The sequence below is a fragment of the Exiguobacterium sp. s166 genome, from assembly GCF_018618855.1.
Classification (GTDB): domain Bacteria; phylum Bacillota; class Bacilli; order Exiguobacteriales; family Exiguobacteriaceae; genus Exiguobacterium_A.
Genome location: NZ_JACSMU010000009.1, coordinates 1 through 54,458, shown reverse-complemented (window position 1 = coordinate 54,458; position 54,458 = coordinate 1). Strand labels below are relative to the sequence as shown.

70 protein-coding genes, 1 rRNA gene and 2 other annotated features are annotated in these 54,458 nt (G+C 47.5%); of the genes, 1 reads left to right on the top strand and 70 read right to left on the bottom strand.

Annotated features, from left to right (window positions below):
* The 4 genes from KNP93_RS14885 to KNP93_RS14870 all read right to left on the bottom strand — a co-directional run.
* Positions 1-69: ribosomal RNA gene (locus tag KNP93_RS14885) — 16S ribosomal RNA — on the bottom strand; the annotation flags it as partial.
* Positions 70-411: 342 nt separating this feature from the next.
* On the bottom strand, positions 412-1,017 hold the full coding sequence (locus tag KNP93_RS14880; protein ID WP_026826929.1) for a KinB-signaling pathway activation protein: 606 nt from the start codon (positions 1,015-1,017) through the stop codon (positions 412-414).
* Between the two features lie 3 nt (positions 1,018-1,020).
* Positions 1,021-2,052 (bottom strand): P-loop NTPase, encoded by a 1,032-nt coding sequence (locus tag KNP93_RS14875; RefSeq protein ID WP_131504442.1) that lies wholly within the window; start codon positions 2,050-2,052, stop codon positions 1,021-1,023.
* A gap of 181 nt (positions 2,053-2,233) precedes the next feature.
* A complete protein-coding gene (locus tag KNP93_RS14870; RefSeq protein ID WP_131504441.1) occupies positions 2,234-2,866 on the bottom strand; it encodes a M15 family metallopeptidase in 633 nt (210 codons plus the stop codon).
* 98 nt (positions 2,867-2,964) lie between these two features.
* Between KNP93_RS14870 and KNP93_RS15810 the strand changes: the two genes are divergently transcribed.
* Complete coding sequence (locus KNP93_RS15810) at positions 2,965-3,096, top strand: hypothetical protein (RefSeq protein WP_256442218.1); 132 nt, start codon at positions 2,965-2,967, stop codon at positions 3,094-3,096.
* 246 nt (positions 3,097-3,342) lie between these two features.
* Here the strand turns inward: KNP93_RS15810 and rpsI are convergent, their stop codons facing one another.
* The 66 genes from rpsI to KNP93_RS14535 all read right to left on the bottom strand — a co-directional run bounded on the left by rpsI (position 3,343) and on the right by KNP93_RS14535 (position 54,264).
* Positions 3,343-3,735, bottom strand: a complete 393-nt coding sequence (gene rpsI, locus KNP93_RS14860) for a 30S ribosomal protein S9 (protein WP_012369042.1) — start codon at positions 3,733-3,735, stop codon at positions 3,343-3,345.
* Between the two features lie 24 nt (positions 3,736-3,759).
* Positions 3,760-4,197, bottom strand: a complete 438-nt coding sequence (gene rplM, locus KNP93_RS14855; protein WP_012369041.1) for a 50S ribosomal protein L13 — start codon at positions 4,195-4,197, stop codon at positions 3,760-3,762.
* A 155-nt stretch (positions 4,198-4,352) separates the two neighbouring features.
* Positions 4,353-5,102 (bottom strand): tRNA pseudouridine(38-40) synthase TruA, encoded by a 750-nt coding sequence (truA, locus tag KNP93_RS14850; RefSeq protein WP_214855947.1) that lies wholly within the window; start codon positions 5,100-5,102, stop codon positions 4,353-4,355.
* Entirely contained in the window at positions 5,102-5,893 is a 792-nt protein-coding gene (locus tag KNP93_RS14845; RefSeq protein WP_214855944.1) for an energy-coupling factor transporter transmembrane component T family protein, read from the bottom strand. The genes truA and KNP93_RS14845 overlap by 1 nt, the downstream gene beginning before the upstream one ends.
* Positions 5,890-6,747 carry an energy-coupling factor transporter ATPase gene (locus tag KNP93_RS14840; protein ID WP_214855941.1) on the bottom strand — a complete coding sequence of 286 codons (858 nt, stop codon included), beginning with the start codon at positions 6,745-6,747 and terminating at the stop codon, positions 5,890-5,892. Before KNP93_RS14840 ends, KNP93_RS14845 begins: the two co-directional genes overlap by 4 nt.
* Complete coding sequence (locus KNP93_RS14835; RefSeq protein WP_026826922.1) at positions 6,735-7,565, bottom strand: energy-coupling factor ABC transporter ATP-binding protein; 831 nt, start codon at positions 7,563-7,565, stop codon at positions 6,735-6,737. The genes KNP93_RS14840 and KNP93_RS14835 overlap by 13 nt, the downstream gene beginning before the upstream one ends.
* Before the next feature lie 95 nt (positions 7,566-7,660).
* Positions 7,661-8,032, bottom strand: coding sequence for a 50S ribosomal protein L17 (gene rplQ / locus KNP93_RS14830; RefSeq protein ID WP_012369036.1), 372 nt, complete (start codon positions 8,030-8,032; stop codon positions 7,661-7,663).
* A gap of 33 nt (positions 8,033-8,065) precedes the next feature.
* Positions 8,066-9,010, bottom strand: coding sequence for a DNA-directed RNA polymerase subunit alpha (locus KNP93_RS14825; protein WP_012369035.1), 945 nt, complete (start codon positions 9,008-9,010; stop codon positions 8,066-8,068).
* 137 nt (positions 9,011-9,147) lie between these two features.
* Positions 9,148-9,543 carry a 30S ribosomal protein S11 gene (gene rpsK, locus KNP93_RS14820; RefSeq protein WP_012369034.1) on the bottom strand — a complete coding sequence of 132 codons (396 nt, stop codon included), beginning with the start codon at positions 9,541-9,543 and terminating at the stop codon, positions 9,148-9,150.
* A 16-nt stretch (positions 9,544-9,559) separates the two neighbouring features.
* Positions 9,560-9,925 carry a 30S ribosomal protein S13 gene (gene rpsM / locus KNP93_RS14815; RefSeq protein ID WP_012369033.1) on the bottom strand — a complete coding sequence of 122 codons (366 nt, stop codon included), beginning with the start codon at positions 9,923-9,925 and terminating at the stop codon, positions 9,560-9,562.
* A 19-nt stretch (positions 9,926-9,944) separates the two neighbouring features.
* Positions 9,945-10,058 carry a 50S ribosomal protein L36 gene (gene rpmJ / locus KNP93_RS14810; RefSeq protein ID WP_003156543.1) on the bottom strand — a complete coding sequence of 38 codons (114 nt, stop codon included), beginning with the start codon at positions 10,056-10,058 and terminating at the stop codon, positions 9,945-9,947.
* A gap of 33 nt (positions 10,059-10,091) precedes the next feature.
* Entirely contained in the window at positions 10,092-10,310 is a 219-nt protein-coding gene (infA, locus tag KNP93_RS14805; protein ID WP_012369032.1) for a translation initiation factor IF-1, read from the bottom strand.
* Between the two features lie 150 nt (positions 10,311-10,460).
* Entirely contained in the window at positions 10,461-11,213 is a 753-nt protein-coding gene (map, locus tag KNP93_RS14800) for a type I methionyl aminopeptidase (RefSeq protein ID WP_114597367.1), read from the bottom strand.
* A complete protein-coding gene (locus tag KNP93_RS14795; protein ID WP_026826920.1) occupies positions 11,213-11,860 on the bottom strand; it encodes an adenylate kinase in 648 nt (215 codons plus the stop codon). Before KNP93_RS14795 ends, map begins: the two co-directional genes overlap by 1 nt.
* Before the next feature lie 72 nt (positions 11,861-11,932).
* Positions 11,933-13,222 carry a preprotein translocase subunit SecY gene (secY, locus tag KNP93_RS14790; protein WP_012369029.1) on the bottom strand — a complete coding sequence of 430 codons (1,290 nt, stop codon included), beginning with the start codon at positions 13,220-13,222 and terminating at the stop codon, positions 11,933-11,935.
* Positions 13,222-13,662: a 50S ribosomal protein L15 gene (rplO, locus tag KNP93_RS14785; protein WP_012369028.1), complete on the bottom strand. Its 441-nt coding sequence runs from the start codon at positions 13,660-13,662 to the stop codon at positions 13,222-13,224. Before rplO ends, secY begins: the two co-directional genes overlap by 1 nt.
* A 36-nt stretch (positions 13,663-13,698) precedes the next feature.
* The gene (rpmD, locus tag KNP93_RS14780) at positions 13,699-13,884 is read right to left on the bottom strand and encodes a 50S ribosomal protein L30 (protein WP_012369027.1); all 186 of its coding nucleotides are present in this window, start codon (positions 13,882-13,884) and stop codon (positions 13,699-13,701) included.
* A gap of 18 nt (positions 13,885-13,902) precedes the next feature.
* The gene (gene rpsE / locus KNP93_RS14775; protein WP_012369026.1) at positions 13,903-14,403 is read right to left on the bottom strand and encodes a 30S ribosomal protein S5; all 501 of its coding nucleotides are present in this window, start codon (positions 14,401-14,403) and stop codon (positions 13,903-13,905) included.
* 22 nt (positions 14,404-14,425) lie between these two features.
* A complete protein-coding gene (gene rplR, locus KNP93_RS14770; protein WP_012369025.1) occupies positions 14,426-14,776 on the bottom strand; it encodes a 50S ribosomal protein L18 in 351 nt (116 codons plus the stop codon).
* A gap of 37 nt (positions 14,777-14,813) precedes the next feature.
* A complete protein-coding gene (rplF, locus tag KNP93_RS14765) occupies positions 14,814-15,350 on the bottom strand; it encodes a 50S ribosomal protein L6 (protein ID WP_026826919.1) in 537 nt (178 codons plus the stop codon).
* 31 nt (positions 15,351-15,381) lie between these two features.
* Positions 15,382-15,780 (bottom strand): 30S ribosomal protein S8, encoded by a 399-nt coding sequence (gene rpsH / locus KNP93_RS14760; RefSeq protein ID WP_012369023.1) that lies wholly within the window; start codon positions 15,778-15,780, stop codon positions 15,382-15,384.
* A gap of 31 nt (positions 15,781-15,811) precedes the next feature.
* Positions 15,812-16,081, bottom strand: coding sequence for a 30S ribosomal protein S14 (rpsN, locus tag KNP93_RS14755; RefSeq protein WP_012369022.1), 270 nt, complete (start codon positions 16,079-16,081; stop codon positions 15,812-15,814).
* Positions 16,082-16,095: 14 nt separating this feature from the next.
* Complete coding sequence (gene rplE, locus KNP93_RS14750; protein ID WP_012369021.1) at positions 16,096-16,635, bottom strand: 50S ribosomal protein L5; 540 nt, start codon at positions 16,633-16,635, stop codon at positions 16,096-16,098.
* 31 nt (positions 16,636-16,666) lie between these two features.
* Positions 16,667-16,978 carry a 50S ribosomal protein L24 gene (gene rplX / locus KNP93_RS14745; protein WP_014969156.1) on the bottom strand — a complete coding sequence of 104 codons (312 nt, stop codon included), beginning with the start codon at positions 16,976-16,978 and terminating at the stop codon, positions 16,667-16,669.
* Positions 16,979-17,012: 34 nt separating this feature from the next.
* Entirely contained in the window at positions 17,013-17,381 is a 369-nt protein-coding gene (gene rplN / locus KNP93_RS14740) for a 50S ribosomal protein L14 (protein ID WP_012369019.1), read from the bottom strand.
* A 48-nt stretch (positions 17,382-17,429) separates the two neighbouring features.
* Positions 17,430-17,693 carry a 30S ribosomal protein S17 gene (gene rpsQ / locus KNP93_RS14735; RefSeq protein WP_026826917.1) on the bottom strand — a complete coding sequence of 88 codons (264 nt, stop codon included), beginning with the start codon at positions 17,691-17,693 and terminating at the stop codon, positions 17,430-17,432.
* A gap of 31 nt (positions 17,694-17,724) precedes the next feature.
* Complete coding sequence (rpmC, locus tag KNP93_RS14730; RefSeq protein WP_012369017.1) at positions 17,725-17,928, bottom strand: 50S ribosomal protein L29; 204 nt, start codon at positions 17,926-17,928, stop codon at positions 17,725-17,727.
* Positions 17,915-18,352, bottom strand: a complete 438-nt coding sequence (gene rplP / locus KNP93_RS14725) for a 50S ribosomal protein L16 (protein WP_012369016.1) — start codon at positions 18,350-18,352, stop codon at positions 17,915-17,917. Before rplP ends, rpmC begins: the two co-directional genes overlap by 14 nt.
* A 33-nt stretch (positions 18,353-18,385) precedes the next feature.
* The gene (gene rpsC / locus KNP93_RS14720; protein ID WP_012369015.1) at positions 18,386-19,042 is read right to left on the bottom strand and encodes a 30S ribosomal protein S3; all 657 of its coding nucleotides are present in this window, start codon (positions 19,040-19,042) and stop codon (positions 18,386-18,388) included.
* A 12-nt stretch (positions 19,043-19,054) separates the two neighbouring features.
* Positions 19,055-19,387, bottom strand: coding sequence for a 50S ribosomal protein L22 (gene rplV, locus KNP93_RS14715; protein ID WP_012369014.1), 333 nt, complete (start codon positions 19,385-19,387; stop codon positions 19,055-19,057).
* A 20-nt stretch (positions 19,388-19,407) separates the two neighbouring features.
* Positions 19,408-19,686, bottom strand: a complete 279-nt coding sequence (rpsS, locus tag KNP93_RS14710; protein WP_012369013.1) for a 30S ribosomal protein S19 — start codon at positions 19,684-19,686, stop codon at positions 19,408-19,410.
* 63 nt (positions 19,687-19,749) lie between these two features.
* Positions 19,750-20,580, bottom strand: a complete 831-nt coding sequence (rplB, locus tag KNP93_RS14705) for a 50S ribosomal protein L2 (protein WP_012369012.1) — start codon at positions 20,578-20,580, stop codon at positions 19,750-19,752.
* A 32-nt stretch (positions 20,581-20,612) separates the two neighbouring features.
* Entirely contained in the window at positions 20,613-20,897 is a 285-nt protein-coding gene (gene rplW, locus KNP93_RS14700; protein ID WP_014969151.1) for a 50S ribosomal protein L23, read from the bottom strand.
* Positions 20,897-21,520 (bottom strand): 50S ribosomal protein L4, encoded by a 624-nt coding sequence (rplD, locus tag KNP93_RS14695; RefSeq protein ID WP_012369010.1) that lies wholly within the window; start codon positions 21,518-21,520, stop codon positions 20,897-20,899. Before rplD ends, rplW begins: the two co-directional genes overlap by 1 nt.
* Before the next feature lie 29 nt (positions 21,521-21,549).
* A complete protein-coding gene (gene rplC / locus KNP93_RS14690) occupies positions 21,550-22,176 on the bottom strand; it encodes a 50S ribosomal protein L3 (protein ID WP_012369009.1) in 627 nt (208 codons plus the stop codon).
* A gap of 68 nt (positions 22,177-22,244) precedes the next feature.
* Entirely contained in the window at positions 22,245-22,553 is a 309-nt protein-coding gene (rpsJ, locus tag KNP93_RS14685) for a 30S ribosomal protein S10 (protein ID WP_012369008.1), read from the bottom strand.
* Between the two features lie 317 nt (positions 22,554-22,870).
* Positions 22,871-24,058, bottom strand: a complete 1,188-nt coding sequence (tuf, locus tag KNP93_RS14680; protein WP_026834301.1) for an elongation factor Tu — start codon at positions 24,056-24,058, stop codon at positions 22,871-22,873.
* Positions 24,059-24,175: 117 nt separating this feature from the next.
* Positions 24,176-26,254 carry an elongation factor G gene (gene fusA / locus KNP93_RS14675; RefSeq protein WP_114597366.1) on the bottom strand — a complete coding sequence of 693 codons (2,079 nt, stop codon included), beginning with the start codon at positions 26,252-26,254 and terminating at the stop codon, positions 24,176-24,178.
* A 124-nt stretch (positions 26,255-26,378) separates the two neighbouring features.
* Positions 26,379-26,849: a 30S ribosomal protein S7 gene (gene rpsG, locus KNP93_RS14670; RefSeq protein WP_012369005.1), complete on the bottom strand. Its 471-nt coding sequence runs from the start codon at positions 26,847-26,849 to the stop codon at positions 26,379-26,381.
* Positions 26,850-26,898: 49 nt separating this feature from the next.
* Entirely contained in the window at positions 26,899-27,321 is a 423-nt protein-coding gene (rpsL, locus tag KNP93_RS14665) for a 30S ribosomal protein S12 (RefSeq protein ID WP_012369004.1), read from the bottom strand.
* Between the two features lie 125 nt (positions 27,322-27,446).
* Complete coding sequence (locus KNP93_RS14660; RefSeq protein WP_012369003.1) at positions 27,447-27,698, bottom strand: ribosomal L7Ae/L30e/S12e/Gadd45 family protein; 252 nt, start codon at positions 27,696-27,698, stop codon at positions 27,447-27,449.
* 80 nt (positions 27,699-27,778) lie between these two features.
* Positions 27,779-31,378, bottom strand: coding sequence for a DNA-directed RNA polymerase subunit beta' (rpoC, locus tag KNP93_RS14655; protein WP_305798041.1), 3,600 nt, complete (start codon positions 31,376-31,378; stop codon positions 27,779-27,781).
* A gap of 20 nt (positions 31,379-31,398) precedes the next feature.
* A complete protein-coding gene (gene rpoB, locus KNP93_RS14650) occupies positions 31,399-34,956 on the bottom strand; it encodes a DNA-directed RNA polymerase subunit beta (protein ID WP_131504436.1) in 3,558 nt (1,185 codons plus the stop codon).
* A gap of 230 nt (positions 34,957-35,186) precedes the next feature.
* The gene (locus tag KNP93_RS14645; RefSeq protein WP_131504435.1) at positions 35,187-35,783 is read right to left on the bottom strand and encodes a class I SAM-dependent methyltransferase; all 597 of its coding nucleotides are present in this window, start codon (positions 35,781-35,783) and stop codon (positions 35,187-35,189) included.
* An 83-nt stretch (positions 35,784-35,866) separates the two neighbouring features.
* Entirely contained in the window at positions 35,867-36,232 is a 366-nt protein-coding gene (gene rplL, locus KNP93_RS14640) for a 50S ribosomal protein L7/L12 (RefSeq protein WP_012368999.1), read from the bottom strand.
* A 76-nt stretch (positions 36,233-36,308) separates the two neighbouring features.
* On the bottom strand, positions 36,309-36,815 hold the full coding sequence (gene rplJ, locus KNP93_RS14635; RefSeq protein ID WP_131504434.1) for a 50S ribosomal protein L10: 507 nt from the start codon (positions 36,813-36,815) through the stop codon (positions 36,309-36,311).
* A 50-nt stretch (positions 36,816-36,865) separates the two neighbouring features.
* Positions 36,866-37,020: a sequence feature (ribosomal protein L10 leader region), on the bottom strand.
* 54 nt (positions 37,021-37,074) lie between these two features.
* The gene (rplA, locus tag KNP93_RS14630) at positions 37,075-37,761 is read right to left on the bottom strand and encodes a 50S ribosomal protein L1 (protein ID WP_034769418.1); all 687 of its coding nucleotides are present in this window, start codon (positions 37,759-37,761) and stop codon (positions 37,075-37,077) included.
* 116 nt (positions 37,762-37,877) lie between these two features.
* Complete coding sequence (gene rplK / locus KNP93_RS14625) at positions 37,878-38,303, bottom strand: 50S ribosomal protein L11 (RefSeq protein ID WP_012368996.1); 426 nt, start codon at positions 38,301-38,303, stop codon at positions 37,878-37,880.
* Between the two features lie 149 nt (positions 38,304-38,452).
* Positions 38,453-39,004, bottom strand: a complete 552-nt coding sequence (nusG, locus tag KNP93_RS14620; protein WP_026826909.1) for a transcription termination/antitermination protein NusG — start codon at positions 39,002-39,004, stop codon at positions 38,453-38,455.
* Between the two features lie 19 nt (positions 39,005-39,023).
* A complete protein-coding gene (gene secE / locus KNP93_RS14615; RefSeq protein WP_014969138.1) occupies positions 39,024-39,194 on the bottom strand; it encodes a preprotein translocase subunit SecE in 171 nt (56 codons plus the stop codon).
* 44 nt (positions 39,195-39,238) lie between these two features.
* Positions 39,239-39,385 (bottom strand): 50S ribosomal protein L33, encoded by a 147-nt coding sequence (gene rpmG / locus KNP93_RS14610; protein ID WP_012368993.1) that lies wholly within the window; start codon positions 39,383-39,385, stop codon positions 39,239-39,241.
* A gap of 155 nt (positions 39,386-39,540) precedes the next feature.
* Positions 39,541-40,182: an RNA polymerase sporulation sigma factor SigH gene (gene sigH / locus KNP93_RS14605; RefSeq protein ID WP_012368992.1), complete on the bottom strand. Its 642-nt coding sequence runs from the start codon at positions 40,180-40,182 to the stop codon at positions 39,541-39,543.
* Positions 40,183-40,373: 191 nt separating this feature from the next.
* Positions 40,374-40,904 carry an NYN domain-containing protein gene (locus KNP93_RS14600; protein ID WP_114597363.1) on the bottom strand — a complete coding sequence of 177 codons (531 nt, stop codon included), beginning with the start codon at positions 40,902-40,904 and terminating at the stop codon, positions 40,374-40,376.
* Complete coding sequence (gene rlmB, locus KNP93_RS14595) at positions 40,901-41,665, bottom strand: 23S rRNA (guanosine(2251)-2'-O)-methyltransferase RlmB (protein ID WP_026826906.1); 765 nt, start codon at positions 41,663-41,665, stop codon at positions 40,901-40,903. Before rlmB ends, KNP93_RS14600 begins: the two co-directional genes overlap by 4 nt.
* 91 nt (positions 41,666-41,756) lie before the next feature.
* A complete protein-coding gene (locus KNP93_RS14590; protein ID WP_131504431.1) occupies positions 41,757-42,161 on the bottom strand; it encodes a Mini-ribonuclease 3 in 405 nt (134 codons plus the stop codon).
* Positions 42,158-43,555, bottom strand: coding sequence for a cysteine--tRNA ligase (cysS, locus tag KNP93_RS14585; protein WP_214855937.1), 1,398 nt, complete (start codon positions 43,553-43,555; stop codon positions 42,158-42,160). Before cysS ends, KNP93_RS14590 begins: the two co-directional genes overlap by 4 nt.
* The gene (gene cysE, locus KNP93_RS14580) at positions 43,509-44,192 is read right to left on the bottom strand and encodes a serine O-acetyltransferase (RefSeq protein ID WP_034769411.1); all 684 of its coding nucleotides are present in this window, start codon (positions 44,190-44,192) and stop codon (positions 43,509-43,511) included. The genes cysS and cysE overlap by 47 nt, the downstream gene beginning before the upstream one ends.
* A 45-nt stretch (positions 44,193-44,237) precedes the next feature.
* Positions 44,238-44,456: a binding site (T-box leader), on the bottom strand.
* Positions 44,457-45,902 (bottom strand): glutamate--tRNA ligase, encoded by a 1,446-nt coding sequence (gene gltX, locus KNP93_RS14575; RefSeq protein WP_214855934.1) that lies wholly within the window; start codon positions 45,900-45,902, stop codon positions 44,457-44,459.
* A gap of 45 nt (positions 45,903-45,947) precedes the next feature.
* Entirely contained in the window at positions 45,948-46,430 is a 483-nt protein-coding gene (gene ispF, locus KNP93_RS14570; RefSeq protein WP_041261398.1) for a 2-C-methyl-D-erythritol 2,4-cyclodiphosphate synthase, read from the bottom strand.
* A 2-nt stretch (positions 46,431-46,432) separates the two neighbouring features.
* Positions 46,433-47,116, bottom strand: a complete 684-nt coding sequence (gene ispD / locus KNP93_RS14565; RefSeq protein ID WP_214855931.1) for a 2-C-methyl-D-erythritol 4-phosphate cytidylyltransferase — start codon at positions 47,114-47,116, stop codon at positions 46,433-46,435.
* 58 nt (positions 47,117-47,174) lie between these two features.
* The gene (locus KNP93_RS14560; protein WP_114597357.1) at positions 47,175-48,263 is read right to left on the bottom strand and encodes a PIN/TRAM domain-containing protein; all 1,089 of its coding nucleotides are present in this window, start codon (positions 48,261-48,263) and stop codon (positions 47,175-47,177) included.
* Positions 48,264-48,394: 131 nt separating this feature from the next.
* Positions 48,395-49,771, bottom strand: coding sequence for a DNA repair protein RadA (gene radA / locus KNP93_RS14555; RefSeq protein ID WP_255508409.1), 1,377 nt, complete (start codon positions 49,769-49,771; stop codon positions 48,395-48,397).
* 79 nt (positions 49,772-49,850) lie between these two features.
* A complete protein-coding gene (gene clpC / locus KNP93_RS14550; protein ID WP_131504426.1) occupies positions 49,851-52,298 on the bottom strand; it encodes an ATP-dependent protease ATP-binding subunit ClpC in 2,448 nt (815 codons plus the stop codon).
* Positions 52,298-53,371 carry a protein arginine kinase gene (locus KNP93_RS14545; RefSeq protein ID WP_114597354.1) on the bottom strand — a complete coding sequence of 358 codons (1,074 nt, stop codon included), beginning with the start codon at positions 53,369-53,371 and terminating at the stop codon, positions 52,298-52,300. Before KNP93_RS14545 ends, clpC begins: the two co-directional genes overlap by 1 nt.
* Entirely contained in the window at positions 53,364-53,792 is a 429-nt protein-coding gene (locus KNP93_RS14540; protein ID WP_114597353.1) for a hypothetical protein, read from the bottom strand. Before KNP93_RS14540 ends, KNP93_RS14545 begins: the two co-directional genes overlap by 8 nt.
* Before the next feature lie 16 nt (positions 53,793-53,808).
* Positions 53,809-54,264, bottom strand: coding sequence for a CtsR family transcriptional regulator (locus tag KNP93_RS14535; RefSeq protein ID WP_114597352.1), 456 nt, complete (start codon positions 54,262-54,264; stop codon positions 53,809-53,811).
* Between the last annotated feature and the right edge of the window lie 194 nt (positions 54,265-54,458).

Sequence of the window (54,458 nt, the reverse complement as noted above, 5' to 3'; positions counted from 1 at the left end):
GCGCTCGACTTGCATGTATTAGGCACGCCGCCAGCGTTCGTCCTGAGCCAGGATCAAACTCTCCATAAAGTGTTTGACTTGCTCGTTGTTGTGACTAGATGTCACATTGACGAAGCTTGCGCTTCATTCATTTTTTGTATCCGAAGATACGTTTTTTGCCTCATCGTTCAGTTTTCAAAGTCCGATATGTCGTTTGACGACTTTTAAATCTTACAGTAAAGTATTAACTGGTGTCAATAACTTTTTTCGTAAGTTTTTTTCGTTTTCGACGTGTCCGTGTGGCGTGTGCCTCAGCGACATGTATTAATATATCAACTCTTGTTTTTTTCGTCAACTGTTTTTCTAAAAAAATATTAAAAAAAGACGGACGCCGCTCTGACCGGATCAAACGGTAGAACGGCGCCCTTTCTTTTACGCTCTTTTGCCAGACGCAGCATTAGCTGAATTTGGTTTTTCTTGCAGTCGATGCAACATCAGAATTTGATAGGCGTTACAAACGAGTAATGTGGCAAGCGCTGCCCACAACATTCGCTTGTCTTGTGTCGCCTGGAGAGCTGGCACCCATTCAATCAACGTGATGACTGTCATCAAAAAGAGTGTCGGCACGAATGCCGTGAAGTTTGTCTCGCGTGCTTTCGTCCGAGCGACAAAAAATGCGATGAGCAATAAGACAACCATCTCTCCAATATAGAGGTTCGTTTTTTCAAATCCGAAAGCAAGTCCCCGAAGATAGATCCCGTCGAATAACGCAAAGGCGATTAAGACGATTTGGACCCGGTCCCATAGCTTAGCTCCCCGGAAAATATCAAGTCCGACCCGGTGGAGGATCAGATACGAAAAGAATCCCATCAAACTGATAGCTGTCCATGTACTGCTGTAGGCCAAGGCCGTGACATATCCGCTGATCGATTGGTTACGGACATATCCTGGTTCAGCGACCAGGTTAAACACGAAGCCGGCGAGCGTTCCGATCAGGAGCGTCATCCAAAACAGCTTCAAAAATCCTCTAGTCTTCATTCATTATCCCTCTACTTTTTCGATGACACGCGCTGCGAGTTCATTATAGTGTGTTTCAAATGGATGGTCGTCACGATAAATCGACGGTGCAAAGTCCGTGTCATTTGCATACGGCTGTCCAAGTGGAATCTTAGCTAGAATATCTGTTTTTAACGCTTCTGACAACTTCTCTCCGCCGCCTGAACCAAACACATACTCTTTTTCGCCGGTTACCTTGCTCTCGAAATAGGCCATATTCTCAATGATTCCGAGCAAACGATGATTTGTTTTGATTGCCATTGCCCCTGCACGTGCAGCAACGAATGCCGCAGTTGCATGCGGTGTCGTGACGATCAGTTCCTGACAGCTCGGTAACATCGAATGAATATCGAGTGCTACGTCGCCTGTGCCCGGCGGTAAATCAAGCAGTAAATAATCCAGTTCGCCCCACTCGACGTCAGAGAAGAAGTTGTTTAACATCTTTCCGAGCATCGGACCACGCCAGATGACAGGTGCATTGTCTTCGACGAAGAAGCCCATCGAGATGACTTTCACACCGAATCGTTCAGGTGGAACAATCCGGTCGTTGACGACAGTCGGACGGGTTTCGATCCCCATCATGTCAGGTACACTGAATCCGTAGATATCCGCGTCAATCAATCCGACTTTTTTTCCTGCCCGGGCGAGCGCAACTGCCAAGTTGACGGAAACCGTCGATTTTCCGACGCCGCCTTTACCGGAAGCAATCGCGATGAATGTCGTGCCCGACTCCGGTTTAAGAATCGATGGTGTCGTCGCAGCCTGGATCCCGTGGTCACCGAGCGCCTCGAAACGTAAGCCGACCGTCTTGAATCCTTTTTCTTTCAACTCTTTGACAATCTGTTGCTGTAAGGCAAGCTGTTCGCCGGATCCTGCCTGCGCCAGTGCGATTTTGAGACTGACATAGTCTCCTTTGATTCGCACATCACGAATCCCGTTCGTATCTGTAAGCGAGCGTTCAATCGTCGGATCGATCAATTGCCCGACCACCTCGCGAATTTCTTGTTCATTCAACATAGTGCCTTCCCCCTGAGAACGTTCGATTTAATCCATTTCAGTATAACAAAAATAAGATAGCGCTTGCACATTTCGACTCGGAAAGCATGACATTTCCTTGAAGACTCGTAAGGAAGCTACCCGAAAGATGAAAAAAAGAGATCCTCCTCTTCACAACTGCAAAAAGGGAACCTCTACATGGTTAAAACATCCGATTCCATGTTGCGGGTCCGACGACACCATCGACCGCTAATCCTTGACGTGCTTGATAGGCACGTACTTTATCGACGGTCTCCGCATCAAAACGTTTCGTGACAGTTGCCTTGACTGCCCGCTGAATCCGTTCGATGTCCCGACTGTTCATATTGACCGCTCCTTTATAGAGCGGTTGTCCCGGATAAGGTACTAAGACATCCGTTGTCGTTTTGTTCAGCTCAAAGTGCGGGTAGTCTTTAAATCCACTCCAGTCTCCGCCCCAGGAGAAACCTTGCCGCTTCATCGCCTGGACGATTTGCTGAAAGTTGGCATCGGTATTAAAGATGGCTTCCGTCCCGTCCATGGAGTATTGAAACAGATCAACGGCAATCCCCCGGTTATGATTCGATTGTCCCCCACGGGCGTTCGTCACAATCGCGCCCGGAGTTGTCCGTCCTTGTGCATACAACTTCTCCTGCTCGGCGTAGGACCGGAATCCTTGCGCCACCCCGACATAAATGCCTTTGACATGAAGTTCACGGATGACTTGTCGTGTCTTTCGGGCAACTTCCGGTGAAAGTCCCGGAACATTCAGTTTCTGGTTGGCCCGTTCTATTAACCAACTGACTGATACAGTCATCGTTCACCACACTCCTTTGTAGACTGTTCCCGAAAACGGATTGCAGTATACTTGACGAAGGCTTGTTTCACTCATTATTCGGAAAAAGGAGTTTTTTGATGAAAAAAAATTTCGTCTTCGCGGGCGGCTTGACCGTTCTCTTACATATCGGTTATGCGATCTACTTTTATACAGTGCATGAAGCGAACGCGACTTATCAGCCACCCTTCCTAAAAATAGCACCGTGCTAAGTCAGGATACGTCCTTCGTCGGGAAAGTCGGTTCACAAACAGAGTCCGATCCCAGCTCTTTTTTTCAGGACCTGTTCTTGTGGAGCATCCCGCTGACCTTCATTAGTTTGATGGTACTTCTATTCTTCATTCAAAACATACAACGTCGTACATCTTGAACAATAGACCGCTTTTGACCATTTCCGGTCGAGAAGCGGTTTTTTAACAAAAAAAATCTCCCACCCGTAAGGATGAGAGATAAAACGATTAACGTTTTGAGAACTGAGGTGCACGACGTGCTGCTTTAAGACCGTATTTTTTACGTTCTTTCATACGAGCATCGCGTGTGAGGAAACCTTTAGCTTTAAGTGTGCCACGGAAGTCTGGATCCGCTTGAAGAAGAGCACGTGAGATACCGTGACGGATTGCGCCTGCTTGACCAGTGAAGCCGCCGCCTTTAACCGTTACCATGATATCGTATTTGCCTTCTGTTTCTGTGAGTACAAGTGGTTCTTTTGCAGTCATGATTAATGTTTCATAACCGAAGTATTCGCTGATATCGCGCCCGTTAACTGTGACTTTACCGTCTCCAGCAACGAGGAAAACGCGAGCTGCCGCGTGTTTACGGCGACCAGTGCCGTAGTAACGTACATCTGCCATCGTGTAGTTCCTCCTAAATTCGTATTAACCGCGAAGTTCGTAAACTTCTGGTTGTTGTGCTTCTTGCTTATGAGTATCTCCAGCGTAAACGTGGAGTTTGTTGAACATTTGACGACCGAGGCTACCTTTTGGAAGCATCCCTTTGATCGCGAGTTCAAGCATACGCTCAGGTTTGTTAGCGAGTAAGTCGCGTGCGACAGTCTGCTTCAAGCCGCCTGGATGACCAGAGTGACGGTAGTAGACCTTTTTGTCGAGTTTGTTACCAGTTAAAACGATTTTCTCAACGTTGATGAGGATAACGTGATCCCCACAGTCAACGTGTGGTGTGAACGTAGGTTTGTGCTTACCGCGGAGAAGTGAAGCCACTTCGCTCGAAAGACGACCGAGTGTTTTGCCTTCTGCGTCGATAAGGAGCCATTTGCGTTCTACATCAGTAGCTTTCGCCATGAAAGTTGTGCGCATGTAAAATACCTCCTAAGGAATTTAAAAATTTCTTTTTTGATTTTTCATTTATTCACTGTTTGAATCTATCAGAATCTTAGGTGTACGGGGCTAAGATTGTGGTTTCATAATAAATGAAATGCCAATAAACATTGTATGTTTTTTAGCGGCTAATGTCAAATGCCTTTTTTAGACTCTGGGTAGAAAACTTCCCAAAGGTATAACCCGTGCGGTGGTGCCGTCACACCAGCGACGTTTCGATCCTTCGCTTCGAGCATTCGTTTGATGTCTTCCGGAGTAAATCGACCGCGTCCGACATCAAGCAACGTGCCGACCATGATCCGAATCTGATTGTAGAGAAAACCGCTTCCCTGAAAACGGAAAATCAACTCTGCTCCTTGTTCAATCAGTTCCGCTTCATAAATCGTCCGAACACGATTGTCCGTCTCTGTCTTCGCGACACAGAACGAACTGAAGTCATGAGTCCCGACTAAATGCGCTAATCCCAGACGAATTTGCGCAACATCGAGTGAATACGGAATCAAGACGGATTGATGACGTCGAAACGCATCTTCCGTCCGGCGCACGAAGTACCGATACTCTTTCCCTACTACATCATACCTTGCTTCGAAGTCAGAAGCGACCTCTTTACAGTCACGAACCCGAATATCGTCCGGTAATAACGTATTTAGGGCCTTCACCATGCTTGCGGGTGCAATCGCCAGCTCCGTATCAAAATGAATGACCTGCCCCTGTGCGTGCACACGTGCATCTGTACGTCCGGAACCGATCACCTTGACCGGGTGCTTATGCATCCGTTCAAGCGTCTTCTCGAGGACTTCCTGAATCGTCAGACCGTTCGGTTGTACTTGATACCCGGAATAGTCCGTCCCGTCATACTGAATCGTACATTTAAAGCGTCGCATCAAAAGCCTCCCCGTAAATAGACCAGAAGCAGTCCGAGGACGATCAGAAGGACGATCAGCCCCGTATCGCGACCTGTCCATTTCGACTCACGGAGTCGTGTCCGTCCTTCGCCGCCCCGGTACCCCCGGGCTTCCATTGCCGTCGCAAGATCTTCTGCCCGTTTAAACGCCGAGATGAAGAGTGGAATCAGCAAAGGAATGATGGCCCGCAGGCGTTCTTTGATCGGACCCGCCGATAAATCGACACCGCGTGCCTGCTGTGCCTTCATGATCTTTTCCGTCTCTTCTGCCAATGTCGGCAGGAAACGAAGTGAAATGGACAACATCAAGGCAATCTCGTGCGTCGGGACACGGACGACTTTAAATGGTTTTAGTAACAACTCAATCGCATCCGTCAGTTCGATCGGTGACGTCGTCAACGTGACGAGTGTCGTAATCGATACCAAATAAAAGAACCGGAGCGATACGATGATGGCAAGGCGCAATCCTTCTTCATAAATCTTGAACCAGCCGAATTCAAACAAAATGGCCCCTTCACGCGTAAACAACAGCTGAATGATAAACGTAAAGACGATTAAGAATAAGATCGGTCGCAGCCCCTTCAAGACGTAACGGATCGGTAATTTACTACTAGCTAACGCCGAAAACGTAAACAGCAGTAAAAAAATATTCGTTGCCGCATTATTGGCTAAAAAGACAAGGGGAATGAAACAAAAGGCAAAAATGATTTTCGCGACGGCCGACGAACGATGTAAATACGACGTCCCTGGTATATGTTGTCCTACGATCATCGTCCGTCCCCCCGTACACGTAAAATCCATTCAATCAATTCCGCTTCCGTCTGAAGCGACGGACGTGGTTGCTTTAATTGATCGGCCATCTTCCAGGCAAACGCCAGAACGTGGGGTAGATCGAGATGGAATTGACGCAGTAACGTTTCTTGACGGAATAGACCCATTGGTTCTCCATCATATGCGACTTGTCCCTCTTCCATGACGACGACCCGGTTCGTATACTCAAGCACCTGGTCCATATCATGCGTAATCAACAACAAGGTCATCCCGGATTGTGCATGCAACTCAGCAAAGAGAGAAAGCATCTGCTTTCGTCCTTGCGGATCGAGTCCTGCTGTTGGTTCATCGACGATCAACACGTCTGGTTGACTAGCGAGTACGCCAGCAATCGCAACACGCCTCATTTGCCCACCAGACAGGTCAAACGGAGAACGTGACCAAAAGACTTCATCGAGTCCGACGGTACGTAAGGCGTCTTTCGCTAACCGTTCTGCCTCTGCCGGTGCGTGACCAAAGTTCATCGGACCAAACATGACATCTTTCAAGACGGTTTCTTCGAACAATTGATATTCCGGATACTGAAAGACAAGACCAACCCGTTTACGGAGCGCTTTTAAATCTTGTTTTCGTTTTGGTTCGATGATGATGTCATCGACCTGTACCTTACCGGCAGTTGGTTTCAACAAGCCGTTGATATGTTGGACGAGCGTGGATTTCCCGGAACCGGTATGCCCCACAAACGCAACAAGCGCCCCTGACGGAATCTCAAGATTCACATCACGCAGCGCGACTCGTTCAAACGGACTATTGAGTTGGTACGTATAGTTCAATTCCTGGATTAAGATTGGCATAAGCGGTTCACCAAGTCTCTTTCATCTAGTATCGTGTCCTCATAAGTAAGACCACGTGCCGAAAGTTGTTCCTGCACCCGGACGACAAATGGAACATCTAGTCCAATCTGCTCAAGAAACGCGGATTGTGCAAACACCTCTTGCGGTGTGCCTTCTAAAACGATTTGCCCCGCATCCATGACAATGACACGACTGGCCCGTAAGACTTCATCGAGTTCATGTGTAATGGCAACGACGGCCATCGGGTGTTGCTCATATAATTCCTGGACGGTCGACATAACCTCAGTTCGTGCAATCGGATCAAGCATCGATGTCGCTTCATCGAGCACGAGAACATCAGGGCGCATCGCAAGCGCCGAGGCGATTGCGACACGCTGCTTCTGTCCGCCGGATAGTTGATGGGGTTCCCGATCAACAAAATCCGTAAGGCCAACGCGCGCTAGACTGTCGTCGATACGACGAACCATTTCCTCGCGTGGCACACCCCAGTTTTCAAGGGCAAATGCCACGTCGTCGCGCACGGTCGTGCCAACGAATTGATTATCCGGATTTTGAAAGACGATACCGATTGCGCGGCGCATCTCCCATAGTTGCTCCGGTACTGCACTCGAGAATGTCTCGTTGACAGTGACCGTTCCTTCTTCAGGAAGCAACAATCCGTTAAACAGCTTCGTCAGCGTTGATTTTCCAGAGCCGTTGTGTCCAACGATCGCGACCCATTCCTGCGAATGAATCGAAAGAGAGACATTCCGTAAGGCTGGTTGTTCTTGTTCAGGGTAACGGTATGTCACCTGTTCCAACTCAATCAGCTTTGTCATGTCTGCTCCTCCTTCATCAAATCAAAATAATTTCATTTGTAACAAAAGGGCAGAAGCGAGTTACGCACTGCCCTTTTATTCGAATCATTTAAAAATTAAACGAGTTCGATAATGACCATTTCTGCGCCGTCACCACGACGTGGTCCCATTTTCATGATGCGTGTGTAACCACCTTGACGCTCAGCAAAACGTGGAGCAACATCAGCAAATAATTTTTGGATTGCATCTTGTGTTTTACCAGCTTCGTTTTGACCAGCAGCTTCGCGACGAACGAACGATGCAACTTGACGACGAGCGTGGAGATCACCGCGTTTACCTAAAGTGATGAGTTTCTCAACGACTGGACGAAGTTCCTTCGCTTTTTGTTCTGTAGTTTGGATACGCTCATTGATGATGAGATCAGTCGCAAGGTCACGCAAAAGTGCCTTACGTTGTGAGCTTGTACGGCCTAATTTCGAGTATGCCATGGATGGATTCCCTCCTTCGTGCAATTAATAGTTTTAGTCTTCTTTACGTAAGCCCAGTCCGAGTTCATCGAGTTTCGCTTGAACTTCTTCGAGTGATTTACGTCCGAGGTTACGAACTTTCATCATCTCGTCTTCGCTCTTGTTCGCGAGTTCTTGAACCGTATTGATGCCGGCACGTTTCAAACAGTTGTACGAACGAACTGAAAGATCGAGTTCTTCGATCGTCATTTCAAGTACTTTTTCTTTCTGATCCTCTTCCTTTTCGACCATGATTTCGGCATGGAGCGCTTCGTCCGTAAGACCAACAAAGATGTTTAAGTGTTCTGTCATGATTTTTGCACCGAGTGACACTGCTTCTTCAGGGCGGATTGAACCGTCCGTCCAAACATCAAGCGTCAACTTATCGAAGCTCGCATCTTGACCAACACGTGTTTTTTCAACTTGATAGTTTACACGTTGAATTGGCGTGTAAATCGAATCAATTGGAATGACGCCGATTGGCATATCGTCCCGTTTGTTATCTTCAGCCTGAACGTAACCACGGCCACGACGAGCTGTCAGACGCATATGAAGTGATGCACCTTCTGCAAGTGTTGCGATGTGGAGTTCCGGGTTGAGGATTTCGACGTCGCTGTCATGCGTAATGTTCGCAGCAGTAACAACGCCGGCGCCTTGAATATCGATCTCAAGTGTTTTCTCTTCTTCCGAGTAAACTTTGAGGGCGAGTTTTTTAAGGTTCAAGATGATTTGGGTAACGTCTTCTACAACGCCATCAATCGTCGAGAACTCATGAAGAACGCCATCGATTTGGACTGCAGTGACTGCAGCACCCGGAAGTGAAGATAATAGGATACGACGCAATGAGTTACCAAGCGTTGTACCGAATCCACGTTCAAGCGGTTCTACCACGAATTTACCAAACGTAGCGTTATCGCTTAATTCGACCGTTTCAATCTTCGGCTTTTCGATTTCGATCATCTGAACCCCTCCTTGAATATCGTCATGTTGGCCATCGCGTTCAATCGCCAACCGTCTTGTGTACGTTTCTACTGCCTTGCTTGGTCAAACGATCAACGAAAGTCTACTCGAATTCCCGCTTTGCAGTACAAGACGGGTTACACGCGACGACGTTTTGGAGGGCGGCAACCGTTGTGTGGAACTGGAGTTACGTCACGGATCGCTGTTACTTCAAGACCGATTGCTTGGAGCGCACGGATTGCAGCTTCACGACCTGCACCAGGACCTTTAACGTTAACTTCTACAGTACGCATACCGTTATCCATTGCTGTTTTCGCAGCAGTTTCAGAAGCGAGTTGCGCAGCAAATGGAGTTGATTTACGTGAGCCTTTGAAGCCCATGTTACCTGCAGTTGCCCAAGAGATTGCATTCCCTTGCATGTCAGTGATCGTAACGATTGTGTTGTTGAATGTTGAACGGATATGCACGATACCAGATTCAATATTCTTTTTGACTTTACGTTTACTACGAACATTCTGTTTACGTTTTGCCATCTTAGTTTACCCTCCCTTACTTCTTCTTGTTCGCTACTGTACGGCGTGGGCCTTTACGAGTACGCGAGTTGTTTTTAGTGTTTTGACCACGAACTGGAAGACCACGACGGTGACGAACACCACGGTAGCAACCGATTTCGATCAAACGTTTGATGTTGAGTGAGATTTCACGACGAAGGTCACCCTCAACTTTTACTTTATCTAATCCATCACGGAGTTGGTTGAGTTGTTCTTCAGTCAATTCACGAGTACGAGTATCTTCAGAGATACCAGCTTCTTTCAAGACTTTCTGAGCAGTTGTTTTACCAACACCATAGATGTAAGTGAGTGAGATAACGATGCGTTTCTCACGTGGAATATCTACACCAGCAATACGTGCCATGTGTGCACCTCCTTGTTTATTACCCTTGTTTTTGTTTATGCTTAGGGTTTTCGCAAATAACCATTACTTTGCCTTTACGGCGGATAACTTTACATTTTTCACAGATCGGTTTAACCGAAGGTCTTACTTTCATTGTGAATACCTCCTCCTGAAAAAATCGGAGTTTTTATTTGAAACGGTATGTGATCCGTCCGCGAGTCAAGTCGTATGGTGACAACTCAACCGTTACTTTATCTCCTGGTAGGATCCGAATGAAGTGCATCCGAATTTTTCCTGAGACGTGCGCGAGGACCGTGTGGCCGTTTTCTAACTCCACCTTAAACATCGCGTTTGGAAGCGGTTCGATAACCGTACCTTCCACTTCGATTACATCTTGTTTCGCCATCAATTATACCCCTTTCTCTATAAAGTTGATTGGGAGCCCAGACGATTTGTAGCGCTTAGGGGCTTTCTACAGTAGCCGTGAGAGAATCATCGGTCACAAACACGAGTGGATAGCGGCTTATAGAAAGGTGACACCAATAACGCGCACAGCTCACTCTGCATCGACCGTTAAGATCTCGTAGCCTTCGTCTGTGATGGCGATGGTGTGCTCAAAGTGGGCGCACATGCTACCGTCCACTGTCACTACCGTCCAATTGTCGGATAGCGTGCGAACATAGCGTTTTCCAACATTGACCATTGGCTCAATCGCCAAAGTCATGCCGGTTTTCAGGCGCGGCCCTTTCCCCGGTGGTCCATAATGTGGAATTTGCGGATCTTCATGCAAATTTTGTCCCACGCCGTGGCCCACATATTCGCGGACTACAGAAAAATTCGCTGCTTCAACATGTGACTGAATCGCATGCGAAATATCTGTCAGGTGCACGCCAGCTTTGGCGCGCTCCAATCCTTTATACAGAGATTCTTCAGTTACGTCAAGTAACCGCTTCGTCTCTTCAGAGATTGTACCTACCGGATATGTCCAGGCTGAATCTCCGTGATATCCGTTATACTCCGCCCCGATATCAATCGAGATGATGTCTCCATCGTGGAGTACGCGGTCACCCGGAATACCATGGACAAGTTCTTCATTTACTGAAGCACAGATGCTGCCAGTAAACCCATTATAACCTTTAAACGATGGTGTTGCCCCTTGACTTCGAATATAACGTTCAGCAATCGCATCGAGTTGCCCCGTTGTGATCCCTGGACGAATATGAGCTTGCAGCTCCTTATGCGTCCGGGCGACGATTTGTCCTGCCTGACGCATGATGTCGATTTCACGCGGCGCTTTCGTAATGATCATTACTGATCACCAAGAAGTGCTTGAACATCGGAATAAACTTCATTAATCGGACGATCACCGTCCAAATTACGAAGATACCCTTTTTCAGCGTAAAAGTCAATCAAAGGTTGCGCTTGAGCGACGTTGACTTCAAGACGACGGCGAACCGTTTCTTCTTGATCATCTTCACGTTGAACAAGTGCTGATCCGTCGATATCACAGACACCCTCCACTTTTGGCGGGTTATAGATGACGTGATATGTTGCTCCACATGTCGGGCAAATCCGGCGGCCTGTCAAACGAGGGACAAGTTTCTCCGGGTTCACACCGATGTGAACGACATGATCAATTTGTTTATTTAGATCCGCAAGCAATACTTCAAGAGCATCCGCTTGTTTCACTGTGCGTGGGAAACCGTCAAGAAGAAAACCATTTGCACAGTCTTCTTTGGCGAGACGTTCACGTACGATGCCGATTGTGACTTCATCCGGAACGAGTTCCCCTTTATCCATGTACGATTTCGCTTCCTGCCCGAGCGGTGTTTGATCTTTGATCGCCGCGCGGAACATGTCGCCTGTCGAGATGTGTGGAATGGCGTAGTCTTCGATAATTTTCGCAGCCTGCGTCCCTTTTCCAGCACCCGGCAAGCCCATCAATACAAGATTCATGTCGGTAGCCTCCACTTCTATAGACTCTATAGACACAACAGAAAGGAAAGGGATGGTCCCCTTCCTCCCGCCTTATCGGATAAAGCCTTTGTAGTGTCGTTTAACCAGTTGACTTTCAATCTGTTTCATCGTCTCAAGACCTACACCGATGACAATCAACAAACTTGTTCCACCAATCTGCACCGAGTTCGGTAAACCAGCGAACTTAATAAAGAACGTTGGCGTCACCGCGATGACAGCGAGGAAGAGTGAGCCGAAGAATGTCAGACGGTACAGGATCTTCGTGATGTACTGTTCCGTTTGCTTACCAGGACGAATACCAGGAATGTATCCGCCTTGTTTTTGAAGGTTCTCTGCCATTTGTTCCGGATTAACCTGAACAAATGTATAGAAGTAAGAAAACGCGATAATCAGTGCCACATAGATCGACATACCGATTGGACTCGTATAGTCGAAAATGTCACGGATTTTCGTCGCATTTTCCGGACTTGCAAAGAAACTTGCAACCGTTGGTGGCGTCACCATGAAAGATACAGCGAAGATAACTGGGATAACACCAGCAGCATTCAGTTTAATCGGCAAGTGTGTCGATTGACCGCCTACTGGTGCACGGTTCACCGTACGCTTAGCGTACTGAATCGGAATCTTACGGGCAGCTTGCTGCACATAGATGACTCCGACGATGACCGCGATGATGATTAAAAGCAACAGTACGATATAAAGCACATTGACAAACAAAGCATCCCCTGCATTTTGGAGCTTTGTTTCATAGATCTGACGGAACGCGTTCGGGAAGCCTGCGACAATCCCAGCGAAGATGATCATTGATATCCCGTTACCAATGCCCTTCTCCGTGATGAGTTCACCGAGGAACATCAAGAATGCGGTACCCGCCGTCAAAACAAGTGCAATCATAACGTACGTCCAGGTGCCGTATTGCTCATCGACAAGACCTGGGTAGATACGGTTAAATCCAAGCGCGATTCCAAACGCTTGGACTAAGCCGAGTACGATCGTTCCATAGCGCGTTACCGTTGCTAACTTCTTACGGCCCGCCTCTCCTTGTTTTGCCCATTCGGCAAACTTTGGAACAACGTCCATCTGTAAGAGTTGGACAACGATCGAGGCCGTGATATACGGCATGATTCCCATCGCAAAGAGTGAGAAATTCTGCAAAGCATTCCCGCCGAAGGAATTCAAGAAACCAAGAATACCATTCTGGTCAATCTTGAATACTTCAGTGTTTACCATTGGGACCGGGATATGTGCTCCGATACGGAACACGATAATCAGAGCCAGGGTAAAGAGAATGCGCCGACGAATGTCGGCTACGCGCCACATATTGGAGATCGCTTGAAACATTAGATCACCTCAACCGTACCGCCGGCAGCTTCGATCGCTTGCTTCGCAGCTTCGGAGAACTTGTGAGCTTTTACTGTCAGTTTCTTTTCAATCTTACCGTTAGAAAGGATCTTCACGCCATCCTTCATACCTTTGACTGCGCGAGTCTCGATAAGAAGTTCTGGTGTTACTTCCGTTCCATCTTCAAAACGGTTAAGTGTGTCAAGGTTGATAACCGCGAACTCTTTACGAGTCGGGTTGTTGAAGCCGCGTTTTGGTAAACGACGGAAAAGTGGGTTTTGTCCACCTTCGAAACCTGGACGAACACCACCGCCTGAACGAGCTTTTTGACCTTTGTGACCACGGCCAGAAGTCTTACCGTTACCAGAAGACATACCGCGACCTACACGGTTGCGTTCTGAACGTGAACCAGCAGCTGGTTTCAATTCATGGAGTTTCATAGTGGGGCACCTCCTCATAAAATTATATCAAACGTATTACTCTTGAATTTCTTTAACTGTCAATAAGTGTGACACGTGGTTAATCATCCCACGCATAGCAGCGTTGTCAGGTACGACAACAGTTTGGTGCATCTTACGGAGACCAAGCGTACGAGTAGTAACGCGTTGGTTCTCCGGACGACCGATCATGCTGCGTGTGAGGGTAACTGCGAGTTTCGCCATCTGTATTCCCTCCCTTTCTTAACCGCGAAGTTCTTCGACGGTTTTACCGCGGAGTTTCGCAACGTCTTCAGCACGTTTAAGTGAAGTGAGACCTTTAACAGTCGCACGAACCATGTTGATTGGAGTGCTTGATCCAAGTGATTTCGAAAGAATGTCGTTGATTCCCGCTAATTCGAGAACCGCACGAACTGGGCCACCAGCGATGACTCCAGTACCTTCAGAAGCAGGTTTCAAGAAGACGTGACCTGCACCGAAAATTCCGTTGATTTCGTGTGGAATTGTAGTGTTAACGATTGGAACGTTAACCATGTTTTTCTTTGCATCTTCGATTGCTTTACGGATCGCTTCAGGCACTTCCTGAGCTTTACCCGTACCGAAACCTACGTGACCATTCTTGTCACCTACGACGACGAGTGCAGCAAAACGGAAGCGACGGCCACCTTTTACTACTTTCGCGACGCGGTTTACAGTAACAACGCGTTCTTCGAGTTGATCCATGTTAATTTCTAACTGGCGCATGTAGAGGTTCCCTCCTTTTCTTTTAGAATTTGAGACCAGCTTCACGAGCTGCTTCAGCTACTGCTTTGATACGTCCATGATAGAGATATCCTCCACGGTCGAAAACGACTGTTTCAATACCTTTTTCAAGAGCGCGTTCAGCTGCAAGCTTACCAACTGCTGATGCAGCGTCAGTCGTGTTGCCTTTTTCAAGGTCGAGTGATGATGCAGATGCGAGTGTTGCATGTGTTGCATCGTCAATGACTTGTACGTAAATGTTCTTGTTCGAACGGAATACATTCAAGCGTGGACGAGCTGCAGTCCCGATGATTGTACGACGTACACGACCATGACGCTTTTTACGCGTAGCATTTTTGTTTGCCTTTGAGATCATTTATGCCACTCCTTTCCGGTCAATTCGTATCAACGAATTACTTACCTGTTTTACCTTCTTTACGACGAACGACTTCATCACTGTAACGAATCCCTTTACCTTTGTACGGCTCAGGCTGACGGTACGAACGGATCAATGCAGCAACGTGTCCAACACGCTCTTTGTTGATTCCGCGGACGATGATTTGCGTATTCGTAGGAACTTCGACTTCAATGCCTTGTTCCGGAGTGTACTCGATTGGGTGTGAATAACCGAGGTTGAGTACGATTTTGTTACCTTGTTTTTGAGCACGGTAACCAACACCTTGGATATCGAGTGTCTTAGCGAAACCGTTGTTTACACCTTCGACCATGTTCGCGATAAGCGCACGAGTCGTTCCGTGGATTGTACGGTTAGCTTTCTCGTCGTTTGGACGAGTGACAGTCAATTCATTACCTTCTACGTTGATAGCCATAGTCGGGTTGAACTCACGTGTGAGTTCACCTTTAGGACCTTTTACCGTAACTGTGCTGTTTTCAACTGTTACTGTAACGCCTGCTGGGATAACGACCGGCTTTTTACCAATACGTGACATTTAAGACACCTCCGTTCTTTTTATGCGTGAATTACCAGATGTATGCGATCACTTCGCCGCCGACTTTTTGTTGGCGAGCTTCTTTGTCTGTCATAACACCTTTAGATGTTGAAACGATAGCGATTCCGAGACCACCGAGTACTTTCGGGATTTCATCAGCTTTCGCGTAAACGCGAAGACCTGGTTTCGAGATACGTTTGAGTCCAGTGATGACGCGTTCGTTGCTTGCGCCGTACTTAAGGAATACGCGGAGCGTACCTTGTTTGCTGTCCTCGAGATATTCAACATCGCGGATGAAACCTTCACGTTTGAGGATTTCAGCGACTTCACGTTTGATTGTAGAAGCTGGCATTTCCAACTTCTCATGGCGAACCATGTTTGCATTACGAATGCGTGTAAGCATATCTGCAATCGGATCTGTCATAACCATGCGATGTACCTCCTTTCACAACTTTAATGAATTACCAGCTTGCTTTTTTAACACCAGGGATTTGACCTTTATGAGCAAGATCACGGAACTTAATACGGCTGATACCGAATTTACCAATGTAACCGTGTGGACGGCCAGTGATACTGCAACGGTTGTGTAAACGAACCGCTGAAGAGTTACGTGGGAGTTTGCTCAAGCCGATGTAGTCGCCTTGTGCTTTCAATTCTGCGCGTTGTTCAGCGTAGCGCTCTACGAGTGCTTGGCGTTTTACTTCACGTGCGATCATTGATTTCTTAGCCATGTGTGCGGCCTCCCTTATTTTTGGAATGGCATGCCGAGTGCTGTGAGAAGCTCACGTGACTCTTCATCCGTATTAGCAGTTGTAACGATAACGATGTCCATACCACGGACTTTAGATACGCGATCGTAGTCGATCTCTGGGAAGATCAATTGTTCCTTCACGCCTAGCGTGTAGTTACCACGGCCATCGAATGATTTCTTCGATACACCACGGAAGTCACGTACACGTGGAAGTGACACGTTGATCAACTTGTCGAGGAACTCATACATGCGCTCTCCACGAAGTGTTACCTTCGCGCCGATTGGCATACCTTCACGAAGTTTGAAACCAGCGATTGATTTCTTAGCTTTCGTGATGAGTGGCTTCTGACCAGTGAGGAGCTGAAGCTCTTCGACTGCCATGTCAAGTGCTTTCGTGTTCGTAACAGCGTCACCAACACCCATGTTGATTACGATCTTATCGACTTTCGGCGCTTGCATTACAGAAGTATAGTTGAATTTCTCCATCATTACTTTGACGATTTCGTCTTGGTATTTAGCTTTTAAACGGTTCATCAGAAAGTGGACCTCCTTTCTTTAAATCTTCTTATTTATCTAAAGCTTCGCCCGATTTTTTAGCGATACGTACTTTCTTGCCGTCAACCACAGTGAAACCAACGCGTGTTGGGTTTCCTGTCTTAGGGTCGATGAGCATAACGTTCGATACGTGAATCGGTGCTTCTTTCTCGACAATTCCGCCTTGCGGGTTGAGTTGAGAAGGTTTTGAGTGTTTTTTGATCATGTTAACGCCTTCGACGATAATGCGATCTTTTTTAGGCATAGCAGTAAGGACAACACCTTGTTTGCCTTTATCTTTACCAGTCATAACCTGAACTTTATCACCTTTTTTGACATGCATCGTTAGAGCACCTCCTTGTAGGAATTCTTTGGAATTAAAGTACTTCCGGTGCCAACGAGACGATCTTCATGAAGTCTTTTTCACGAAGTTCGCGTGCGACTGGTCCGAAGATACGTGTGCCACGTGGGCTTTTATCATCTTTGATGATGACTGCTGCATTTTCGTCAAAACGGATGTACGAACCGTCTTTACGACGAACACCACGTTTAGTACGAACGACTACTGCGCGTACAACTTCACCTTTTTTGACAACGCCACCTGGTGTTGCTTGTTTAACTGTGCAAACAATTACGTCACCGATGTTAGCAGTTTTGCGACCAGATCCACCGAGGACTTTGATCGTCAAGACTTCACGAGCTCCTGAGTTGTCTGCTACTTTCAAGCGAGATTCTTGTTGAATCATACGATTGTACCTCCCTCCGGATGTTTATTCATCCGAACTAATTAGAGTTTAGATGATTACTGCTTTTTCGACGACTTCTACGAGACGGAAACGTTTGTCTTTAGAAAGTGGACGTGTTTCTTGAATGCGTACGACGTCACCGACTTTAGCTGTGTTGTTTTCATCATGCGTTTTGTACTTCTTAGAGTAGTTTACGCGTTTGCCGTAGAGCTTATGCTTTACTTTAGTCTCAACTGTAACTACGATCGTTTTATCCATTTTGTCAGATACGACGCGTCCAGTTAACACTTTGCGGTTGTTTGTGCGTTCCATTGAGTGTTCCTCCTCTCAGAATCCGAGTGAATTATGCGTTGTTGATGCCGAGTTCGCGTTCACGAAGAACGGTTTTCGCGCGTGCAATCGACTTGCGCACTTCACGGATACGAGCAGGGTTCTCAAGCTGACCAGTCGCAAGTTGGAAACGAAGGTTGAACAACTCTTCTTTCCACGAACCGACTTTACCGTTGAGCTCTTCTGTAGTTTGCTGACGGAGATCAGTTGCTTTCATTCGTATCACCACCATTTTCTTCACGTTTTACGAACTTACATTTTACTGGAAGTTTGTGTGATGCAAGACGGAGAGCTTCGCGTGCGATCTCTTCCGATACTCCTGCGATTTCGAACATTACTTTCCCCGGTTTGACGACTGCAACCCAGCCCTCCGGAGCACCTTTACCTGAACCCATTCGGACTTCAAGAGGTTTTTTAGTGTATGGTTTATGTGGGAAAATCTTGATCCACACTTTACCACCACGTTTCATATAACGAGTCATCGCGATACGCGCTGATTCGATTTGACGGCTAGTGATCCAGCTAGCTTCTTGAGCTTGGATACCGAATTCGCCGAAGTGTACTGTAGTACCACGTTTCGCTTTACCACGCATGTTGCCGCGGTGAACACGACGATATTTTACACGTTTTGGTAACAACATGTTGTGTTGCCTCCTTCCCTAGACGGATGTGGATTATTGTTCGTTAGATGCTGCTTTTTTCGTAGGAAGCACTTCACCGTGGTGGAGCCATACTTTTACGCCAATTTTGCCGTAAGTTGTATCAGCTTCAGCAGTACCGTAATCGATGTCTGCACGGAGTGTATGAAGTGGAACTGTTCCTTCTGAATACTTCTCTGAACGAGCGATATCAGCGCCGCCAAGACGACCAGAAACTTCAGTCTTGATTCCTTTGATACCTGAACGCATCGAGCGTTGGATTGATTGCTTCATTGCACGACGGAACGATACACGGCCTTCAAGTTGGCGTGCGATGTTCTCAGCGACAAGTTTAGCAACTGCATCCGGGTTTTTCACTTCAACGACGTTAACGTGAACGCGTTTGCCTTTTGCAAGGTTAGTGATGTCTGTACGAAGTGTTTCGATTTCAGAACCGCCTTTACCGATAACCATACCCGGCTTAGCAGTGTGAAGTGAGATGTTCAAGCGGTTTGCTGCGCGCTCGATTTCAACTTTAGAGACACTAGCGTCTTTAAGACGTTTTTCGATATATTCACGAACTACGTAGTCTTCATGAAGGAGATCAGCATAGTCTTTATCTGCGAACCAACGTGATTCCCAGTCTTTGATGATACCTACGCGAAGACCAGTTGGGTTAATCTTCTGACCCACGGTAATCCCTCCTTATTTTTCAGATACCACGATGTGAACGTGGCTCGTACGTTTGTTGATGCGGCTTGCGCGACCCATTGCACGTGGGCGGAAACGTTTGAGCGTTGGACCTTCGTTGACGTAAGCCTCTGTTACTACGAGGTTTTCGATGTTCATGTCGAAGTTGTGCTCAGCGTTCGCGATTGCCGATTTCAATACTTTCTCAACGATTGGCGTTGCTGCCTTGTTCGTGTAAGCAAGAATCGAAAGTGCTTCACCGATTTGCTTCCCGCGGATTAAGTCTACTACTAGACGTGCCTTACGAGGAGCAATGCGAACCATATTAGCCGATGCTTTTGATTGCATAATGAGTACCTCCCCTCAGATTAACGTTTAGTCTTCTTATCGTTTCCAGCATGTCCTTTGTAAGAACGTGTTGGCGCGAATTCACCAAGTTTGTGACCGACCATATCTTCTGTCACGTAAACCGGTACGTGTTTACGACCATCGTAGACAGCGATCGTGTGACCGATGAACTCTGGGAAGATTGTAGAACGGCGTGACCAAGTTTTGATAACATGCTTGTCACCAGCTTCGTTGGCTTTATCAACCTTAGCGAGTAAATGGTGATCTGCAAATGGACCTTTTTTCAAGCTGCGACCCATAGTTGTACCTCCCTTTGGCATGATTCAGGAACGGTTCCTACGAACCGTTCGAAAATCACGTAATTATTTTTTAGAACGACGGACGATATATTTATCGCTCGCTTTGTTTTTCTTACGAGTTTTGTATCCGAGTGCCGGTTTACCCCAAGGAGTAAGTGGGCCCGAACGACCGATTGGAGCACGTCCTTCACCACCACCGTGTGGGTGATCAACTGGGTTCATTACAGAACCACGAACTGTAGGACGTTTTCCGAGCCAGCGTGAACGACCAGCTTTACCGATATTGACGAGCTCGTGCTCTTCATTACCGACAGCGCCGACTGTTGCACGGCAAGTAGCAAGGATCATACGTGTTTCGCCTGATTGGAGACGAACGATCGCGTATTTACCATCTTTACCGAGAAGCTGAGCAGAAGTACCAGCTGAACGAACGAGCTGACCACCTTTACCTGGCTTAAGTTCGATGTTGTGGATCAATGTACCAACTGGGATGTTTGAAAGTGGAAGAGCGTTACCGACTTTAATGTCAGCCTCAACTCCTGACATGACTTGCATGTCAACTTTCAATCCTTTAGGTGCGAGGATGTAGCGTTTTTCACCATCGATGTAGTGGACAAGAGCGATGTTTGCAGAGCGGTTCGGATCGTACTCGATTGTAGCGATACGGCCAGCGATGCCATCCTTGTTCCGTTTGAAGTCGATGATACGGTATTTACGTTTGTGTCCGCCACCTTGGTGACGTACTGTCAAGCGACCTTGGTTGTTACGTCCGCCCTTTTTCGAAAGCTTTTCAGTTAACGATTTTTCAGGACGTGAAGCCGTAATCTCAGCAAAGTCAAGCGCAGTCATATTACGACGACCGTTAGTGGTCGGTTTAAACTTTTTAATTCCCATCGAGAGTTCCCTCCTTTTCTACAGAGTACCGATTAACCGAGGTAATCGAGTTCTTTGCTATCTGCAGTAAGCGTGACGACCGCTTTTTTGCGGCGTGCTGTGTAACCAGCGTGACGACCTACGCGTTTTGCTTTTGGTTTTGAGATAAGTGTGTTGATTTTTTCAACTTTAACGCCGAAGATCGCTTCAACTGCATCTTTGATTTGTGGCTTAGATGCCTTTACGTCTACTTCGAACGTGTACTTTTTCTCAGCCATTTGGTTCACTGAGCGTTCAGTAATTACAGGACGTTTGATAATGTCGTGTGCGTTTGCCATTATGCAAGCACCTCCTCTACTCTCGCAACAGCATCCTTCGTGAAGATGACTTTGTCGTGTGCGACAAGATCAAGGACGTTTACTCCAGCAGCGTCAACGACTGTGACACCAGGAATGTTGCGTGTTGAAAGAACGACTGTCTCGTTGTAATCAGCAGTAACGACGAGGACTTTACGTTCGATTGAAAGAGCAGCGAAGACCGAAATCATATCTTTCGTTTTCGGAGCATCGATTGTCAATCCTTCAAGAACGATGAACTCGTTGTTAGCGACTTTCGAAGAAAGTGCTGAACGTAATGCGAGACGACGAACCTTTTTAGGAAGTTTATAAGCGTACGAACGTGGTGTTGGACCGAAGACTGTTCCACCGCCAACCCATTGTGGCGAACGGATCGAACCTTGGCGTGCACGACCAGTACCTTTTTGTTTCCATGGTTTACGGCCGCCACCGCGAACTTCCGAGCGACCTTTTGTATCATGTGTACCTTGGCGACGTGAAGCTTGTTGCATGACGATTGCATCGTATACGACTGCTTCGTTTGGCTCGATTCCGAAAACGGCATCTGCCAACTCGATGTCTCCAACTTGTGTACCTGTTTGGTTAAGCAAAGCTACTTTAGGCATTCGTTATTCCTCCTTTCCTTGCAAACAAATTAGTTGCCTTTTACCGCAGTTTTGACGACAACTTGGCTCTTACGTGCGCCTGGGATAGCACCCTTGACGAGGAGTAAGCCGCGTTCTACATCAACTTTTACGATTTCAAGGTTTTGAACAGTGACTTGCTCTCCACCCATGCGTCCTGGGAGCAATTTCCCTTTGAATACACGGTTTGGAGCGACAGGACCCATTGAACCTGGGCGACGGTGGTAACGCGAACCGTGAGCCATTGGACCACGTGATTGGTTGTGACGCTTGATTGCTCCAGCGAAACCTTTACCTTTCGACGTACCTGTTACATCAACCATTTCGCCTGCAGCGAAAGTATCTGCTTTAATCTCTTGACCGATTTCGAAATCTGTTACAGATGTACGGATTTCTTTAATGAAGCGCTTAGGTGTCGCACTAGCTTTCGCTGCGTGACCTTTTTGCGGTTTGTTTTGACGACCTTCTTTGATATCACCAAAGCCGAGTTGGACTGCTTCGTAACCGTCCACTTCCATTGTCTTCAATTGAAGAACAACGTTACCCTCTACTGAAACAACAGTAACTGGTACTACTTCGCCTGACTCGTTGAAGATTTGTGTCATACCGAGTTTAGTTCCTAAGATTCCTTTAGCCATGAGATACACCTCCTAATATTGAATGATTTTGATCTTCTGGCTAGTATCAACTATTTATAGAAGAAAAATTAAAGTTTGATTTCGATGTCAACGCCCGATGGAAGTTCAAGACGCATAAGCGCATCAACTGTTTTCGGTGTTGGGTTAACGATGTCGATCAAACGTTTGTGTGTACGCATTTCGAACTGCTCACGAGCATCTTTGTACTTGTGAACGGCACGAAGTACTGTGTAGATCGCTTTCTCCGTTGGGAGTGGGATCGGACCAGATACAGTAGCACCAGAACGTTTTGCTGTTTCGACAATTTTCTCAGCCGATTGATCAAGCACGCGGTGATCGTATGCTTTCAAACGGATCCGAATTTTTTCATTTGCCATGTTGTTTCCCTCCTTTTCGCCTATTTTGTAAATAGACATTCTCCGCGGAAATTTCCACACTAGCCATGGCAATGCCGCCTGGTGTGTCATAACCTCCCGCTTCATCGCGTTGTGTTTGTGACCAACATATACTAGTTTACTTAATTCCAAGCTAGAAAGCAAGTAAAATAAAATAGAATTTGTTTTCAAGTCTCTCACCACTCGCACAAACACTTTCCTCAGTATATAAGATGTCTGACCATGTTGCAAGACTGTTTTGAAAGAAATGAAAAAAGGCCTTCCGTCACGGGAGACGGAAGACCTTTTTGTCTTAAAAATTACTCAACGATTTCTGTTACTGATCCAGCGCCTACTGTACGGCCACCTTCACGGATTGAGAAACGAGTTTCTTTTTCAAGAGCGATTGGCGCGATGAGTTCAACAGTCAATTCGATGTTGTCCCCAGGCATTACCATTTCAGTTCCTTCAGGAAGTTGGCACATACCAGTTACGTCAGTTGTACGGAAGTAGAACTGTGGACGGTAGTTACCGAAGAATGGCGTGTGACGGCCACCCTCTTCTTTTGAAAGGATGTAAACTTGCGCTTTGAAAGTTTTGTGCGGTGTGATTGTGTTTGGTTTCGCGAGAACTTGTCCACGCTCGATGTCATCACGTGATACACCACGGAGAAGTGCTCCGATGTTGTCGCCAGCTTCAGCATAGTCAAGAAGCTTACGGAACATCTCTACACCAGTACATACTGATTTTTTAGTTTCTTCGTGAAGACCAACGATTTCAACTTCGTCGTTGACTTTAAGAACTCCACGCTCAACGCGGCCAGTAGCTACTGTACCACGACCAGTGATTGAGAAAACATCCTCAACTGGCATCATGAAGTCTTTTTCAGTGTCACGAGTTGGCTCAGGGATGTACTCATCAACAGCTGTCATGAGTTCCATGATTTTTTCTTCCCATTTAGCTTCGCCGTTAAGCGCGCCGAGAGCAGATCCTTGGATAACTGGGAGGTCATCGCCTGGGAAGTCGTACTCAGAAAGAAGTTCGCGGATTTCCATTTCAACGAGTTCAAGAAGCTCTTCGTCGTCAACCATGTCGACTTTGTTCATGAATACTACGATGAAAGGAACACCTACTTGACGTGAAAGCAGGATGTGCTCACGTGTTTGTGGCATTGGACCATCAGTTGCAGAAACAACGAGGATCGCGCCATCCATTTGTGCAGCACCAGTGATCATGTTTTTAACATAGTCAGCGTGACCTGGGCAGTCAACGTGTGCATAGTGGCGTTTTTCTGTTTCGTACTCGATGTGAGCTGTTGCGATAGTGATACCGCGCTCGCGCTCTTCTGGAGCACCATCGATTTGGTCAAACTTAGTTGCAGCTTTACCTTGTGCTTTTGCAAGTACAGCTGAGATAGCTGCTGTTAAAGTTGTTTTACCGTGGTCGACGTGGCCAATTGTACCAACGTTAACGTGCGGTTTAGAACGGTCGAATTTTTCTTTACCCATTCTGAATTCCTCCTCTATGTGTCTAATAATATTTTATAACTAGGAAGGTGAATCGTCGAATAACGTACACCTTCCTTAGCTTACACTAATCATAAAAGCGTGACAACCTGTGAAGGATTAGCCGTTTGCTTTTTTGATGATTTCTTCAGCAACTGATTTCGGTACTTCTTCATAGTGATCGAAGTGCATCGAGTACGTTCCGCGACCTTGTGTGCGTGAACGAAGACCAGTAGCGTAACCGAACATCTCTGAAAGTGGAATCATCGAACGAACGACTTGAGCGTTCCCGCGAGCTTCCATACCTTCAACGCGTCCACGGCGTGATGTAACATCACCCATGATGTCTCCCATGTATTCATCTGGGATAACGATTTCAACTTTCATCATTGGCTCAAGGATAACAGCGCCGCTCTTATCTTTAAGTTGTTTGACGGCCATTGAAGCCGCGATTTTAAATGCCATCTCGTTTGAGTCGACATCGTGGTACGATCCGAAAACGAGTGCCGCTTTAACGTCAACTACTGGATAACCAGCAAGGATACCGTTTTGAAGCGCTTCTTCGATTCCGTGTTCAACCGCTGGGATGTATTCACGTGGAACAACACCACCGACGATTTTGTTGTTGAACTCAAAGCCAGCACCTTCTTCGTTTGGCTCGAATTCTACGACGACGTGACCATACTGACCACGACCACCTGATTGACGAGCAAACTTAGAATCGATTTTCGCCGCTTGGCGAATCGTTTCACGGTAAGCTACTTGTGGAGCACCAACATTTGCTTCGACTTTAAATTCGCGACGCATACGGTCAACGATGATGTCGAGGTGAAGCTCACCCATACCTGAGATGATCGTTTGACCAGTCTCTGGGTTTGTTTCCGTGCGGAATGTTGGATCCTCTTCAGCAAGCTTAGCGAGTGCTTGACCCATTTTATCTTGGTCAGCTTTCGTTTTTGGTTCGATTGCGACCGAGATAACTGGTTCTGGGAATGTCATTGATTCGAGAACGACGTTGTCTTTCTCTGCACAAAGCGTATCTCCAGTAGTAGTATCTTTAAGACCTACAGCTGCTGCGATGTCACCAGCGAAGACCATTGGGATCTCCTCACGGCTGTTCGCGTGCATTTGAAGGATACGTCCAAGACGCTCACGTTTCCCTTTTGTTGAGTTCTTGACGTAAGATCCTGCCGAAGCTGTACCAGAGTACACACGGAAGAACGTCAATTTACCAACATACGGGTCAGTCATAACTTTGAATGCAAGTGCAGAGAATGGCGCTTCGTCAGTTGACTCACGAATGATCTCTTCTTCTGTATCCATGTTAATCCCTGTGATTGCTTTTACGTCGACTGGTGATGGGAGGTAATCAAGAACTGCGTCAAGCATAAGCTGAACACCTTTGTTCTTGAATGCCGAACCAACGAGAACTGGGTAGAAATCTACTGTAAGAGTCGCTTTACGGATACCCGCTTTAAGCTCTTCAATTGTGATTTCCTCGCCCTCGAGGTATTTCATCATCATTTCTTCTTCGTAATCTGCAACTGCTTCGATTAATGATGCACGAAGTTCTTCAGCTTCTTCTGCGAATTCTGCAGGGAAACCGTCAGTTTCTTCGATATCAGTACCGAGGTCGTTACCGTACATGTATGTTTTCTTTTCAACGAGGTCGATGATTCCTTTGAATTCATCTTCTGCGCCGATCGGGATTTGGATTGCGTGTGCGTTAGCTTGAAGGCGGTCGCGAAGCGTTCCAACCGAGTACAGGAAGTCTGCACCGATTTTATCCATTTTGTTAACGAAAACGATACGTGGTACGCCGTAAGTTGTAGCTTGGCGCCATACTGTCTCAGTTTGTGGCTCAACACCAGACTGAGCATCAAGTACTGCTACCGCACCATCAAGTACACGGAGTGAACGTTCAACTTCAACAGTGAAGTCTACGTGTCCAGGTGTATCGATGATGTTTACGCGGTTACCTTTCCATTGTGCAGTTGTTGCTGCAGATGTAATCGTGATTCCACGTTCTTGCTCTTGCTCCATCCAGTCCATCTGTGAAGCACCTTCGTGCGTTTCACCAATCTTGTGGATACGACCCGTATAATAGAGGATACGCTCAGTCGTTGTTGTTTTACCAGCATCGATGTGGGCCATGATTCCGATATTACGGGTGTTCTTAAGGGAGAATTCTCTTGCCATCTTTAAACATTCTCCTTTCGCATTTTAGTTTAGTGTCCGTGTGTTGCCACACGTCATGACTATACCCGAAAGCCACCTCATATTTCCATACAAAATGGCATAGATGAGGTGGTTGATTCCGGATTTACCAGCGGTAGTGAGCAAACGCTTTGTTCGCTTCCGCCATTTTGTGCATATCTTCGCGCTTCTTAACTGAAGCACCAGTGTTGTTTGCAGCGTCCATGATTTCGTTAGCAAGACGAGCATCCATTGTTTTTTCGTTACGGAGACGTGAGTAGTTCACGAGGTAACGAAGTGCAAGTGTCGTGCGGCGCTCAGGGCGGACTTCGACAGGAACTTGATAGTTAGCTCCACCTACACGGCGTGCTTTAACTTCAAGAACTGGCATGATGTTGTTCATCGCCTCTTCAAAAACTTCCATTGCATCGCGACCTGAACGTTCAGCGATAGCTTCAAAAGCTTTGTATAAGATTTGTTGAGCAGTACCTTTTTTACCATCTAACATAAGACGGTTGATAAGGCGGGTAACGAGTTTAGAGTTGTAGATCGGATCAGCCATTACATCACGGCGTTCTACTTGACCTTTACGTGGCATTCCGAGTCCCTCCTTTCATATAGTGAGGTGATATCTTCTGATATCTAGATTATTTTTTTGCTGCTTTTGGACGTTTAGTACCATATTTCGAACGACCTTGCATACGGCCGTCAACTCCAGCTGTATCGAGTGCACCACGAACGATGTGGTAACGTACCCCTGGTAAGTCTTTTACACGACCGCCGCGAATAAGAACAACACTGTGTTCTTGCAAGTTGTGGCCGATACCTGGGATGTAAGCTGTTACTTCCATTGTGTTCGTTAAACGTACACGTGCGTACTTACGAAGAGCCGAGTTCGGTTTCTTCGGAGTCATTGTACCTACACGAGTACAAACACCACGTTTTTGTGGTGAGCTGATGTCAGTACGAGCTTTGATAAAGCTGTTGTACCCTTTGTTCAGCGCTGGCGAATCTGATTTCACAACTTTTGATTGACGTCCTTTACGGACTAATTGGTTGATAGTAGGCATCTTTGAGATCCTCCCTTCCTGAATTCATGACAAGTTTCAAAACCACCGAGCCGGGTGGTTCATCGAAAGTCATAATGAAACGTTTTGCGTGGCTCAGGCATTCCATCGCCACACAAAACGTATTATCAAACTTTCTTAATAGCAACAGCAGTTGCTGCAACGTCGATTCCACAAGCCTTACCAAGCTCAAGCTTAGAAGGAACGTTCACGACTGGAACGTTTGCTTGTTTCGCCGCATCGAGCAATGCTTGCTTTACGTGTTCATCTGCGTCATCTGCGATGATCACTTCCGACGCCTTGCCAGATCGCAATGCTTTGAGCGTTTGCTTTTGACCGACAAACTTCAAATCTGCGCCGACTACTTTTTTGTAAGACATGAAGATATCCTCCAAAATAACACAGCCGGTTGGCAACACTATATCATAGTAGCACCGCCATACCGGCGTGTCAAGGCGTTTTATTCTACAGGAGAATCTGCTTCTACAGGTGCTTCGCCTGCAATCTCGAGACCGATTTGACGGTAACGTGTCATTCCTGTACCAGCTGGAACAAGTTTACCGATAATAACGTTCTCTTTCAAGCCGCGAAGGTAGTCGCTCTTCCCTTTAATTGCCGCATCCGTAAGGACACGAGTAGTTTCCTGGAACGAAGCAGCTGATAGGAACGAATCCGTCTCAAGCGACGCTTTAGTGATACCGAGGAGAACTGGTTTAGCCGAAGCGAGTGCTTTACCGGCACGGAGCGCTTCTTTACATGCTTCTTTAAATGTGCTGATATCGACTAGCGAACCTGGTAAGAGTGATGTCTCACCAGACTCGATGACGCGAACGCGACGGATCATCTGACGTACCATGACCTCGACGTGCTTGTCACCGATCTCAACCCCTTGCATCCGGTATACTTTTTGAACTTCTTGAAGAAGATAGTTCTGTACGCCTGATACACCTTTGACGTTCAAGAGTTCTTTCGGGTCGATTGAACCCTCTGTGAACACTTGTCCGGCTACAACTTCTTCACCGAGTTGAACACGAAGACGTGATCCGAAAGGAATCGTGTATGTCCGTGTTTCGCTCAGACCTTGAATCGTCAACTCACGCTTATCACGCGACTCCGTAAAGTCGATGACTTGTCCGTCGATTTCCGAGATGACCGCTTGACCTTTCGGGTTACGGGCCTCGAACAATTCCTGGATACGCGGGAGACCTTGTGTGATATCGTCTCCGGCAACCCCACCTGTGTGGAAGGTACGCATTGTAAGCTGCGTTCCTGGCTCACCGATTGATTGTGCCGCGATGATTCCGACTGCTTCGCCGACTTCGACGTCGTTACCAGTCGCAAGGTTACGTCCGTAACATTTCTTACAGACACCATGACTTGTATTACAAGTGAAGGCTGTACGAATCTCAACATTGTCGATGCCTGCGTCCGTGATGGCACGCGCGATATCTTCGTCGATGAGTTCGTTTGTTGAAACGAGGACTGCTCCTGTTTCCGGGTGAACGACTTTTTCGAACGCCGTACGGCCAACGAGTCGGTCGTAGAGGTTTTCGATTTCTTCCGTTCCTTCGCGGAGTGCTGTAACACGGATACCACGATCCGTTCCACAATCATCTTCGCGAATGATAACATCTTGCGCGACGTCAACGAGACGACGAGTCAGGTAACCTGAATCGGCAGTCTTCAAGGCTGTATCGGCAAGACCTTTACGGGCACCGTGCGTCGAGATGAAGTATTCCTGAACCGTCAGACCTTCACGGAACGAAGATTTGATCGGGAGCTCGATGATCCGTCCACTTGGAGCGGCCATGAGTCCACGCATCCCTGCAAGCTGCGTAAAGTTTGATGCGTTACCACGGGCACCAGAGTCACTCATCATGAAGATCGGGTTCAAACGGTTGAGGGATTTCATCAGACGAGACTGAATTTCATCCTTCGCGTCATTCCACGATTTAACGACACGCTCATAGCGCTCTTCTTCTGTGATGAGACCACGGCGATACGATTTCATAACGCGGTCAACATTATCTTGTGCCTCGACCAGGATTTCCTGTTTATCCGGAAGTACGATGATATCAGCGATACCAACCGTAATACCCGCACGTGTCGAGTGTTTGAAACCAAGGTTTTTCATTCGGTCAAGCATGCGGCTCGTCTCAGTCGTTTCAAAACGCTTGAAGACTTCTGCGATGACATTTCCGAGGAATCCTTTTTTGAATGGTTCGATGATCGGACGGCTCTTAATTTCAGCCGCGATATCCGTTCCTTTTTCAAGGAAGTACTGATCAGGCGTTGCTTCCTGCAGATTGTTCATCGATGGTTCATTCAAGTATGGGAACGTCGTTGGGAGGATCTCGTTGAAGATCAACTTACCGACCGTCGTAACCAGTAACTTCTCGTTTTGCGCTTCCGTGAATGTCGGGTTCTTCAGAACGCCGGCCGGAATCGCAACACGTGTGTGGAAGTGGACATACCCGTTTTGGTAGGCAATCAATGCTTCGTTCACCGTCGCGAATGTTTTCCCTTCGCCGATCGCGTTTTCACGCTCAAGCGTCAGGTAGTAGTTACCGAGGACCATATCCTGCGATGGTGTAACAACAGGCTTACCGTCTTTCGGGTTCAAGATGTTTTGTGCAGCGAGCATGAGAAGACGGGCTTCTGCTTGGGCTTCTGCTGAAAGTGGTACGTGAACCGCCATTTGGTCACCATCGAAATCGGCGTTGTAAGCCGTACATACGAGTGGGTGCAGACGAATCGCGCGACCTTCGACGAGTGTCGGTTCGAACGCCTGGATACCGAGACGGTGAAGTGTCGGGGCACGGTTCAAGAGAACCGGATGCTCACGGATGACTTCTTCTAAGACGTCCCAAATTTCAGGTTGAACACGTTCGATTTTCCGTTTTGCACTCTTGATGTTTGGTGCGATGCCACGTGAGACAAGCTCTTTCATGACAAACGGTTTGAAGAGTTCAAGGGCCATTTCTTTCGGAAGACCACATTGATACATCTTCAGGTTTGGACCAACGACGATAACCGAACGACCAGAATAGTCGACTCGTTTACCGAGTAAGTTTTGACGGAAACGTCCTTGTTTCCCTTTCAGCATGTGTGAAAGAGATTTTAATGGACGGTTACCCGGTCCAGTAACCGGACGACCGCGACGACCGTTATCGATCAAGGCATCGACCGCTTCTTGCAACATCCGTTTTTCATTCTGAACGATGATGTTCGGAGCGCCAAGGTCAAGAAGACGCTTGAGACGGTTGTTACGGTTGATGACACGACGGTATAAGTCGTTTAAGTCAGATGTCGCGAAACGTCCACCATCAAGCTGGACCATCGGACGGAGTTCCGGCGGGATGACCGGTAATACTTCAAGAACCATCCACTCCGGATTGTTGCCTGAGTTGCGGAAAGCATCGAGGACTTCAAGACGTTTAATCGCACGTGTACGACGTTGTCCTTGAATCATTCGAAGATCTTCACGTAAGCCGGCTACTTCTTTTTCGAGTTCAACGTCACGGAGCAATTTACGAACTGCTTCCGCACCCATTTCAGCGGTAAACGAACTACCGAATTTCTCGCGATAGGCGCGGTACTCTTTTTCTGAAAGAAGTTGTTTCTTCTCGAGTGTCGATTCGCCCGGATCCGTTACGACGTACGACGCGAAGTAAATGATCTCTTCGAGTGCACGCGGTGACATATCAAGGACGAGACCCATACGACTTGGGATTCCTTTAAAGTACCAGATGTGCGAAACCGGTGCTGCAAGTTCAATGTGACCCATGCGCTCACGACGGACTTTCGACTTGGTTACTTCAACACCACAACGGTCACAAATGATTCCTTTATAACGAATCCGTTTGTATTTCCCGCAGTAACATTCCCAGTCTTTTGTTGGACCAAAAATCCGTTCACAGAACAAGCCGTCTTTCTCTGGCTTGAGCGTACGATAGTTGATCGTTTCCGGCTTCTTCACTTCCCCGAAAGACCACGAACGGATCTTTTCAGGGGAAGCGAGGCCGATTTTCATATATTCAAATCTATTAACATCTACCAAGGGGTGGACCTCCCTTTCGCTTATTCCTCTTCAGTAACAACTGGTGCGACAGGCGCTTGAACTTCTTCGAGTGCTGGAGTCGCGTTCGGGATGTTGTCGTCGTCGTCGTCTTTCATTTCGATCTCTTCATCTTCGGCAGACATCATCTTAACATCCATACCAAGGGATTGAAGCTCTTTAATGAGGACTCGGAACGATTCCGGCACGCCCGGTTGTGGTACATTTTCGCCTTTAACGATCGCTTCATATGCTTTAACACGACCGATTGTATCATCGGACTTGATTGTCAGGATCTCTTGGAGCGTATAAGCGGCACCGTATGCTTCCAGTGCCCATACTTCCATCTCACCGAAACGCTGTCCACCGAACTGGGCTTTACCACCGAGCGGCTGCTGCGTAACGAGCGAGTAAGGACCCGTCGAACGTGCGTGAAGTTTATCATCGACCATGTGGGCGAGTTTGATCATATACATGACACCAACCGAGATGCGGTTATCGAAGGCTTCACCAGAACGTCCATCATAAAGGATCGTTTTAGCGTCGCGGTCCATACCGGCCTCTTCAATCGTTGCCCAAACATCTTCCTCACGTGCACCATCGAATACCGGTGATGCAACTTTGATTCCGAGTTGGCGTGCAGCCATACCAAGGTGAAGTTCGAGCAACTGCCCGATGTTCATCCGTGATGGTACACCAAGTGGATTCAACATGATGTCGATTGGTGTGCCGTCTGGCATGTACGGCATGTCTTCTTCAGGCAGGATACGTGAGATAACACCTTTGTTACCGTGACGTCCCGCCATTTTATCTCCTTCGTGAATCTTACGCTTCTGAACGATGTACGCACGGATCAACTGGTTGACACCAGGTGACAGTTCGTCGCCGTTATCACGATCGAAGATTTTCACGTCAAGGATGATTCCGTCTCCGCCGTGTGGAACACGAAGTGACGTATCACGAACTTCACGTGCTTTTTCACCGAAGATTGCATGAAGCAGGCGTTCTTCAGCTGTCAATTCCGTTACGCCCTTAGGTGTAACTTTACCGACCAGGATATCCCCGTCTTTAACTTCAGCACCGACACGGATGATTCCGCGGTCGTCGAGGTTTTTCAGGGCGTCGTCACCGACGTTTGGAATGTCACGCGTGATCTCTTCCGGTCCGAGTTTTGTATCACGTGATTCACACTCATATTCTTCAATGTGGATCGACGTGTAGACGTCGTCTTTCACGAGACGTTCGCTCATGATGACAGCATCCTCGTAGTTGTAACCATCCCATGTCATGAAACCGACGAGTACGTTACGACCAAGCGCAAGTTCTCCACCGTCCATCGATGGACCATCTGCAAGGATCTCGCCTTTATCGACAGGATCGCCTACTTTGATGATTGGTTTTTGGTTATAGCACGTTCCTTGGTTAGAACGGATGAATTTCTGGATTTTGTAACGGTCAAGTTCTCCCTGAACGATGTTACCATCGACTTCCGTCGTACGACGGACAAGGATTTCACGGGCCGTTACACGCTCAGCGATACCTGAATGTTTTGCAACAACAGCAGCACCTGAGTCTTTTGCAGACACGTACTCCATTCCGGTACCGACAATCGGTGATTCCGGATCAAGAAGAGGTACGGCCTGACGTTGCATGTTCGCTCCCATGAGGGCACGGTTCGAGTCATCGTTCTCTAAGAACGGGATACATGCCGTCGCTGCCGAAACAACCTGTTTCGGTGAAACGTCCATGTAGTCGACACGAGCTGGTTCGACAGACAAGTTTTGTCCGCGGAAACGTGACAAGACGTGTGTATCTTGGAACGTCTTCTCTTCCGTCAACAACATGTTTGCCTGTGCGACGACGTAGAGATCCTCTTCGTCGGCCGTCATGTAGTGAATTTCATTCGTGACGACACCCGTTTCCGGATCGACACGACGGTATGGCGCTTCGATGAAACCATACTCATTGACTTTCGCGAACGAAGACAGTGAGTTGATCAGCCCGATGTTTGGACCCTCAGGCGTTTCAATCGGACACATACGGGAATAATGCGAGTAGTGAACATCTCGGACTTCAAAGCCGGCACGCTCACGTGTGAGACCACCGGGTCCAAGTGCAGATAGACGACGTTTGTGCGTCAATTCCGCAAGCGGGTTCGTTTGGTCCATGAACTGTGATAACTGCGAGCTACCGAAGAACTCTTTAATCGATGCGATAACAGGACGAATGTTGATCAATGCCTGTGGCGTGATCGCATTCTGGTCTTGAATCGACATCCGCTCCTTGACGACACGTTCCATACGGGAAAGCCCGATCCGGAACTGGTTTTGGAGCAATTCACCGACTGAACGGAGACGACGGTTACCGAGGTGGTCGATATCGTCTGTCGTTCCTACTTCATGCAACAAGTTGAAGAAATAGTTGATGGCAGCAATCATGTCAGCAGGCGTGATGTGCTTGATGTCACGATCGATGTTACCGTTACCGATGATATTGATGATGCGTTCACCTTCAGCATCGTCCGGTGCGAACACCTTGATCGACTGTAAGTTGAAGGCTTCGCCTTGCGTTACGCCGCCAGTTGGCGTCGCTTCGATGTAACCGACAGATCCTTCAAGGAATGGCAAGACTTTGTCGAGCATGCGACGGTCAAGAACCGTTCCTTCTTCTGCGATCACTTCCCCTGTTTCCGGATCGACAAGCGTTTCCGCAAGTTTCTGCCCGAACAGACGATTCTTCAGATGAAGTTTTTTGTTGATTTTATAACGACCAACGTTTGCCAAATCATAACGTTTCGGGTCAAAGAACCGTGACACGAGAAGTGCTTTCGCATTTTCGACAGTCGGTGGCTCTCCCGGACGCAGACGCTCATAAATTTCAATGAGGGCTTTTTCCGTTGTTTCTGTATTATCTTTTTCAAGGGAGTTACGGAGGTACTCATCATCTCCAAGGAGATCGATGATTTCCTGATCCGTACCGAAACCAAGAGCACGTAAAAGAACCGTTACTGGAATCTTACGCGTGCGGTCGATTCGGACGTATACGATATCCTTCGCATCTGTCTCAAGTTCGAGCCATGCTCCACGGTTCGGGATGACCGTTGCCGAAAATCCACGTTTACCGTTTTTATCTAACTTATTGTTGTAATACACACTTGGCGAACGAACAAGCTGGGAAACGATAACTCGTTCCGCACCATTAATAATGAATGTTCCCGACTCCGTCATAAGCGGGAAGTCACCCATAAAGACTTCTTGTTCCTTCAATTCACCCGTCTCTTTGTTTTGAAGACGGACTTTTACGCGTAGTGGTGCCGAATAGGTCACATCGCGCTCTTTTGATTCATCAATCGAATACTTCGGCTCTCCGAGCGAGTAGTCGATGAATTCTAATACGAGATTTCCTGTGAAGTCGGAAATCGGCGAGATATCATGAAACATCTCACGAAGACCTTCCCGTAGGAACCATTCGTATGAATTCGTTTGAATCTCAATAAGGTTTGGAAGTTCTAAAACTTCGCTGATACGTGCATAGCTTCTTCTCTGACGGTGACGACCGTACTGAACAAGTTGACCAGTCAACTGATTCACCTCTCAGACCCAGTTCTTCTTCTTGAGAAGGACGGGTGTAATATCGAACATTGAAGCCATTTTTTGACCGATAAGCGCAAAAAAGCGACGTCTTGTCTACTCAATCATCTGTAGTCGAGAACGCCAGCTGCTTCAAACTGCTTATCCAAAAATCACTCCAATGGCATTTTATAATACTATCATAGACATTAGACAAGGTCAACGACAAATCACTCGATTTGTCAAGACCGAATTGATTTAAATATCGAATACCCTTTATCGCGGGTAACCGTCTCACATGAACCAAACACTTCTTCCATCAACTTCTTCGCTGATGGACCACCTTGTTTCTTTTGAATGACGACCCATAAGGCACCGCCCACTTCAAGATGATCATACGCTTCCCGCAAAATCCGGTGAACAACCGGCTTCCCCGCCCGAATCGGTGGATTCGTCACGATCGCTGCAAACGTCTGTTCAGCCACGCCAGCATATCCGTCACTTACACCGGTCGTCACGGAAACACCATTCGCACGTGCATTGTCAGCCGCAAGCTCAAGAGCCCGCTCGTTTACATCTACTAAAACGGCTTCTCGTCCGGTTGTTTTCGCAAGCGAAATGCCCATCGGACCATATCCGCACCCGACATCCAAAATTGCTCCCGGTACATCCGGCTCCACAAAGGCTTCAATCAGTAAACGCGAACCGAAATCCACGCCGCCTTTTGAAAACACTCCATGATCCGAAGTGAAGCGGAACGTTTCACCACGTAAGACGAATTCCCACGACTTTGGATCCCGTTTCGAGGAGGGATCATTTGTGTAATAATGATCTGCCATGTTTCCTTCCCCTCTCTATATTAAAGTTGAAAACAAAAGAAGCCCGCAAAGCGAGCTTCTTTTGTTTTAAGTGAAGAAGAAAATTACTTAACTTCTACGCTTGCGCCAGCTTCTTCAAGCTTAGCTTTGATTGCGTCAGCGTCTTCTTTCGAAACGCCTTCTTTAACTGGAGCCGGAGTTCCGTCAACGAGTGCTTTCGCTTCTTTAAGACCGAGGCCTGTCAATTCGCGAACTGCTTTGATGACGTTGATTTTACCAGAACCTGCGCTAGTAAGGATTACGTCGAATTCAGTTTGCTCTTCAGCTGCTGCTGCGCCTGCACCTGCTGCTGCTACTGGAGCTGCTGCTGATACGCCGAATTCTTCTTCGATTGTTTTTACGAGTTCGTTAAGTTCAAGAACAGTCATGCCCTTGAGGTCTTCGATAAATTGCTCTTTGTTGAAAGCCATTATGGTTTTCCTCCTTTGATTTAACCCACGTTGGGGTGTGAAAAATTGTGTGTTTGCCTATCCCGCTAAGCGGACATTAAGCAGATTGTTCTTCTTTTTGCTCTGCAATTGCGTTCGTTGCCACCGCAAGACCACGGATTGGCGCTTGAAGCACGCTGAGAAGCATCGAAAGGAGACCTTCGCGTGATGGAAGTTCCGCAAGGGCTTTGACATCTTCTACTGAAGTGACTTTGCCTTCGATGATACCACCTTTAAGCTCAAGAGCTTTGTGGTCTTTCGAGAAGTTGTTTAAGATCTTAGCTGGAGCGATAACGTCTTCATTGCTGAAGGCGATCGCAGTAGGACCTGTAAAGACTTCGTCAAGACCCTCAAGATTGCTTTGAACTGCAGCACGGCGGAGGAGACCGTTTTTGTAAACTTTGAATTCAACACCCGCTTCGCGGAGTTGTTTACGAAGTTCTGTTACTTCGTCTACTGTGAGACCACGGTAGTCGACGACGATTGTTCCAGCGCTCGCTTGCATTTTCTCAGCGATCTCAGTTACGAGATCCGCTTTGACAGCGATAACTTTTTCGTTTGCCATTTCTGTTGCACCTCCTGGTAAATGGAATGTACCGGCGCGAGGGGCTGCTCGATTTCAAATAAAAAGCCTCCGTCTGCAAGGCAGAGGAGGCGTAATCGTCAAAAAGGATACCTGAACAAACAGGCTCTCTGAGCAAGAACACCTCGGAAGGGTTTATGCTCAATCGATGAGCACCTTCTGTCTACGGTATGTCGAATATATCAACGTTTTATACTGTAACAGCGTTCTTAGAACGTTGTCAAGTTCGTTTTAGACGAAATTATTTCGCAAAGTCAGCTGAAGATACTTTTACACCAGGACCCATTGTTGAAGCGATCGCGATGTTTTTAAGGTAGATACCTTTAGCAGTAGCAGGCTTAACTTTAACGAGAGTTTCGATGACTGTGTTGATGTTCTCAACCAATTTAGCGTCATCAAATGATTTTTTACCGACTGGAACGTGGATGTTACCAGATTTGTCGACACGGTACTCAACTTTACCAGCTTTGATATCGTTGATTGCTTTCGTGACGTCAAATGTAACTGTTCCTGTTTTCGGGTTAGGCATGAGGCCTTTAGGTCCGAGAACACGGCCGAGTTTACCAACTTCACCCATCATGTCAGGTGTCGCAACGATAACATCGAAGTCGAACCATCCTTGTTGGATTTTAGTGATGTACTCAGAATCACCAGCGAAGTCTGCTCCAGCAGCTTCCGCTTCTTTTAATTTCTCACCTTTAGCAAAGACGAGAACTTTTTGTGTTTTACCAGTACCGTGTGGCAATACGACTGCTCCACGGATTTGTTGATCTGCTTTCTTCGGATCGACTCCGAGACGAACAGCAAGTTCGATTGTTTCATCGAATTTCGCAGTTGCAGACTTTTTAGTTAAGTCTACCGCTTCAGCGAGTTCGTATGAAACCGTACGATCGATAAGTTTAGCAGCTTCTTTATACTTCTTACCCATTTTAGGTTCCTCCTTTGTGGTTGTGCGGAAAATCCTCCCACATAATGAAAGGGTAGCAAGGCTTCAAGTAACTATCCGCCTGCGACCCTCATCGTTGTTCATTGCAATCAAAAGACTCAGTCTTCGATTACGATACCCATAGAACGTGCAGTACCTTCAACCATCAACATCGCTGTTTCAACAGATGCTGCGTTGAGGTCTGGCATTTTCGTTTCAGCGATTTCGCGAACTTTGTCACGTTTGACAGTCGCTACTTTCTTACGGTTAGGCTCGCCTGAACCGCTCTCGATTCCAGCTGCTTTCTTCAAGAGAACTGCTGCTGGTGGAGTTTTAGTAATAAACGTAAATGAACGATCTTCAAAAACCGTGATGACTACAGGAATAATCAAGCCGGCTTGGTCTTGTGTACGAGCGTTGAACTCTTTACAGAAGCCCATGATGTTCACACCTGCTTGACCGAGTGCCGGTCCAACTGGTGGAGCTGGGTTTGCTTTGCCCGCAGGAATTTGAAGTTTAACTAGTTTCATAACCTTCTTCGCCACGAGACACACCTCCTTAATTCTTTAATGTGGTTTAATTGGACGTTGCGCGTCCTCCCACTCATTCTATTCGACGAGTAATTTATCGAAATAAGCACAACATCAAACAGGAAAAATTGTACCATTAAAATAAAAGTTTCGCAATAGGAAACTTAATCTATTTTCTCAACTTGTGAGAAATCGAGCTCTACTTTCGTTTCACGACCGAACATATCGACAGAAACCTTCATTTTCTCTGTTTCTGTTTCAAGTTCTTCGATCGTACCTTCCAGGTTCGCAAAGACACCTTCTTTGATCCGTACGATTTGTCCCATTGTAAAGTCATAACGACTCTTCATGTCAACAAGTCCCATTGATCCGAGAATGTTTTCCGCTTCTTCTGGAAGAAGTGGTGTCGGTTTTGAACCGCCGCCGACCGAACCGAGGAATCCCGTGACGTTCGGTGTGTTACGGACGACATACCAAGAATCATCCGTCATGACCATCTCCACGAGGACATACCCCGGGAAAATCTTGATTTCACGTTCCTTGATTTTCGTTTCACCTTTTTTGTTTGTTACTTCTTCCTGTACCGTTTCGATTGGAACGAGTACACGGAAGATTTTCTCGTCCATGTTCATGGATTCAATCCGACGCTCAAGATTTGCCTTGACGTTATTTTCGAATCCAGAGTACGTTTGGACAACAAACCACTGCTTATCCATGGTACGTCACCTCTTCTTTTTACTTAATCAACCAACTCATGAATGCGCTGAGCCCTGAATCGATACCGAAGATGAAGACACCCATAAAAATGACCATACCGATTACAGTCAGTGTATACTTCGTCAGTTCTTTTCGTTTCGGCCAGCTCGTCTTTTTCAGTTCATTCCATACGTCACGCAAAAATTTCATCGTACTTTCCCTCCAGGATGTAGTAAATGGGGATAGATGAAGCCTTATTTCGCTTCTTTATGAATCGTATGCGCGTTACAACGGCGACAGAACTTCTTCAGTTCCAAGCGGATGCTGACATCCTCTTTTTTCATCGTCGTGTAGTCGCGGGCACCGCAAATATCACAAGCAAGGCCTACTTTCTTCGCCATCTCAAACGACCTCCTTCTTTGCCACTCCTTCTCTTCAAGAAGAGAATCCTCTCTAAAAAAGAGCGTAAAAAAAAACGCCTATGAGCGGCGTCTCGCTAGTAAGGCGCTATTTATACAGTAGCACACCCGGTTAACGGGGTCAATCCACCTCTCGGTCAGACAGTCAGTTTTCGTGCTTCAAGATACCGTTCCAGCTTTTTCTTCACACGTTGAAGGGCATTATCGATTGACTTGACATGACGATCGAGATCATCCGAAATTTCCTGATAGGTTCTTCCGTCGAGATAGAGCGCCAGTACTTTCCGCTCCAGATCACTAAGGATTTCATCCATCTTACTTTCAATATCCGCATACTCTTCCCGGTTCACGATCAACACTTGCGGATCCGACGGGGCTGTCGATGTGATGATATCGAGTAACGTCCGTTCCGATTCGTCATCGTAAATCGGTTTATCGAGCGAAATGTAGGAATTCAGCGGAATATGTTTTTGACGCGTTGCGGTTTTGATTGCTGTGATCATTTGCCGGGTAATACACAGCTCAGCAAAGCCTTTGAACGAAGCCAGCTTATCCGTGCGGTAATCCCGGACTGCCTTATACAGGCCGATCATACCTTCCTGGATGATATCTTCCCGGTCCGCTCCGATTAAAAAGTAAGACCGTGCCTTGGCACGCACGAAGTTCCGATACCGCTCGATCAGAAATTCGAGCGCATCACTGTTGTCAAATACCTTCGCTTGTTCCACAAGCGCTTCATCGGTCATGCACTCAAACTGGTCGAACGAAACCAAACTCATCCGTCATCCCTCCAAGCTTCTCTAACAAACTAATCGATTGTTTCTAATTATACAATAATTTCCTGTCTTACGACAATGAAAATTGGCATGACCTCTTTTTTTACTCTGTTGATCGTGCGAAGACGTGACACCTGAGGAATTAAAAAAAGCGAATTTCACGACTTTATCGTGAATCCGCTTTTTCATTTTCTTCATGAATCTGAATTTTTACGCCGCCGGATCTCTTCAAGCCGTTCAATGACATCAGCCGGCATATCGATTGTCGAACGTGGTTTCTTGCTCGTCTTCGACGCAATCGTCTGTCCACGGATGACGGCAACCGCCGCCTTCCAGTCCCGTCGTAATTCCTGCGCCGAGATCCGAAGGGCACCGAGCGTGAAGATGACCCACTGTTCGGTGAAATCGTTTGTCGCAACCGTCAGCTTGACCCGGATATCCTGTAACCATTCCGCCGCTGTTTTCTCAATCCATTCATCCGCCGTTTCGTTTTCCCGTGTATAGATGACTTCGATACCGCTTTTCCTGATCCGGGATTCTCTCCCCGGTTGGAGATAGGCATCGAAGACAATCGTCACACTGATTCCTGTCACGGCCTGGTACTCGGCCATCGCATCGACCAATCGTTCCCGTGCTAATTCAAAATCCTGCTCCCGCAATGTCCGGAATTCCGGCCATGCGCCAATGATATTGTAGCCATCAACGATCAGACGGTCGTATTTCATCGCGAATACGGCTTTCTTGTCCGGTAGACCTCATATAACAACAACGAGGCAGCAACCGATGCGTTGAGTGACGTGACATGTCCTGCCATCGGGAGATGTACAAGGAAATCGCATTTTTCGCGGACAAGCCGGCTCATGCCTTTTCCTTCGCTGCCGATGACGATTCCAAGTGGCATTGTTCCGTCGAGCGTCCGGTAGTCATCACTCTCACGGGCATCCGTCCCGACAAACCAGATCCCTTTTTTCTTTAAATCTTCCATTGTCCGCGTCAAGTTCGTCACACGAACGACCGGGATATGTTCGATCGCCCCCGTTGAAGCTTTCGCGACAACCTGTGTCAATCCGACAGACCGGCGTTTCGGAATAATGATCCCGTGGGCACCGACGGCATCTGCCGTCCGGAGAATCGATCCGAGATTATGCGGATCTTCGAGTTCATCGAGTAAAATCATCAATGGCGTCTCGTCTTTCTTTTCTGCCAGTGCAAAGATATCGTCGAGTTCTGCATACTCATAGGCAGCGACGGCAGCAACGACACCCTGGTGATTGTCGCTTCCCGTCAAACCGTGTAATTTCGAGCGTGGAACGATTTGTGTCTGGACACCTGCCTCTTTCGCCATCGCATGGATGACGGCAAGCGGTCCTTTCTGTTGCCCTTCTTGGATGAAGAGCTTGTTCATCTCACGACCCGTCCGTAACGCTTCGAGAACCGGATTCCGTCCGTATAAGAAATCCTGTCCTTCCTCGAGCGGTTCGATCACGATGGTCTCTTCTTGTTTGGGCTCAACTTTCTTCTGTTTCGTTTTTTCGCCATGCGGCTTGTCTTTTTGTTTACGCGCCGATTGGAACGATTTATTTTCCGTCCGTTGCTTCGGCTTCGAGTAATTCGAGCGCTTGTCCGATGAGTTCTTCAAGACGATCCCCTCCTTCTGCAAGATAGACATATCCGAGCAATGCCTCAAACGCCGTTGCGTACCGGTACGTATGGACGTCCGTACTTTTCGGAACGGAACCTGATTTAGCGTTCTTCCCGCGCCGGACGACAGCCTGCTCTTCTTCTGTCAACGTATTTTCATTTAACCAGTGTGTCACGACGAAGGCTTGCGCCTGAGCACGGACATAGCGGATGGCCGCTTGATGCAGTTCACCCGGTTTGACATATCCTTTTTCAAGCAACCGTTCCCGGACATGCATTTCATAGACAACATCGCCCATGTAGGCGAGTGCCAGCGCATTTAATTGTTTGTAGTTCTTCATCCGCGCTTCCACCGCATCCCTTGCGCTGTATCCTCAAGCAGGATGCCTTGGTCACGCAGTTGATCACGGATCGCGTCCGCACGGGCGAAGTCCCGTTCTTTCCGTGCCGTATCCCGATCACGAATCAGCTGTTCGACTTCTTCATCGAGTAACCCTTTTTCGATTGTCAACGTGACTCCGAGGACTGTCGATAGTTCATCAAAGACTGCCAGGAATCGTTCCAGCACTTCTGTTGCGACCTGGTCTTCCCCAAGATAGAGGTTGGCTTCCTTCGACAGATCAAACAAATCGGTCACAGCGTTCGCTGTATTGAAATCATCATCCATCGATGTGATGAAATGCTGTTTGATTTCTTCGATCCGGTTCAGCCATTTGTCCGTTGCCGTTCCAAGATTAGCCGTCATCGTCAAACGGTGTTCGACGTTTGCGACCGATTCACGGATCCGTGCCAACCCGTTTGCTGCCTGATCGATCAGATCACGGCTGTAGTTGATCGGATGACGGTACTGGACTGACAGCATGAAGAAACGTAAGACCATCGGATCGACGGCTTGAATCGCTTCGTGGACCGTCAGGAAGTTGCCCAGTGATTTTGACATCTTTTCATTTTCGATGTTAAGGAACCCGTTATGCATCCAGTAGTTTGCAAACTTCTGTGAGTTGCACGCTTCCGATTGGGCAATCTCATTTTCATGGTGCGGGAATTTAAGGTCTTGTCCGCCTGCATGAATATCAATCGTATCCCCGAGATACTTTTTCGCCATCGCTGAGCACTCGATGTGCCAGCCGGGACGGCCTTCTCCCCATGGACTCCTCCATGCCGGTTCACCCGGTTTCGCTGCTTTCCATAGGACGAAATCGAGCGGATCTTCTTTTTTCTCGCCGACTTCGATCCGCGCACCCGAGCGGAGTTCATCAATCGACTGTTGACTTAGCTGACCGTAATCTTTAAAGCTGCGTGTCCGGAAGTAGACATCTCCGCTTGACGCATAGGCATTCCCTTTTTCGACGAGCACTTCGATGAAAGCGATGATATCGTCCATCGTTTCCGTGACGAGCGGATGAATATCCGCTTTTTGGACATTCAACGCACCTGTATCCGCGTGATAGGCTTCGATGAATCGTTTCGTCAGTGCATGGTAATCTTCTCCGAGCTCATTCGCTGTCCGGATGATTTTATCGTCGACATCCGTGAAGTTCGAGACATATTTAACGTCATAGCCCCGGTACGTAAAGTAGCGGCGGACCGTATCAAAGACGATGGCCGGACGGGCATTCCCGATATGGATGTAGTTATAGACGGTTGGTCCACAAACATACATCTTGACCTTTCCTTCTTCGAGCGGTTTAAACGGTTCCTTTTTTCCGGTCATGCTGTTGTAAAGTTGTATCATGGCGGTGTCCTCCTTTTATTCGTTCAATCTCACGTTTTAATTGTTCAAGTTCCAGTTCAACCCGTTCCTGGCATTCACGAACCGGATCGGGTAATTGATGATCAAGCGGTGCATCGACTTTTATTCCGTCTTGTATCACGACACGTCCGGGAATTCCGACAACTGTCGCATTTGACGGTACATTTTTTAGAACAACGGAGCTTGCGCCAATCTTCGATGAATCACCAATCGTGATATCACCGAGTACGCGTGCTCCGGCTGATACGAGGACACCATTTCCGAGTGTCGGATGCCGTTTGCCCGTTTCTTTCCCTGTTCCCCCCAGTGTCACACCTTGGAACAGGGTGACATCGTCGCCGATAATCGCCGTTTCCCCAATGACGACTCCCATACCATGGTCGATGAAGAGACGCCGGCCGATTGTCGCACCGGGATGAATCTCAATTCCCGTCAGGAACCGGCTGAATTGCGACAACAGCCGTGCGGCAAGATGCAAATTCATCTTCCACATACGATGAGCCAACCGGTGCATCCAGACGGCATGTAATCCCGGATAGGTCAAGACGACTTCCATCGTACTCCGGGCTGCCGGATCCTGTTTAAATACATTGCGGATATCTTCACGCATCCGTGTCATGTTCGTTCTCCTCTCCATAAGAAAAAGCGCCCCCGTGCATCGCTGCACAGAGACGCCAATCAGCGCGGTCCCACTCTGTTTGGATGAACTGAATCATCCCTCTCCGGTCCGTTAACGCCGGAGATACGTCTACGCCTACTCTCACTGATTTCGGGCAGCACTCAGAGGGGCATTTCGAAAGCGCGTCCGTTCAAGCTTTCTCACCACTCAAGCTTGTCTCTGTACAACGGACATCGTTCCTACTTTCCTCATCTACGCTTTATTTTATGCGTCCAGACGCGCAAGTACGCGGTCTTTTCCTAATAATTGAATCGTGTTCGGAAGCTCCGGTCCGTGTGTTTGTCCGGTCGTTGCGACACGGATTGGCATGAACAGATTTTTCCCTTTTTGTCCGGTTGCTTTTTGGGTTGCTTTGATTGCCCCTTTAATGGCTTCCGGTGTCCATTCTTCAAGTGTCCGCAACTGGTTCGCGAATTCACTCAAGACTGCAGGAACGGTTTCTCCTGCCAAGACAGTGTTTGCCTCTTCATCATACACCAGTTCATCCTCAAAAAACATCTCTGAAAGCTCGACGATTTCTGCGCCGTGTGTCATCTGTTCCCGGTATAATCCGACCAGATTTTGTGCCCAGACAAGCTCTTCTTCCGTCGGTTCGCTTGCAACACGTCCCGCGTCCTGCAGGAATGGCAGACTCGCTTCGAATACTTCTTCGAACGATTGGTGTTTCATGTATTGACCGTTGATCCAAGCCAATTTTTGCTGATCAAAGACAGCCGGACTCTTCGACAAACGAGATGCATCAAAAATCTCGATGAACTCTTCTTTCGTGAAGATTTCCTGTTCACCGACCGGCGACCATCCGAGTAACGTCACGAAGTTCAGTAACGCTTCCGGCAAGTAACCGAGATCTTTATACTGCTCGATGTATTGGATGATCGACTGATCACGTTTTGACAGTTTTTTGTGTTCTTCGTTGACGATTAATGTCATATGTCCGAATGTCGGATAGTCCCAACCGAACGCATCGTAAATCATCATCTGCTTTGGTGTATTCGAAATATGGTCGTCTCCACGCAGGACGTGGCTGATCGCCATCAAGTGATCATCGACAACAACAGCGAAGTTGTACGTCGGAATCCCGTCTTTTTTGACGATGACCCAATCGCCGAAATCTTTTGATTCGAACGAGACATCTTCTTTAACGATATCGTTCCATGTGTAGGTGACGCTTTCCGGAACACGGATCCGAATCGACGGTGTCCGGCCTTCTGCCACAAATGCATCTTCTTGTTCTTGCGTCAGATTACGGTGTGCACCTGAATAACGGGGTGCTTCCCCACGTGCGATTTGCGCTTCCCGTTCCGCTTCGAGCTCTTCCGATGTCATGTAACAGCGGTAAGCCAGTCCTTTTTCAAGTAACTCGTCTGTGTATTTTTTGTACAGATCGAGTCGCTCCATTTGGAAGTAAGGACCATAGTCGCCGCCGCGACCCGGACCTTCATCCCAGTCGATGCCGAGCCATTCGAGGTACTTCATCTGACTTTCCACACCACCATCGATGTTTCGTTTCTGATCCGTATCCTCAATCCGTAAAATCATCTTACCGCCTGCGTGTCGTGCAAACAGGTAGTTAAACAATGCTGTTCGTGCGTTTCCAATATGAAGGTGTCCCGTTGGACTTGGTGCATAACGTACACGTACTTCTGCCATTACCGATCCACTCCTTTAGTCTAAAATTCGCTTACCTAGTATACCTTATTCTTCGATTCGTTTCAGCAAAATCACAGCCTGACATGCGATTCCTTCTTCACGTCCCGTAAAGCCTAGCCATTCCGTCGTCGTCGCCTTGACGTTGATCTGTTCGATATCCGCTTCAAGAAGTTCCGCGATCCGTGCCCGCATCGTATCGATGTATGGACGTAACTTCGGCGCTTGTGCAATGACGGTCGCGTCTAAATTGCCCAGTTCATAGCCTTGTGCTTTGACGAGCGCATACACGTGCTGCAGCAATTTTGCTGAGTCGGCGTCTTTAAATTCCGGATCCGTATCCGGGAAGTGTTTCCCGATATCCCCCGCCGCAATCGCACCAAGCGCTGCGTCAGCAATCGTATGTAACAGGACGTCAGCATCCGAGTGACCGAGCAACCCTTTCGTATGCGGAATCTCAATCCCGCCTAAAATCAGTTTGCGGTCCTCTGCAAAAGCATGTACATCAAATCCTTGTCCAATTCGGATCATCTTCATTTCCCCCGTTTCGTTAGAATGGCTTCTCCAAACAATAAATCGTCCGGCGTCGTCACTTTAATGTTCTCGTATTGTCCGGTGACCCAAGTCACCGTTCCTCCGTCCCATTCTATCAAACTTGCGTCATCCGTACCTAAAAATTCCGTCGCCGCCTTCGCATGAACAGTTCGAATCCGCTCCAACTCAAAGGCTTGCGGTGTTTGGGCTGCCATCAGCTGATCCCGGGGAACCGTCTCGACAATCGCGTCGCCGTCAATCCGTTTGACGGTATCCTTAATCGGCACACCTAAAATCGCAGCTCCGGTCTCTTCAGCTGCTTGGACGACCTGCTGAATCGATTCGATCGTCACGAATGGTCGGGCTCCGTCATGAATCAGGACGATACCGGGTGCTGTCACCGCTTCTAGTCCACGCTGCACACTTTCCTGACGCTCACGTCCACCCGGGACGAGACGGATCGACGTCTTGTATGGTGCCGTGATACGTTCGAACCACGATTGCTCCGCCGGATTAATTGCCAAAATGATTTCAAGACAAGCCGGATCCTGCTCAAAGACATCCAGTGTCCATTCGATGATGGACCGGTTTCGTAACGTCAGCATTAATTTGTTTCGATCTGCTCCCATCCGTTTCCCTGCTCCGGCGGCCGGAATGACAATCCGGTATGTGTGCTCTTTCATTTAGTTCCCTCTTTTCCCATAAGTAAAGACTGCCAAAAGAGATTTGGCAGTCTGCTGTTTATTTTTCCTGGGGTTTCGCGAAAATCATCCGTCCGGCAGATGTCTGCAGCACACTGGTCACGACAACACCAATCGTTTTCGAAATCAAATGTTTTCCTTCTTCCACGACGACCATCGTTCCATCCTCGAGATAGGCAATTCCCTGTTTCTGCTCTTTTCCTTCTTTGATGACGAGGACCGTCATCTCTTCACCGGGGATGACCACCTGTTTGACGGCATTCGCCAGGTCGTTGATGTTCAAGACCGGTACATTCCGTACTTCACAGACCTTATTTAAGTTGTAGTCGTTCGTGACGACGATTCCTTTAATCAGTTCTGCCAGCTTAATCAACTTGATGTCGACTTCCGGAACATCCTCAAAGTCCCCGTCATAAATCTCGACTTCCATGCCGGGAATCGATTGCAATTCCTTCAGCACATCGAGCCCGCGACGTCCGCGGTTTCGCTTCAGTGTATCTGATGAATCCGCAATATACTGCAACTCGCCGATGACGAATTGCGGAACAATCAGTTTGCCTTCGACAAATCCTGTTTTTGCGATATCCGTAATCCGACCATCGATGATGACACTCGTATCGAGGACTTTACTGTTTGATTTTGCGACAACAACAGGCTCAGCCGCTTTTTTCTCCGTCTGATTGTTACTGTTGCGCAAGAAGACTTTCGTCAGTTCGTGACGCTTCCGGTAGCCGACCGTAAATCCGAGGTAACCGAACAGTACTGCGACTATCATGGTTAACACATTACTGAGTAAAGGAATACCGACAAGTTCAATCAGCATGCTGACAAGAAAAGCCATGACGAGACCAACCAATAAGCCGAATGTGCCGAAAAATAGATCGGCGACAGGTGCTTTCACTAACTTTTCTTCTAAAAACCGGAGAAGCCGAATCACAGAATCCGTAATGAATAATCCAATTAATAAAAATATGAGTGCACCAATCGTTCCTGTTACGTATGTGGTCATCAACCATTCCGGGAAAGCCATCTTCGTCGCCGCTTCAATCAGCTGAAACAATTGAGGAAGCAACAAGATACCAAGCGCAAGACCTAGTAACGCAAAAAAGATCCTGATGACGATTTTCAATCTTCCCACCTCCTTTTATTATTTTAAGTTCATTGTAACATGTATTTATTTGAATCACCTACGCCTTAAGATGGGGAAACTGTTTACAGGTCTGTTACACCTTCCCCATCTTTTGCCGTAGTTGAAACCGCTTAAAACGGAATCGTTTCCCGTAATGCTTCATCCACACTCTCGACTCCGATTACCGTGATACCGGGTGGATATGTCCAGCCCCCCAGATTGTTTTTCGGAATGATGGCACGGGTGAAACCAAGCTTCGCCGCTTCCGCGACCCGTTGTTCGATCCGTGAGACGCGTCTGACTTCGCCCGTCAGGCCGACTTCGCCGATGACGACATCTGTTGGTCGGGTCGGCTTATCGCGGAAACTGGATGCGACCGCGACACAAATTGCTAAATCGATGGCCGGTTCATCAAGTTTGACTCCACCCGCCGCCTTAAGATACGCATCTTGCGTCTGGAGCAACAAGCCCGACCGTTTTTCTAAAACAGCCATCAGCAAAGCGACTTTATTCTGATCAATCCCGGTCGCCATACGACGCGGGTTACCAAACGATGTCGGAGAAATCAATGCTTGCAGTTCCACAAGAACTGTCCGAGTTCCCTCCATCGAGGCGACGATGGTCGAACCGGATACACCGGATGTCCGTTCTTCGAGGAAAATCTCCGATGGATTCAAGACTTCTTCAAGACCGGATTCACGCATTTCAAAAATACCGATTTCATTCGTCGAACCGAACCGGTTTTTGACCGCCCGTAAAATCCGGAACGTGTGGTGGCGTTCTCCTTCAAAGTACAGAACGGCATCTACCATATGCTCAAGTAAACGCGGTCCGGCAATCGATCCTTGTTTGGTTACGTGACCGACGATGAAGATGGCAATACCACGACTCTTCGCGATTTTCATCAGCATCGCTGTACATTCCCGGACTTGCGTGACACTGCCCGGAGCTGACTGAATCTCATCGATATACACGGTTTGAATGGAGTCAATGATCAAAAAGCCCGGGTTTTCTTCATCGACGACCCGTTCGATCATGTTCATGTCTGTCTCACTCAAGACAAACAGGTCCTGTGTCGGTAATCCGAGGCGTTCCGCCCGCAGTTTCGTTTGTTTCAGCGATTCTTCCCCTGAAATGTACAGGACTTTTTCTCCACGCGCCGCAAGACGGGCACTGGTTTGAAGCAAGATCGTCGACTTCCCGATTCCGGGATCGCCGCCGACAAGAACCATCGAGCCCGGTACGATTCCACCACCGAGGACCCGGTCAAATTCACCGCTGCCTGTAAAGACACGGCTTTCTTCCTGTGACAAGATATTCGATAAGCGTTCCGGTTTTAATTGTTTGGTTGTCGTATGCACGAAGGCAGAACCGCGCCGTGCTTTTTTCTCTTCAACGACTTCTTCGACCATCGTGTTCCATTCGCCACAGCCGGAACAGCGTCCCATCCATTTGGGAGATTCCGTACCACAACTCTGGCAGACAAATTTCGTCTTTATTTTAGCCACGCGATTCATCCTTTCTTTTTATCAAGAAAAAAATCCAGCTTTCGCCACATACTTGCGAAAGCTGGACCCTGTTGATCAATTATTCGGTCGTTGCTGGTTCAGCCTGATGACGGCGGACGATGAATTCACCATCTTCGACATCAAGTGCCACCCGCTCACCTTTTTGAATATCACCTGCAAGCAAGGCTTCTGACAAACGATCCTCTGCTTCCCGTTGAAGAGCACGACGGATCGGACGGGCTCCGTATTCCGGATCGTATCCGATATCCGCGATTTTCGAAAGCGCGGCTGGCGTCAACTCGAAATGCACTTGTTGTTCCGCAAGACGTTTTTCAAGCGTTTTCGCCATTAATTTCACGATTTCTTCGATGTGTTTTTTCTCGAGTGAGTGGAAGACGATTGTTTCGTCAATCCGGTTCAAGAATTCAGGGCGGAAGGCTTTTTTCAGCTCATCCATGACTTTCCCCTTCATGTCTTTGTACTCGCGGTCCGTATCATCGGAGACTGCGAAACCAACGTATTTGTTACGTTTGAGTGCACTTGCTCCGACGTTTGACGTCATGACGATGATCGTATTTCGGAAGTCGACTGTCCGGCCTTTTGAATCCGTCAAGCGACCGTCGTCAAGCACTTGAAGCAAGATGTTGAAGACTTCAGGGTGTGCTTTTTCGATTTCATCAAGCAAGATGACAGAGTATGGTTTCCGGCGTACTTTTTCTGTTAACTGACCGCCTTCTTCATACCCGACGTATCCCGGAGGAGAACCGACAAGACGACTTGTCGCATGTTTCTCCATGTATTCGGACATATCGATCCGGATGATGGCATCTTCGTCACCGAACATCGCTTCCGCGACAGCCCGGGCCAGTTCCGTTTTACCGACACCGGTTGGTCCGAGGAAGATAAATGAACCAATTGGACGTTTTGGATCTTTTAAACCGGCGCGTGCACGACGGATTGCTTTGGAAATCGATTTAACGGCTTCATTTTGACCGATGACACGTCCATGAAGGATTTCTTCAAGACGCAATAAGCGGTCGGTTTCTTCTTCTGCAATCTTCGTGACCGGAACACCTGTCCAGTTGGCGACGACTTGTGCGATATCCTCTTTCGTCACTTCTAATTTTTCGTTGCCTTGCTTGTTCTGCCATTCTTCTTTCAAACGTTCCAATTCATCACGCAATTTTTGTTCTGTATCACGGAGACTGGCTGCTTTTTCGAATTCTTGACTTTGAACGGCTTCATCTTTGTCTTTACGAATACCTTCAAGCTTCGCTTCGACTTCTTTTAGGTTCGGTGGTGCTGTATAGGAGCGCAAACGAACTTTTGAAGCGGCTTCATCAATCAAGTCAATCGCTTTATCCGGTAGGAAACGATCCGAGATGTAGCGGTCCGAGAGTGTTACCGCTTCTTGGATTGCTTCATCCGTGATCGTCACCCGGTGATGTGCTTCATAACGGTCACGAAGACCAAACAATATTTGTGTCGCTTCATCTGTTGTAGGTTCAGCCACTTGAATCGGTTGGAAACGACGTTCGAGTGCCGCATCTTTTTCGATGTATTTCCGGTACTCATCGAGTGTCGTTGCTCCGATACACTGGAGTTCACCACGGGCGAGTGACGGCTTGAGGATGTTCGAGGCATCAATTGCCCCTTCTGCTCCGCCGGCACCGATCAATGTGTGCAATTCGTCGATGAAGAGAATGATATTACCGGCCTGACGAATCTCATCCATGACTTTTTTCAAACGGTCTTCGAACTCACCACGGTATTTTGTACCGGCGACGAGTGTTCCCATATCGAGAACCATGACGCGTTTATTCCGTAACGTCTCCGGCACTTCATTGTTAATGATTTGTTGGGCAAGACCTTCGACGACGGCTGTTTTACCAACACCCGGCTCTCCGATCAAGACCGGATTGTTTTTTGTCCGACGGCTTAAGACTTCAATGACACGTTGGATTTCTTTCGCACGGCCGATCACTGGATCAAGACGTGTTTCCCGTGCCTGTTGTGTCAAGTCGCGTGCGAGACCGTCAAGCGTCGGTGTCGCGACACCAGATCCTGCTTGCGACGCATTGGCTGTCGTTTCACTGTTACCAAGCAGTTGAAGCACCTGCTGACGGGCTTTAGAGAGGCTGATGCCAAGGTTGTTTAAGACACGTGCTGCGACGCCTTCTCCTTCACGGATCAGACCGAGTAAGAGATGCTCTGTACCGACATACGAATGACCGAGTTTACGGGCCTCATCCATCGACAGCTCGATGACTTTTTTCGCGCGTGGTGTATAGTGAATCGTCGTCGCACCGTCTTGGCCGCGACCGATTAAAGCTTCAACTTCCATTTGAATCTTATCTGAACTGAGTCCGAGTGCTGTTAAGGCTTTCGCCGCAATCCCGTCTCCTTCACGTACAAGTCCGAGTAAAATGTGTTCTGTCCCGATATTATGGTGACCAAGACGTACCGCTTCTTCTTGAGCAAGTGCGAGTACGCGTTGAGCACGTTCTGTGAATCGTCCAAACATCATTACGCAAAACCTCCTTGTGTGTGATCCCTGTTTGTCTGTTCGGTTAACATCTGACGAATGATACTCGCTCGTTCGATGTCCCGTTCTCTTGATGTTAATTGTTTCCCGAAATGCTTTTGTAGAAAACCTGTTTGTAGCGATACAAGTAAATGATGGAATAAGTTTGGCGGAAGTTCCACGGCCAAACCGAGGCTATCGGCTAACCGGACATCGGATAAACGCTCCGTTGCTTCCCGTGCCGTAATTAATCGGGCCGATCGCAAAATTCCGGATGACCGGTAAAGCCGGTCTTCTAGTTCTTCTTGATACGTCTCCAATAATCCTTTTCTTGCCGCTTGTTCTGCCTCAATTAATGCTTCAACAGCAAATTGATAATCCGTAATCAGCATATCCTCACTCGCACCAAGTGTCCGTTGATTCGATAATTGGAACATTCGACCGGAAGCATCGCTTCCTTCGCCGTAACGCCCGCGAATCGCAAAACCGAGCTGCCGCAGGTGTTTAATATACCCTTGGATTTGATTGGTCAGGACGAGTCCCGGTAAATGCAACATCACCGAGGCCCGTAGGCCTGTGCCGACGTTACTCGGACAAGTCGTCAAATAACCGAGCGTATCATCAAAAGCTATCTTGAAGCGTTCACTGATTAAACGATCGACCTGCTTTGCCACCCGAAAAGCTTCTTCTAACTGCAAACCCGGTAACAGGGTTTGAATACGAAAATGATCTTCTTCATTCACCATGACACTGATCTGTTCATCTTCACTGATAAAAAGTCCGGTTCGTGGGTGTGTCGCAAGGGCAGGACTGATCAAATGTTTTTCTACTAAAGCAGTTCGCGTTAAGGCATCAACTTGATCGACCCGCCCGAATTGAAATCCTTTTAGTCCGGATAATTGACGTTCTGTTTCGTTGATTAACGCATTTGCCTGTTCTTCTGTCATTCTTGTCGAAAAAGGATAATGGGCTACATTACGCGCTAAGCGAATTCGTGTCGAAACGACGATATCATCGTAAGGTGCCTGTTGATCCATCTTTTGACTAAGAGGTTGCGTCAATAGTTCTTCAAACATGGCGCAAATCCTCCTCCACATTTACAATCTGCTGTTTAATGAGTTCTGCTTCTTCATAGTCTTCCGATAAAATCTTACGGTTCAACTGTTCTTTGAGTCGACTCAACTGTTGTGCCAATCTTTTTTCGACCGACTCTTCTTCAGGACGTGAACCATAATGTTTCGTATGACCGTGTTGAAACTGACGAATCATCCCATCTACTTCTTCTTTGAAAAACGAATAGCATGTTGCACAACCAACTTTTCGCAAATGTAAAAGTTGTTGGCGTGTCATCCCACATGAAGGACAAGCGGTTTCTTGATAGGCTTTTGCCAGTTCTTTTACACAAACTGAACAAAGAACTTGTTCTGTTCCCTCTTGATCTTGTGGGAGTTTGACACGGACGACAGCTTCTCGTTCACCACACCGCTGACAACGCATACACATTCCTCCCGTGTCACAGTCGCTTAATGGTTTGCAGGACGGTCTGCATCAAATGAGCCCGCATCCGGCGTTGATCCTCAAGTGCCATTGGTAGACTTTCCTTTTGCAACAACGATTGAATCAAAATCGCTTCTCGCCGTGTCAACAGCTGCTCGTTTACTAAACGAATCAGATAATCTTCTGCAGCTTGTTCGGTTAAATCGTTTCCAACCCATTGGCTGACTTCATCTAACAGATCATGACTATCTAAAATGACAATCTTTTGAATGCGGATATACCCACCGCCACCACGTTTACTTTCAACAAAATAACCCTTTTCAACCGTAAAACGGGTGTTGATGACATAATTGATTTGTGAGGGTACACAATCAAAACGTTCTGCAATTTCCTGCCGTTTGATTTCAATTTTTTTCTCATCATGTAAAATCTGCTTTAAATAGGCTTCGATGATATCTGTGATGTTTTGCATGGGCACCACCTCTCTGACCATCTTTGACTATTGTTTGATTTAATAGTAATCATCTTAAAAGTGAAATGCAACCATTTAGGCTTTTCATTTGGCATACACAAAAAGACCGACCTGCAAAATGCAGATCGGTCCTTTATTGGCCTGGCAACGTCCTATCCTCACAGGGGGAAGCCCCCAACTACTTTCGGCGTTCA

Bases quoted from the DNA above. Each gene is read 5' to 3' on its own strand.
- ispD (WP_214855931.1), bottom strand. From the start codon at position 47,116: ATGAAAGAGCACACATACCGGATTGTCATTCCGGCCGCCGGAGCAGGG.
- infA (WP_012369032.1), bottom strand. From the start codon at position 10,310: ATGGCGAAACAAGATGTAATCGAAGTGGAAGGTACGGTTATCGAACCG.
- rplL (WP_012368999.1), bottom strand. From the start codon at position 36,232: ATGGCTTTCAACAAAGAGCAATTTATCGAAGACCTCAAGGGCATGACT.
- gltX (WP_214855934.1), bottom strand. From the start codon at position 45,902: ATGGCAGAAGTACGTGTACGTTATGCACCAAGTCCAACGGGACACCTT.
- rpsQ (WP_026826917.1), bottom strand. From the start codon at position 17,693: ATGGAACGCACAAACAACCGCAAAGTGTTAACTGGACGCGTCGTATCT.
- rplA (WP_034769418.1), bottom strand. From the start codon at position 37,761: ATGGGTAAGAAGTATAAAGAAGCTGCTAAACTTATCGATCGTACGGTT.
- KNP93_RS14545 (WP_114597354.1), bottom strand. From the start codon at position 53,371: ATGTTTGAAGAACTATTGACGCAACCTCTTAGTCAAAAGATGGATCAA.
- rpsK (WP_012369034.1), bottom strand. From the start codon at position 9,543: ATGGCAAAACGTAAACAGAATGTTCGTAGTAAACGTAAAGTCAAAAAG.
- rpsE (WP_012369026.1), bottom strand. From the start codon at position 14,403: ATGCGCCAGTTAGAAATTAACATGGATCAACTCGAAGAACGCGTTGTT.
- rpsN (WP_012369022.1), bottom strand. From the start codon at position 16,081: ATGGCTAAGAAATCAATGATCGCACGTGAAGTAAAACGCCAAGCACTC.
- rplP (WP_012369016.1), bottom strand. From the start codon at position 18,352: ATGTTGTTACCAAAACGTGTAAAATATCGTCGTGTTCACCGCGGCAAC.
- rplC (WP_012369009.1), bottom strand. From the start codon at position 22,176: ATGGCTAAAGGAATCTTAGGAACTAAACTCGGTATGACACAAATCTTC.
- rpmC (WP_012369017.1), bottom strand. From the start codon at position 17,928: ATGAAAGCAACTGATCTCCGTCAGCAAACTACAGAAGAGCTCAACGGT.
- rpsI (WP_012369042.1), bottom strand. From the start codon at position 3,735: ATGGCAGATGTACGTTACTACGGCACTGGTCGCCGTAAACACGCGGCA.
- rpsJ (WP_012369008.1), bottom strand. From the start codon at position 22,553: ATGGCAAATGAAAAAATTCGGATCCGTTTGAAAGCATACGATCACCGC.
- KNP93_RS14825 (WP_012369035.1), bottom strand. From the start codon at position 9,010: ATGATCGAAATCGAAAAGCCGAAGATTGAAACGGTCGAATTAAGCGAT.
- KNP93_RS14835 (WP_026826922.1), bottom strand. From the start codon at position 7,565: ATGACAAAGCTGATTGAGTTGGAACAGGTGACATACCGTTACCCTGAA.
- rpsH (WP_012369023.1), bottom strand. From the start codon at position 15,780: ATGGTTATGACAGATCCGATTGCAGATATGCTTACACGCATTCGTAAT.
- KNP93_RS14645 (WP_131504435.1), bottom strand. From the start codon at position 35,783: ATGGCAGATCATTATTACACAAATGATCCCTCCTCGAAACGGGATCCA.
- rplM (WP_012369041.1), bottom strand. From the start codon at position 4,197: ATGCGCACAACTTTCATGGCGAAAGCTACTGATGTAGAACGCAAATGG.
- rplD (WP_012369010.1), bottom strand. From the start codon at position 21,520: ATGCCTAAAGTAGCTTTGCTTAACCAAACAGGTACACAAGTTGGAGAC.
- KNP93_RS14590 (WP_131504431.1), bottom strand. From the start codon at position 42,161: ATGAAGAACTACAAACAATTAAATGCGCTGGCACTCGCCTACATGGGC.
- rplQ (WP_012369036.1), bottom strand. From the start codon at position 8,032: ATGGCATACTCGAAATTAGGCCGTACAAGCTCACAACGTAAGGCACTT.
- rpmD (WP_012369027.1), bottom strand. From the start codon at position 13,884: ATGGCGAAACTCGCAGTTACCCTCACACGCAGCATGATCGGTCGTCCG.
- fusA (WP_114597366.1), bottom strand. From the start codon at position 26,254: ATGGCAAGAGAATTCTCCCTTAAGAACACCCGTAATATCGGAATCATG.
- KNP93_RS14840 (WP_214855941.1), bottom strand. From the start codon at position 6,747: ATGCCAATCTTAATCCAGGAATTGAACTATACGTACCAACTCAATAGT.
- rpsG (WP_012369005.1), bottom strand. From the start codon at position 26,849: ATGCCACGTAAAGGTCAAGTAGAACGCCGTGATGTAATGGCTGATCCG.
- cysE (WP_034769411.1), bottom strand. From the start codon at position 44,192: ATGACACGGATGCGTGAAGATATCCGCAATGTATTTAAACAGGATCCG.
- KNP93_RS14535 (WP_114597352.1), bottom strand. From the start codon at position 54,264: ATGCAAAACATCACAGATATCATCGAAGCCTATTTAAAGCAGATTTTA.
- clpC (WP_131504426.1), bottom strand. From the start codon at position 52,298: ATGATGTTTGGACGATTCACAGAACGTGCTCAACGCGTACTCGCACTT.
- secE (WP_014969138.1), bottom strand. From the start codon at position 39,194: ATGAAATTTTTGCGTGACGTATGGAATGAACTGAAAAAGACGAGCTGG.
- rpmJ (WP_003156543.1), bottom strand. From the start codon at position 10,058: ATGAAAGTAAGACCTTCGGTTAAACCGATCTGTGAAAAATGTAAAGTT.
- KNP93_RS14875 (WP_131504442.1), bottom strand. From the start codon at position 2,052: ATGTTGAATGAACAAGAAATTCGCGAGGTGGTCGGGCAATTGATCGAT.
- ispF (WP_041261398.1), bottom strand. From the start codon at position 46,430: ATGATCCGAATTGGACAAGGATTTGATGTACATGCTTTTGCAGAGGAC.
- rpsS (WP_012369013.1), bottom strand. From the start codon at position 19,686: ATGGGTCGCAGCTTGAAAAAAGGTCCATTTGCAGATCACCATTTACTC.
- rplX (WP_014969156.1), bottom strand. From the start codon at position 16,978: ATGCATGTCAAAAAAGGTGATAAAGTTCAGGTTATGACTGGTAAAGAT.
- truA (WP_214855947.1), bottom strand. From the start codon at position 5,102: ATGCGACGCTTTAAATGTACGATTCAGTATGACGGGACGGACTATTCC.
- KNP93_RS14540 (WP_114597353.1), bottom strand. From the start codon at position 53,792: ATGCGTTGTCAGCGGTGTGGTGAACGAGAAGCTGTCGTCCGTGTCAAA.
- rplR (WP_012369025.1), bottom strand. From the start codon at position 14,776: ATGATCTCAAAGGCAAACAAAAATGCTACGCGTAAAAAGCGTCATGGT.
- rpmG (WP_012368993.1), bottom strand. From the start codon at position 39,385: ATGGCGAAGAAAGTAGGCCTTGCTTGTGATATTTGCGGTGCCCGCGAC.
- KNP93_RS14845 (WP_214855944.1), bottom strand. From the start codon at position 5,893: ATGATCGTAGGACAACATATACCAGGGACGTCGTATTTACATCGTTCG.
- KNP93_RS15810 (WP_256442218.1), top strand. From the start codon at position 2,965: ATGAAAAAAAATTTCGTCTTCGCGGGCGGCTTGACCGTTCTCTTACAT.
- rpsM (WP_012369033.1), bottom strand. From the start codon at position 9,925: ATGGCACGTATTGCTGGTGTAGATATTCCACGTGAGAAACGCATCGTT.
- rplO (WP_012369028.1), bottom strand. From the start codon at position 13,662: ATGAAACTCCATGAATTGAAACCAGCTGCTGGTTCACGTTCAGAACGC.
- rplJ (WP_131504434.1), bottom strand. From the start codon at position 36,815: ATGGCAAACGAAAAAGTTATCGCTGTCAAAGCGGATCTCGTAACTGAG.
- nusG (WP_026826909.1), bottom strand. From the start codon at position 39,004: ATGGATAAGCAGTGGTTTGTTGTCCAAACGTACTCTGGATTCGAAAAT.
- cysS (WP_214855937.1), bottom strand. From the start codon at position 43,555: ATGATACAACTTTACAACAGCATGACCGGAAAAAAGGAACCGTTTAAA.
- KNP93_RS14870 (WP_131504441.1), bottom strand. From the start codon at position 2,866: ATGACTGTATCAGTCAGTTGGTTAATAGAACGGGCCAACCAGAAACTG.
- KNP93_RS14660 (WP_012369003.1), bottom strand. From the start codon at position 27,698: ATGTCTTACAAAAAAGTAGTCGGCGCAGATTTGAAGTTTGTCGGTCAA.
- rplV (WP_012369014.1), bottom strand. From the start codon at position 19,387: ATGCAATCAAAAGCATCGGCTAATATGGTTCGCATTGCTCCTCGTAAG.
- KNP93_RS14795 (WP_026826920.1), bottom strand. From the start codon at position 11,860: ATGAATCTTGTATTGATGGGCTTGCCGGGTGCTGGAAAAGGGACGCAG.
- KNP93_RS14600 (WP_114597363.1), bottom strand. From the start codon at position 40,904: ATGAAATACGACCGTCTGATCGTTGATGGCTACAATATCATTGGCGCA.
- tuf (WP_026834301.1), bottom strand. From the start codon at position 24,058: ATGGGTAAAGAAAAATTCGACCGTTCTAAACCGCACGTTAACGTTGGT.
- rplF (WP_026826919.1), bottom strand. From the start codon at position 15,350: ATGTCACGTATTGGTAAAAAGCCGGTCGTTATCCCAGCAGGCGTTACA.
- rplW (WP_014969151.1), bottom strand. From the start codon at position 20,897: ATGGCAAACGCACACGACATTATCAAACGTCCTGTAATTACTGAACGC.
- rplB (WP_012369012.1), bottom strand. From the start codon at position 20,580: ATGGGAATTAAAAAGTTTAAACCGACCACTAACGGTCGTCGTAATATG.
- secY (WP_012369029.1), bottom strand. From the start codon at position 13,222: ATGTTTCAAGCGATCTCCAATATGTGGCGCGTAGCCGACATTCGTCGG.
- sigH (WP_012368992.1), bottom strand. From the start codon at position 40,182: ATGAGTTTGGTTTCGTTCGACCAGTTTGAGTGCATGACCGATGAAGCG.
- rpsL (WP_012369004.1), bottom strand. From the start codon at position 27,321: ATGCCTACTATCAACCAATTAGTCCGTAAAGGACGTCAATCAAAAGTT.
- map (WP_114597367.1), bottom strand. From the start codon at position 11,213: ATGATCATTACGAAAGCGCCGCGTGAAATCGACATCATGCGTCAGGCA.
- KNP93_RS14880 (WP_026826929.1), bottom strand. From the start codon at position 1,017: ATGAAGACTAGAGGATTTTTGAAGCTGTTTTGGATGACGCTCCTGATC.
- rplN (WP_012369019.1), bottom strand. From the start codon at position 17,381: ATGATTCAACAAGAATCTCGCTTGAAAGTAGCAGACAACTCAGGAGCT.
- rplE (WP_012369021.1), bottom strand. From the start codon at position 16,635: ATGAACCGTTTAAAAGCTAAATACCAAGACGAAATCGTCAAAGTAATG.